This is a genomic window from Microbulbifer variabilis (assembly GCF_052468405.1).
In genome coordinates, this window is the sequence record NZ_CP174343.1 from 3,888,087 (window position 1) to 3,945,757 (window position 57,671).

Sequence of the window (57,671 nt, forward strand, 5' to 3'; positions counted from 1 at the left end):
CGTGTGCCCAAGCCAACAAAATTAGTGAAGAGTTACTCACTCAGCAGGAACTGGCCGCTCCCAGCCATGCTGTTTTATCTGGTGCAGCTCATCTCTATCGCCTTTTTCCCAAACGCTCCACCGCCAACCATATGGCAGCAAGACTCGCCATGATTCTCTCTGGATCTTTTATCGGGTTTCTGCCTGAGTATCTTGCACGTAAATATGTTCAAGCACATCAGCTCCTGCCCCTGCTATCAGGGAAATTTCATTACCGTATTCAAAATGCAGCGACTTTCAAAAAAAGTGCAGCTGAGCACCCCACAATCAAGCTGTTTCTGAGAGCACTGGTGATACGTGAATAATTAATCAAGAGTATCTGATAATCCATTTAGTTGATCTGTATTATCACTCTCCTAGAATTCACGACATCCAAGTAAGGAAAATTCAATGAGGGAAACAGAAAAGTTTTACTTTTTTTGGAAGCATCAATTTGGGCAGTGGACACTGAGAGATATATCAGATATCGATGGTCAAACCTACAACTGCTGCGAACAGTATATGATGTACAAAAAGGCAATACTTTTCGGCGATATTAAGACCGCTGATAACATCCTCAAAGAAGAAAATCCATCCGAGCAACAAAGGCTAGGTAGAGCCGTTCTAGGTTATGAATCAAAAACCTGGGATCAACACAAACTTGGGGTAGTTTGGACAGCGAACTATCTGAAGTTTACGCAACACGAAGACTTAAAAGAGAGGTTACTTGAAACGAACAATAAAATCTTAGCTGAGTCTTCTCCTCATGACTTAATTTGGGGTATAGGCCTGAGTTCGGATGACAACAGAATATTGAATCCAGATAACTGGACCGGGAAAAACCTACTTGGTGAGATTCTTATGTCGATAAGATCAATAATCAAGCTCAACACCTTAGGACAAATCACTAGGTAATTTATGTTCTACTTAACAAATAGTTACCAATAATACATACTACTATTCCTTACACCTTAGTGTTAATCTAAGCATAATTGCTTTTAGATCCACCAGGGAAGAGCTGTGATCGACTTCAAAAACTCCTCTGTCTTCAAACTAAAGCCCATTGATATCTCCTCTGCCAGGGATGAATTTAATAAGTTCCTGATAGATGGTGAATCCATTTTCGCAGGCTTCAAGGCAATAAGAGACCAGGTAGTATTCACCAACAAGCGTATTATTGCAGCCAATGTGCAGGGATTGACCGGATCTAAAGTAGATTACACATCCTTGCCCTACAGTAGAATTCAGGCTTTCTCAGTTGAAACTGCAGGCACATTGGATATGGACTGTGAAATTGTGGTTTATCTCAGCGAAGTTGGTAAGGTCGAATTTGAAATCAAAGGCTCCTTTGATCTTGTCCAGTTCAATCAACACATCAGCAAGTATGTTCTCGACTGATTGACTAAGTGAACATTAACCCACTATGTTTTGGCTTGGTTTAACCATCACCAGGGCATAAGTTCTTAAACTATATCGATTAAACAAATGAGAGGGAATTTCATGTCTCAAATTTGGTTAGAAAGCCTGATTACCGAAAATGCACAGCAGGGTTTTGAGCTGGCGATGAAACTATCCAGAATGGGAGTAAAATATACTCAACCTTCTGACGAAGTAAGAGGAAAACTAAGGGCCTCCTATGAGGAAAATGCCGATAGCCTGATCGCATCCTCCCAAGTTGTTGCTATCAATTTCCAGACTGTGGCGGCGGCGAATAACTACTGGCGTAGTTAATAAACTCCAGTGCGCTTTGTGATAAAATAACCCAGGTTTATCGCCAATAAGTCCACAGAGCGCATTTATAACCTCTATCCCACACAGGTATATCAAGAATAAATTTTCTTCAAATTCACAATCAATTTTATATCAATCGTATTTCATCTATCTAAACCTTATTATTCCTGGACTATCTATCAAGTCTGCAAATAATATTCAAGCTGGGCTGATAGTTATACAACATATTAATCGAATAGATAAGTTAATCAGGATTAATACCGGTAAGATAGTAACTTGCCGCAATTGAAGGTACCAGATATCCAGAGTGTCAGTGTATGCTTCGATATTTATAATAATCAAATGGCAGGTATATTATCCTATCCTTCTAACAATCGATTTGGTGGTTTAATTAAGGAGTATCTCCAGAAGATAGAACCCGCCACTAACAATTTACTGATAAATCATCTTTCCCAGCTTTCTACCTCTTATTTTTCATTGCTACTTCAGGATATAGGGAGCATTGTCAGTTGAATTCAGGCAACCATTTATCAACTTTATGTTATTTAAGGTCCAACTATCATAAAATGATAGATGACCTGCTCCATTATTAAGCAGCTTCATAGCAAAAATATAAATATCAAGAACTCTCTGCTTTCATAGCATTACACCCTTATAAAAAATTGAGAAGCCATTTGGCACAATACCAAAAATACCACCAGCAAAAATAATTTAAACGGTGCATCCAAACACTCAGGATAAAGCGTCTAAGCCACAAAGCACTTGATTCTAAATAAGAGATTACATTGATGATTGATTACGAGCTATAAATCTGGCATTTTCTAACCAGATGCAATAAATTTTTAATGAGTATAGATAGGATACTAAAGCTAAGTATGAGAACTCTGGGAAATTTTCTTTGGTTTATATTAGGTGGTTTTGTTATGGGCCTCTGCTGGTGGTTTTTTGCTCTAGTAGCATTTATCAGTATTATCGGTATTCCCTGGGGGAGAGCCTGCTTTGTTATGGGTAAGTTTTCATTCTTTCCCTTTGGTCGTGAAGCAATATCACGCAAAGAACTAACCTTAAATGAGGACATAGGTACCAGCGGGTTTGGCTTAGTGGGCAATATTATCTGGTTCCTATTCGCAGGTATCTGGCTGGCTATTGGCCATTTGGTTCATGCTCTTGCCTGCTTTTTAACCATTATTGGCATTCCATTTGGAATCCAACATCTTAAGCTTGCCGGTATTTCCTTATCTCCAATTGGCAAAACCATTGTAACTAAGGAAGTTGCCCAGGCTGCAAGGATGAAAAATGCCAGCGCAACTGTTTCTCAAATTCGAGGTAACGCCTAGCTTTTTCTAAAATATAAATTTCCCAACTTAGGTGCCTAATCAAATGGCATTATAAACATTTACTTAAGACAAACGTATCAAATAGTTTATGTTGAAAGGCAGCAAAAAATTCTTTTTGCTGCATCTCCTTGTTATTCTGTAGCGTCTAATGATAAGCAATTCTCATCTTTCTATTATATGAAAACAGGGAGTAAACAATGAGAGCAATCATCTCAATTATATCTGGCATATTTGCTTTTGGTGTTAGCTCTATAATCTATGCAAATCATAAATCAATACCAGCCGACCTGGAGATACAACCTGTCCAGGTAATGCTATTTGGTGTATTTCATTTTCACAACCCAGGATTGGACACAGTAAAGTCAGAGGTGACAAATGCACTGACACCCAGTAACCAGGACTATTTGGAAGAACTCACCAGCAAACTTACGGATGAACCCCCTACCCATGTATTAATTGAATGTCCATCAACACACCAGAGACAAATGGATCAGAAATTCAATTCTTATAAAAATGGCAGTTACGAACTTAGTGTAAATGAAAATCAGTAACTGGGATTTCGTATAGCCGTAAGGCGGGACTGAAAAGTGTCATATGTTATGATGAAAGAAATGTTCACTGGAAAGGTGCTGAACTAAGAGAGTATATGGCCAAAGAAACTCCAGAAGAAAGAAAATTCATGAAAACTAAAAAAAAGCTCAGCAAAGAAACTTCCCAGAGAAATAAGAGTTTATCTTTAGGCCAATTGCTCGAATTTCATAATAATCCCATAGAAGATAGAGATAACATGAATCTCTATATCATGGGAAATGATATTGGTGTGGGGCAGGAATTTATCGATGCCGATGCAGCAACCAGCTCGTGGCATCACAGTTTTCGCATGTACGCCAATATACAGGTTCAAGCCAACCGGGAACTAAAGTAATCGCTATCGGTGGATCTGGCCATACCGCTATTCTAAAGTCCCTTCAGAAGGTTGACAAAAGTCGCCACCCTTGGGATGTTAATGAATACCTGTAATAATTATTTAAAATAGCCGCTGGCAAATAAGGATAACAATGAAAAATTTTATAAAAATCTTTAGCAGTACAATCATTTTAGTATATTGTTCTGCAAGTTGGGCTGCGGAAAAAGAAGTATTATCCAGCCCTGAAGCACCGACAGCTCAGGTAATGTTATTCGGTACCTTTCATTTCGCAAATCCTGGCCGAGATACAGTAAAGCTGAATGTTATTGATGTGCTAACACCTGAAAATCAAGCCTATCTGGAGCAATTAACTGAAAAACTCGCAAGCGAGTCCCCCACCCATGTAATGCTTGAATGTGACCCGAGCATCCAAAACAAGATTGATAAAAAATTTCAGTCTTATCTGAATGGACAACATAGGCTTGAAGTCAATGAAAGTCAGCAGTTGGGCTTTCGCATTGCAGCTAAAGCAAAGCTAAGTGGCGTTATCTGCTATGATGAAAATCAGGTGCACTGGGATGGGTCCAAGCTCATGAACTATATGAGTACCAATACACCAGAAAGAAAGAAAATATTCGATACAGAGATAGAAGAGTTCGGGAATTTGTCCAGCAAGCAACACAAAACGCTAACCTTAAGACAATTACTCCAGATCGATAACTCTGTTGAGAGAGACAGAAAAAATATGAACCTATATCTTATGGAAAATGATATTGACTCTGGTGAGGGTTTTTCAGGGGCAGATGCATCAGTCAGTTGGTGGCACAGAAACTTTCGAATGTATGCCAATATCCAGACTAAGGCTCAGCCAGGAACCAAGGTTATCGCCATTGCAGGCTCAGGTCATACCGCCCTTATGAAAACACTTCTGGCCACTGATCTTCAGCGCGAAGCCTGGGAAATAAACGATTACCTGTAAAGCTATCCAGCTTTGGCTCATCCCCCAAGGGGGGTGAGCCAGGGTTCCCTAGTTTTCCATAGAGTTGATTTTCAAATCAATGGATTACAATAGGTGGATAATATGCTTCCTAGCTTGCGTATTTTACTCGCTCTTCTTTGCTATCTAACCTTTACATTTTTCTCTAAGGCCTTCGCAGAGGCGCAGCTGGCTTCCGGCACCCTGGAGACATTGCCCAGCATTTCCTACGAGGGCATTGCAGATCGTCCAGTACAGGTATGGCTGCCAGATGAATACCCAGCCCAGGCTCCCTATGCTGTTCTGTATATGCATGATGGGCAGATGCTTTTTGATAGCCGCACTACATGGAATGGGCAGGAATGGGGTGTAGACGAAACGGCATCCCGCCTGATCGCAGAGGGCCGTACGCGACCTTTTATCGTGGTTGCACTGCACAATAGCGGAGATGGCCGCCATGGTGATTATTTCCCGCAAAAAGCGCGAGATCTAATGTCTGAGTCTTCACTAAGGGTGAAGCACCCTTTTAATCGAGCTGAGCTGCGAGCTGACCGGTACCTGGAGTTTCTGGTAAAAAGGGTAAAGCCTTATATAGATACAAACTATAAAGTCAGTCGTAACCCAGAGAACACTTTTATCGCTGGTTCCAGTATGGGAGGACTGATTTCCCTTTATGCGGTGTTGGAGTATCCACAAGTATTCTCTGCTACTGCAGCAATTTCCACCCACTGGCCAGGCATCGGTCCCGAAGAGACACTCCCTGTCGCAGAATCCATTCGCAAATACCTCCGGGAAAATCTACCTGAACCGGGAAAACATCGCTTTTACTTTGATCATGGCACCGAGACACTGGACCGCTTTTATCCGCCTCTGCAACAGGCTGTGGACAAGATTATGCGCAAGCGAGGTTATAACGACAACAACTGGCAGTCACGGGTTTTTGTAGAGCATACCCACGATGAGAAGTCTTGGAATGCCAGGCTGGATCATGCCCTTATTTTCCTTCTTGGCACGGAAAAACAGCGCGACTATCAATAACCTCTGCCTACCTCAAAATTTTTGGCAATTGAATAGCTGGCGATTGAATAGCTTATGAGGGATATTTGATCGCCACAAGTCTTGCCCAACTACACTTTGGGCAGGTGCAGTTCACAGGGCTTCAACTTCGGGGTTCAGTGGACCTCTGTGGAAGATCACTCCTACTCTATGCGATGAATCCTAAAAGTCACACAGTTCTACTGATACCCGGAATTTTCGACCGTGGATCTTCCCTGCTACGGATGCAACACGCTCTGGCGGATGCAGGATTCGACACCCATTACATTCACCTGCGTTATAACTCCGGCTGGCACGGTATGGAGCACCTTTCTTCACAGCTGATGGCGAAGATGGAAAAACTGGTAAAAAAAGGAGCTACCTGCACCTTGGTAGGATTCAGCATGGGAGGTATTGTTGCACGCTATTATCTTCAGTCGATGAATGGTATTGGCAGGGTACATAAATTTATTTCTATCGCTTCCCCTCATCATGGCAGCTATTGGGCCAATTTCCTACCCTACAAAGGTGGCAAGCAATTACGCGTCGGAAGTGAATTCCTGCGAGGGTTAAATCAGAGCATCCATATGCTGGAAACAACAGATCCAGTTTCCATCTGGACAAAATATGATGTCACCATTATGCCCCACAGTAGTGCCAAACTCGGAATAGGCACCTCCTATGAAGTCCCTGTAATTCTGCACCGATTAATGCCCATGAGCAGTAAGGTCATCTCGCTAATGAAGAAAGAGGTTATCAGCGGAATGGAATAACTTGTATTCCTCTGAACAATGACTGTGGGAGCCAGAGATGAGCGATCCAGAACAAAAACCTATTCGTCCGGAAAGTGCGATACATGGTTACTATCATAAGTTTGAGAGCCTGATCGCCCTAATCCTTACCTTTATTATTGTGATTATCATAATTGTCGCCATCAGCCGTCTGGCTTACTCGGTCTATTCCATGCTAATAGTAGGCATGAGAGACCCTCTGGATCACAAGGTATTCCAAACCATATTTGGCGAAATCATCACACTGCTGATCGCCCTTGAGTTTAGCCGTACGTTACAATATGTGGTCACACGTCAACAAAGCATTATTCAAACTACGGTTGTTGTATTGATTGCCATATTGGCACTTGCACGTAAATTTATAATCCTGGACCTGGATAAAGTCAGTGCTGGGGAGCTTTTAGGATTGGCTGCTGCAACTTTGGCTCTGGGGCTCACCTATCTGATATTAAAGGTCAGAAATAGAACTGTCTAAGGATCACTTGTCACTAAGAAATAGAAAATAAGCCAAGTCCTTTATCTTCTTGGCTTATTTTCCAATTTTTTAAGTGCTCACTTGAGAAATAATCACTGACTATCTTCACGCAGGGACTGGTGCAGTTTGACCGGTGGAGTCTGTCGCTCCTTTTTGCTCCGCAGACGTAAATTAAGCATTTCCACTGCCATGGAGAAGGCCATGGAAAAATAGATATAGCCCTTGGGCACATGCACATCAAAGCCCTCTACCACTAAGGTGAGCCCCACCATTATCAAGAATGCCAACGCCAGAATTTTTACCGTGGGATGGCGATCGACAAAGTCACCAATTGGTTTTGCCGCAATCAGCATAACAATTACCGCTAAGACAATAGCAATTGCCATAATGGAGATTTCATCCACCAGCCCCACCGCAGTAATTACTGAGTCGAGAGAAAAAACTATATCAAGTATTGCAATCTGTAGCAGGACCATACCAAAACCGGCTGTGCCCAAGCTTGACGCATCGGTTTCGGCACCCTCCAAGCTATTGTGTATTTCATGGGTGGCCTTACCAATCAAGAACAATCCACCCCCAACCAGAATGATGTCACGCCCGGAAATTTCCACTCCAAACGCACTAAATAGTGGCTCCACCAAGCCCATAATCCAGACAATAGAAAATAACAACCCCAGGCGGGTCACCATAGCAAGGGTCAGACCAATAAAACGGGCTGGTTCCCGCTGTTTGGGCGGTAAGCGCCCGACAAGAATGGAAATAAAAATAATATTGTCGATGCCCAATACGATTTCCAACGCTGCCAGTGTAGCCAGCGCAACCCAGGCCTCCGGGTTACTTACCCACTCGAACATGAAGCAATCCTTATTTGTGATTATTGTTGTTCTGCAGTAACACCCTGAGAAAATATTAAACTGCACTGCTCTACCTGAACACGCATTCTGCTGCGTGATGCAAAAGCTATTTTATTCCCCCTCACGTAACCAAGCCATGGCATCGGCTTCATTTTCAAAGACCTTGTATTCCCCTCCGATAAACCAGCTCCCTACCTTGCCTGCTACCTTCATCCAGCGCTTGTCTGAAATCACTGCAATTCGATTGAACTGGCGCCCATGGGCCATTCCCAGCTTGAAGTCATCCCAGGCGGCTCGCGGTTCCCAACCCTGTAACTCACTGGCATCCATTAAGCAATCGATTTTTGGATGCTCAACCCCCTCAAGAGCCGAGTTGAGCATCGGCACCATCGTCTGGTAATCCTCGTGGGTCAGCTTTCCGCGCGCTCGTAGGGTAAGAAAAAAATGGTTGCCGTTCTGCTCCAGACCAATCGAAATACCATGGGGTTGGTCACTCATAAGCTCCCCTTCTCTGCTTGGAGTCAATTTTTAAATTACCAGAGTCAAACCTAAGTAAATAATGGTAGTAGCTTCTAGAGACTGATTTCTTCATACCTCTTTTCCTGGAGATCCATTTCCAAGAGGGTCACAGAGTGATCTTGCTCCGATAAAACGGGCACGCCCCTCTCCGGCCTTCAAATTCTCTAAAACTAAGTCCATTAACGGTTATGATGACGAGAGTAAGCTTGCTATTGGCAGGCGTGGTACCGGAATTTTTTTGCTAATAAATCGGAGTGATACATGAATATCAATAACACCATTCATTTCTACCGTCCCTCACCTAGTTTACGCCCCTCCAATAAACCAAAGGCTTCACGATAGAGGTTAATCGCTCTCTCCAGATCGTCTGTATCAATATTGACTTGTACTACTTAGGTGAATCCATCTCCCGGCCCAAATTCCGACAATTCAACCCGCTACCGGTCGGGTCTTGCCACATTGCCAGCAATAATCGAATGCCGCACCATTTTCCTCCCCACACTGTGGACAAGGCCAGCTTGTTTGTTCTGCCTCTGCATCCTTTAATAGCTGGCATGCACGCTCGTAATCTCGATCCCGCTCCAACCAGAGTTCTGGCCAGGCCTGATTTGGTGCCAACTCCCCAGATGCCCCCTGGGCATATTCATTTTTCAGCTTTACTGGAATACCTGCCACCTCAAGCCGACTCTTAGCCAGCTCCACCAGCAGGCGATTTTCATGGGTATAAATTAATTTCATAACAGTAGAGGCCGCTAAAACGGCCCCCAGAGTAACCCCGCCAGACGGCTGAGCCAAATTAAAATAACCTGCTACTCCACAACTTCAAATGCACAGTTCACGACCTGACAGTACTCTTCGTGGGGCACAGTAATAATTTCCAAAACAGAGCCCAGGGAATTTAGAGCAGCCCTACCATTCACCAAAACCCGGCCAGAGCGACTGGCAATATACTCAAGCACAGTGCGCCCCCTGGCATTCCTGTATACCGCCAGGCGCTGGCCCTTTTCCACCACATCACCATGTCTAACGAATAATTGTACCCAGTCATTCGCACGGACACGCATGGGGCTGGAACCTGCTTGGTTCGCATATACCCGCTCAATACTGACTAGCCCCGTAACTTCTCCAGCGAGAGGGGCCTCCGCTGCCCATAAATGTGTCAGTCCGCTAACAGCCAGAATAACGATCAACAGGCAGACTCTTTTCAATACGATGCTCCTACACCTAGTTAACTCCACGGGCTCTGACCCACGCTATTACGCATGTCGTCAAAGCCTTTTTGAAAAGGACAATAATTTAGGTATAGCTGACTGGATAATTCACGCCAGAGTTAGCGTGGATGGGAAAAAGAAGAAATAAAAAAGGGCCGCAGTTAGTGGCCCTTTTCAAAATCTGTGCTACTGGAACCCTGCCAGATGGAACCTAGCCCAGATCAATCCAAGTGGATTTCAGTTCACAGTACTTATCCAACGCATGCAGCGATTTGTCACGGCCATTACCTGACTGCTTAAAACCGCCGAAGGGCACGGTGATATCCCCGCCAAAGTAATTGTTGACCCACACAGAGCCCGCATAGATCTCACGGGCCATACGATGGGCCCGGCCCAGGTTATTGGTCCAGATTCCCGCTGCCAGACCGTAAATGGAGTCATTAGCAATAGCGAGCGCTTCCTCTTCGCTCTCAAACTCAATAACCGACAAAACCGGCCCAAAGATTTCCTCGCGGGCGATCGTCATATCGCCGGTCACACCGCGGAATACGGTGGGCTCGTAGTAATAACCACCGGCCACCTCGTCCACTGGTTTGCCGCCACATACCAGTTGGGCGCCCTGCTCCAAGCCTTTAGCGACATAAAATTCAACAGTATCGAACTGGCTGCGATCGATCAGTGCGCCCATTGCGGTATTTGGATCTTGAGGATGGCCAGGCTTAAAGCGTTCGGCGGCCTTACTCACTTTTTGAATGAACTCATCGGCGATGCTTTTTTCCACAAGCAGACGTGAGCCGGCGGTACAGGTTTCCCCCTGGTTGTAGAAAATAGCCAGCGCTGCAGCATCGGCAGCCTTATCCAGGTCTGCATCGGCGAAGACAATATTTGGGCTCTTTCCGCCCAGCTCCAAGAAAGTGCGCTTCAGGTTTGACTGACCGGAATATTCAGTGAGTGTCTTACCCACTTCAGTGGAACCAGTAAAGGTGAGGCAATCGATATCCATATGCAGGCCCAACGCCTTACCCAAGCTGCTGCCCGGCCCCGGCAACACATTCAGTACGCCATCAGGGAGACCCGCTTCCTTGGCCAGACAAGCCAATTTAATTGCAGTCAGCGGAGTATTGGAGGCCGGCTTCAGGATCACACTGTTACCGGTGGCCAGGGCTGGCCCCAACTTCCAAGCGGTCGTAGACAGTGGGAAATTCCAAGGCACAATTGCCGCCACCACCCCCAGGGGCATACGAGTTACCAGGCCAAGCTCGTCGGGGCCTGTGGGGGCGACTTCATCGTAGATCTTGTCGATAGCCTCACCACTCCAACGAATAGTGGTAGCTGCTCCGGGAACATCTACAGCTATGGTGTCGCCAATGGGTTTGCCTGCGTCCAGGCTTTCCAGCAAGGCAATTTCCAGCAAGTGCTCTTCGATCAATTCAGCGAAGCGCACCATGATTTTCTTGCGCTGCATCGGCGGCATTTTTGACCAGACACCGGAGCTAAACGCCTCGCGCGCCACACGCACCGCGTGGTCCGCATCTTCAGGGCCACAACTGGCTATCTGGGCAAGCTCTTCGCCATTAGCAGGGTTGTAGGTGGCACGGGTTTCACCGGAGAGGGCGTCTACATAATGCCCGTTGATAAAGGCTCGACCCTCGATCTTCAGTGAGGCCGCCAGGGCCTGCCATTCCTGCAGGTTTTCGGGGATTTTATTTTGCGCTGACATGGCACACCTCGTTTGGGACAGAAAATTTATCTGGGTTATATCGAAAATGTGATCACAAATCAAAGGGGATAATGGGCCTGGGGCCAGTCTTCCTTCAAATTGCGCTCACAGATCAGTGTGGTGAAGAGTAAAGCAGCTGAATGTAAGCAGCCTTTGGAGCTATGCCACCTGGGTTTCCACCTGCAACCAGTCATCCTGTAACTGCATCATCAACTTGTCACCGTGCTGCAACTCACCAACTCCCGCGGGAGTACCAGTCAGAACGACATCGCCAGGTTCTAGGGTAAAGAAACTGCTGATATAGGCCACCAGATCGAGAATCGGAGTGAGCATATGCTCTGTCTTGCCCCGTTGGCGCAACTCACCATTTAGCCACAGGGAGTAACTGAGCTTGTCCCAATCCGGCAGCCAGTCCAGTTTTACAAATGGTGAAAGAGGACAGGAATTATCAAAGCCCTTGGCCTTCTCCCAGGGGTGTCCCGCCTTTTTGAGCGTCGCCTGCAAATCGCGCAGGGTTAGGTCCAATGAGAGGCCCAGCCCCGCGATTGCAGGCGATACTTCTACAGCATTGGCATTACACAACCTCTCACCAATCAGCAGCGACAACTCGCCTTCAAAATGACAGCTGCCACGCCCAACCGGCATATGAATAGGTTGGGTCATATCCACCGCTGCGGTAGCTGGCTTGATAAAAAGCAGCGGTTCATCTGGTACCGGATTATTGAGTTCTGCAGCGTGGTCTGCATAGTTACGCCCTATACAAACGATCTTTCCAAGCCGGAATGGGACATTGGTGCCACAGGTAAATTGGTGCTGATACATAAATAAACCAGATAGTTAGGATAGGTATTTCGAATAAAACGATATAACCAGCATGTGCTATGATCGCGCCTTCGCCTGTCTCCCGACACCCGAAGAAGTGACCCAACCGGAATAAACGCACCAGTTATTGCGTTACTCGCACTCAGTGAAGAGATAGTTTATGGCTCCGCACAATACCGATCAAAAAAAGTCCCTGCAAAAAGACAAAATTCGCATCCTGCTGCTGGAAGGCGTACATCAGTCGGCCATCGACCTGCTCGCCTCCCGTGGCTACACCAACGTGGAGTTCCTGAAAACTTCACTGCCCGAAGACCAGTTGGTTGAGAGGATCGCGGATGCCCACTTTATCGGTATTCGCTCGCGAACCCAGCTAACCCGTAAGGTACTGGAACACGCCTCCAAACTGATTGCGATCGGCTGCTTTTGTATCGGTACCAACCAAGTTGACTTAAAAGCGGCCACCGAGCTGGGTATCGCCGTATTTAATGCACCCTATTCCAACACCCGCAGTGTGGCAGAGCTGATCATCGCCGAGACGATCTTTATGCTACGCGGTATTCCAGAGAAAAATGCCATGTGCCATCGCGGCGGATGGCTCAAGTCCGCGGTTGGTTCCTTCGAAGCCCGTGGTAAAACCCTCGGGATTATCGGTTATGGTGCCATTGGCTCGCAGGTGTCGGTCATGGCAGAGGCCATCGGTATGCGAGTGAAATTTTATGATGTCGTCACCAAGTTGCCGTTGGGTAACGCCAGCCAGGTAGGCTCTTTGGGGGAATTGCTGCGCGAGTCCGATGTGGTTTCCCTGCATGTACCAGAGCTCCCCTCTACCAAAATGATGATGGGGGCTGCGCAAATCGCACAAATGAAGCCCGGCGCCATCCTGCTAAACGCCTCTCGCGGTACCGTGGTGGATATTGAAGCCCTGGCTGAAGCCCTCAACAGCAAGCACCTGGCCGGTGCCGCCATAGACGTATTCCCAGTAGAGCCCCGTGGCAATGACGATGAATTCCTCTCTCCGCTACGCGGTATCGACAATGCCCTGCTGACTCCCCACGTGGGCGGCTCCACCATGGAGGCCCAGGAGAATATCGGCACCGAGGTAGCGGAAAAGCTGGCACACTATTCCGATAACGGTACCACCACCAGCTCGGTCAACTTCCCTGAAGTGGCACTGCCGGGACATGTAGGCACTCACCGCCTACTGCATATTCATAAGAATGTGCCCGGTATAATGAGCGCGATCAACCAGGTATTTTCAGAGAATGCGATCAATATCTCCGCGCAGTTCCTGCAAACCAACGAAACCCTGGGCTACGTGGTTATCGACGTCGATGCAGAGTACTCCGACTTAGCCTTGGAAAAGCTGAAGAATATCCCCGGTACCCTGCGCTGCCGCGTACTCTTTTAACATCTGCCCCAGCCCCCACAGTTCCTGCGGGGGCTTGGTATCCGCATAGCTTGAACCCGCCTACCACCTGTCTCTCAACGCCTTCAATTGACCGATAAAGGGATTGATCCCCACTGGCGGACACTTCTACAATAGAAGCCTCTATTCTGTTGGTTCGGCCTCTCACGAAACCCCTCGTGTATCCAGGTCTAACCCGATTTTTCGTTCTTCCACAGCAGGTGTCCCCTTGCGCAACAACGATACCGCCACTACCGGCTTGCTTGCCGGCATTGCCGCCTTTCTCATTTGGGGGCTGGCCCCAATTTACTTCAACCAGCTGCAAGGTATTCCCGCGGCTGAAATCCTCGCGCACCGCAGTATCTGGTCCCTTGCACTGGCGCTGCTGATTATGCTGCTGCTAGGCAAGCTTCCCGATCTCGTCCACACTCTGCGCGATGGTAAGAAAATGCGGGGGTTAGCTCTCACCACAGCGCTGATTAGCGGTAACTGGCTGGTATTTATCTGGGCCATTAACAATGGACACCTGCTGGAAAGCAGCCTCGGCTACTATATCAACCCCTTGATCAATATTGTCCTGGGTGTCTTATTCTTGGGAGAAAAATTGCGACGGCTGCAGTGGTTGGCGGTAGCGCTTGCAGCCATGGGGATTGTCCATGAGCTTTGGCAGTTCGGCCGCGTGCCGGTTATCGCCTTATTCCTGGCTGGATCTTTCGCCCTCTATGGCCTTGCACGTAAACGTGCACCGGTGGAGAGCCTTACCGGACTAGCTATAGAGACCCTGTATATGTTGCCGGTAGCGCTGATCTACCTGCTTTGGAGTGCCAGTCCCACCAGCAACCTGTTAAATAACGGCTGGGAACTGAATAGTCTGCTGTTGTTAGCCGGCCCCGTCACCCTGGTGCCACTGCTGCTTTTCACTATTGCAGCACGCAGGCTGAATCTTTCCACTGTGGGGTTCCTGCAATATATTGGGCCGTCACTAATGCTGGTGGTCGCCACCCAAATACTTGGTGAGCCATTTAGCGAGGGCAAGCTGACTACCTTTATGTTTGTGTGGCTGGGCCTTGCACTTTACTCAATTGACGCACTGGCACAGAGGCGCAAACTCCATTTACAGGGCAAGGCCACACTCTAGAGAGTGAGTGCGAGCAAGTTTCCCCACCGAAGTGTGTGAAAATGGCGGCTACCGATAAGGACTAAATGCCGCCATACAGCAAAGCCCAAACCTTTCGGCCTGCAAGCTGCCTCTACCGAGCCGGCAGCAATTACTCACTGTACTGACTGCGACGCTGGTCTGGACCCTATTGCTTGGACTCTACTGGGGAAGTACTTATGGAGAGATACTTATGGAGAGGCACTTATGCGGAGTTACTGGTGCGTGCCAGCAGCTCGGCACTGGCAACACTCCTGTTTTTTACCTGTTGGAATACTGACCCAAAAAGTTACCCCAATCACTGGCCCGCTGGGCCATTCAGGTTATTGGAGTTTATCCATTCCCTTAGCCCTGCTCCCGGTCTATATAGGCACTACTGAGGAAGAGGCCCTCATTTTGGCAAAACCACAACCAGCATCTGAGGTTTCTTGTCATTATGGTAACCAGCAAGCTGTTTGCTCTCTGGATCGCCATGTCGGCCTTACTGCGCCAGCAGGATATAAAACTACGTGAACAAGCCAGGCAATTTGAACGTGAGAGGGGCGCCCTGGAGCGATAGACATTGGATAGCCGGTTGCGATTGTTACAATCCCAGGTAACACTGCACTTTCTTTTTAATACTCTCGCCAATATTCGCAAGCTATAAGAGTCAGCTTCTCCCCGGGTACCGGCACTGCTAGATAGCTTGATCAGCTATCTGCGCGCAACTATTCCACAACTGGATTCAATCAAGAGCGGTCCCTACTACAGACTTGCTGGGCCCTTATGAAAATACGCATGCCCGATCGTCTGCAATTTTCCATAGTTACCGATAATAAGGTGCATCAACTACCCTGCCCGCCCCTGGCATTATTGGCCCTAGTAGAAAAAGAATAAAAGATTTCTGAAGTGCTTACTTAAATACCGTTAGAGAATATTGCGAATCCGCTGGATCCCAAACCATTCACACAGGTGCATCGCTCAGTGGTTAAGACACCCTGCCTGCCTGGCGGTGCGTACCAGCGGCAAATTGTTCTTAATTGATGCAGGAGAAGGCGCCGCTGCTCGTATAGGGCAGTTAGATTTAAATCTCGCCCAAGTAGACCCCATATTTATCACCCACTGGCACTCCGATCATTTTGGTGGGCTTGCAATGGTAATCAATGAGTCCTGGTTTGTAGGAGCTAATTCACCTATTAATGTATATGGCCCTTATGGTATCTATAATACTATGGAGGGCATCAGGAAAAGTTTTGGGCCCGATATATTATTCAGGTCATCCAATCGACAGGGAATTCTAGACCCCATATTAGCAGTCGCTACACCACATTTAGTAAACATTGCTGGGGAACAGACAGAAATTGTTCGGGATATTTGGCACCATGGAAATACTTACGTTTCTGTTTTCGCCGTACATCATGAACCGGTATTTCCCGCTTTCGGTTATGAAATCCGATTCGGCCCCTGCAAGGTAATTGTTACCGGGGATACCCATGTATTTGATACACTGGAATCAATCGAGCGCGATGCTGATCTTCTCATCTCCGAAGCGTTAAGTTATGAATAGTACATCAGTAAACTTAAGCAAACCGGGAATAATCGCAGGGCTCGCCTACGCTATGAGAAAGCCGATCAAATCATCCATTACCATTCTAATACACTGGATATTGCCAAAATGGCAACTAAATCCGGGGTTAAATCCATCGCTCTCACCCACCTTATACCTCCCCCAGTGACCGAAGAAGATAAAAAGGGGTTTGTCACCGGTATGAGCAAATACTACTCTGGTCTAATCAGGGTAATGGATGATCTGGACGAAATAGTACTATCCGATAGTGGCCGCGGCCAAGGCAGAGTAGAGTACCTTTCAGATGAAAATTAAATCAGGTCAACAAGAGCTCACCATCACTCGGGCAACCATTCCTCCGGGTGAAAGAATGCCTGTTCACAAGCACCCCATTCTAAATGGCGTCTATATTGAAAAAGGGACTCTTACCATAGGACTTCCAGGCCAAAAAGAAACACTTACCCTGGGAGATGGGAAGGCATTTATAGAGATAACAGATAAATGGCATTATGGTCACAATGACGGAAATATACCGGTTACTATTATCTTATCTTATTCAGACCCTGAAGGTGAGCCCACAACTATCTTTAAAATTCCGGATGATAAGAGAGACTAAACCTGTAAATTCTAAACCAAGTAGAAGGGGGAGTTTCAGTCAATTTATTCACTTCGAAAATATCCATACTATAACCAACCGCTGCCATATTTAAGGTAAGCGATTGGTTATATCAGCTGGAAAGTTTCATTCTACCCGATGGATCGCACAAATCTTGTTACCATCTGGGTCACGCAAGTAGGCAATATAAAGCGTTCCTGCCACCCCCTCTCTTACTCCCGGTGGATCCTCACAACGAACACCCCCATTTTCGAGCCCAGCCGAATGCCAAGCATCAGTCTGCTCAACACTAGTAGCAGTAAAACCTATAGTCCCGCCATTTGCATGACTAGCCGACTCACCATTGATGGGCTTGGAGATAGCAAAAACCCCAGTCTTAGTGAAATAAAAGCAACGCCCCTTCTCATCAATGATCCCAGGCTTATGGCCTAGTACTCCCAAAATTGCATCATAAAAAGCCTTGGCTTTCTGCATATCATTGGTACCAACCATAACATGACTAAACATTGCGCCCTCCTGTTTCTTACTAAGTGGCAAAGTCTTAGGCCGTATATATTTACAATTTATGTGCTGGAAAACAATAACCAAATCTACCGAAAAAACCTAACCCCTAAGTAGAATTGTCATTTATTTCTACCAATTAGCGGCCAACGCTTTATCCCTGTATATCGCCATCCATACCCCTAAATTTAGCTTCCTTGCATCTACTTAATTCAAGCGGCTAGAGGCAAAGTTTTTACTTCCACCAGAACCAAACTGTAAAAAACATTTACCACCCTAATTTTTAACATCTTAAAATTATTAACGGACTAAATTTAACCCCTTGGAAATTAGACAGGAGAAAACTCCATACAACCACCATAAGCAAGGATTTTCCCTATAGCAAACATAGTCACCTTCACATTGAAATAATATTTCCCATCAAGCTCATACTCCACAGCAAATATTCTGGGACTAATTATTTTTGGCAGTGGAATACCAAAAATTCTTGTTTTTATAAATTCATAGGCCAATGTCCCACCTACCTCTACAGGGTAGAAATACATCCGTAAAGGCCCCATCTGTTCAACCAGCAAGTCTCCAGTGGATGCAAACTTAGAGTTCAATATTAATCCATCGAAATTACGCATCCACAAAATACCATCCGAAGTGTGGTGGCACTCTACACGAAGTGGACAACTGTGATTTTGTTTCGGAAACCTGAAAAGGGTGCAAATAAAATGCGCAAGTAGTCTCCCTCTCTCAACATTCACCTCCCCCTCAATTACTTTTTTTCCAGTATGAAGTTCTTTAATAAGTGGAGAAAGCCTATCGTAGGAAGGTCCCATTTTCTTTGAAAGAATATTTGTCATTACTATTACTTAGCAAGTCGATTAAAATTCTACTCAATAGAAAATTATTAGCTTTTTAAATACACAGTCGTGGCGGGTAATAATTGGCTAAAAATCTAAGCTAAAAGTCTCTAGAGTAATCTATTGATTCAACCAGTCATCCAGTGCCGCCAATATCTGGTGTCGATAAGGCTGGGTCTCATTGATCATTTGATGACGGGCCCCACGAATCAACACTCGATGGCAGTGGGGGAATCGGTCCCGGATTGCACGCATATCGTAGCGCCAATCAACAGTTCCATCTCCCGTACCCTGGACTACAAGAATCTTACGGGGGTTACGTGCAGTTTTGGGAAATGTTCTTATCCAGTCCACCATAGCACCAAGCCAACACATGGAGATCACCTGTGACTGCAGAGGATCGCGTAGTGCCTGGCGTCGAGAGAACTCCGCATCATGGGTATTGATATTAAACTCACGACTTGGCTCACTGATAAACAGGCGTCCTAAATAATACTTCCACTTTACAAAGTGCCAATTTGCAGGGCGCACAAGGGGAGCCAGCAGAAAAACTTTATCCAATGGCTGCCGACGACTGTACTGCAAATGTGCTAGTAAGGCCGCACCACCAGTGCTCTGCCCCAAGGCATGCCAAGGCTTGGGTAATTTCCCCTCAGCTACAGATAAAAGCTGATCAAATACCTGGCGATATTGTAAAAAAGTCTGGATAGCTACTCGCTCTCCGCTAGAGAGGCCATGGCCGGGAAAATCAAATATTACCACATTCAGATTTCGCTCAAGCCCGAAGCGAATGGCGGGCCCATAAATGCCAGTGTGATCAAAATAACCATGGCAAATAAATAAGGTGCCACGAGGGTTCTCAACTAACCAATACTGGGACACCAACTCAAAACCGGCGGCATTGAAAGTGCCAACTCCAGTTTTATGGGCAAGGGGAAAGTGTAAATCGTAAAAATTTCGGTAATCCTGCATTTCTGTCAGCAATGGTGCCGCATCATTGGCAAAGTCTAGGTGCGGCAACTTTTGACGCAGCGCCGTATAGTCCGGGCGCTTAATCACCGGGCTGCTTTCGTAGGTGCTGATGTCTTGCAAGGTTTCCATTGGACTAATGGTACTGCATTTTTGCCGGGGTGGAAGTGATGCTGTGAACGGACAGGGAGCTTAAATGCAAAAAGGCGGGCTTTAGGCCCGCCTTTCATCGCCTTCAGAGAGAGTAACTGCTTACTTAATTTGCGGTTCCAACTCACCGACAGCATAGCGTTGGCTCATAGCATCAAGGCTCAGCGGGCGAATCTTGCTTGCCTGGCCAGCGGTACCGAAAGCTTCATAACGCGCTACGCAAATGTCTTTCATCGCCTGCAAAGCGGCTTTGTAGAATTTACGTGGATCGAACTCGGATGGGTTCTCAGCCAGGAAGCGGCGGGTCGCACCGGTAGAAGCGAGACGTAAGTCGGTATCAATGTTGACCTTGCGTACGCCGTATTTGATGCCTTCACAAATCTGTTCAACCGGCACGCCGTAAGTTTCAGGGATTTCACCACCAAACTCATTGATCACCGCCAGCCATTCCTGGGGTACAGAAGAGGAGCCATGCATCACCAAATGGGTACCCGGGATACGCGCATGGATTTCCTTGATTCGATCGATAGCGAGAATATCCCCTGTGGGCGGACGAGTGAACTTATAAGCACCGTGGCTGGTACCACAGGCAATTGCCAGGGCATCCACTTTGGTTTTTTGCACAAAATCTGCCGCTTCTTCTGGATCAGTCAACAGCTGGTCATGGGACAGTTTACCTTCAGCACCGACACCGTCCTCTTCACCCGCCATACCGGTTTCCAGGGAACCCAGACAGCCCAACTCACCTTCAACAGAAACACCGCAAGCATGAGCCATATCAACCGCACGCTGTGTAACATCGACGTTGTATTCATATGAAGCTGGAGTTTTGCCATCTTCGCGCAGGGAACCGTCCATCATTACAGAGCTGAAGCCCAACTGGATAGAACGCTGACAAACCGCCGGGCTGGTACCGTGGTCTTGGTGCATTACCACCGGGATTTCCGGGAACTCTTCAATAGCGGCCAGGATCAAGTGGCGCAAGAAGGGTGCGCCAGCATATTTGCGCGCACCGGCAGAAGCCTGAACGATCACCGGAGAGTCGGTCTCTTTGGCCGCCTCCATAATCGCACGCATTTGCTCCAGGTTATTGACGTTAAATGCGGGTACGCCGTAACCGTGCTCAGCGGCATGGTCCAGCAATTGGCGCAGGCTGATAAGAGCCATAGTTAATTCCTTTCTCGTCTACTCGTAGTAATTTTAATTTTTTGCTTTTATCACCCACCGGTTAACTCAGGCAGGCGTTATTCCGGTTTATCTCAGTCGTCAGCACGTGACTCAAGTATCGCCACTGCCGGAAGCTTCTTACCTTCTACATACTCCAGGAAGGCACCGCCGCCAGTGGAGATATAAGACACCTTATCGGCAATACCGTATTTATCCACTGCAGCCAATGTGTCACCACCACCGGCGATGGAGAAGGCACTGCTATCGGCGATGGCCATGGACAAGTGCTCGGTACCAGCACCGAACTGGTCAAATTCGAACACACCTACGGGGCCGTTCCAAATAATCGTCTTGGCATCTTTAAGGATCTCTGCCAGCTTTCCAGAGGACTGAGGACCGATATCAAAGATCATATCGTCCTCAGCTACGGCATCGGCAGACTTCGTCTCAGCAGCAGCTGCTTCGCTAAACTCTTTGCCGGTGACAACATCCACAGGAACAGGGATATCGCACTTTTGCATCAGGCTTTTGGCTGTACCCACCAAATCATGCTCACATAGGGATTTACCTACTGGTTTACCGCTGGCAGCAAGGAAAGTATTGGCTATACCGCCACCAACAATCAGCTGGTCCACCTTGTCAGCCAAACTCTCCAGCACTGTGAGTTTGGTCGATACCTTGGAGCCACCAACGATTGCTACCAATGGGCGCGCCGGCTCGGCCAGGGTCTTTTCCAAGGCATCTAATTCAGCAGCAAGAAGGGGACCAGCGCATGCAATCGGGGCAAACTTGGCAACTCCGTGGGTAGAGGCTTGGGCACGGTGGGCAGTGCCAAATGCATCCATAACAAAGACATCGCACAAAGCAGCATAAGCTTTGGCCAGCTCTTCACTGTCTTTCTTTTCACCCTCGTTAAAACGCACATTTTCCAACAGTGCGACCTCACCATCAGCCAGCTCAACACCTTCCCGCCAATCCTTGATCAGGGCCACTTTACGATCCAGCAGTTGACCAAGATGGGCGGCAACCGGGGCCAGGGAAAACTCCTCTGCATACTCGCCCTCAGTCGGGCGTCCAAGGTGAGACATCAGTAACACTTTGGCGCCAGCATCAATAGCGGCCTGGATCGTCGGGAGTGCCGCACGGATCCGAGCATCAGAAGTCACCTGACCGTCTTTTACAGGTACATTCAAGTCCTCGCGTATAAGTAGGCGCTTACCCGCCAGGTCCAGATCTGTCATCAGTTTGACCGCCATTCGCCAATCCTCTCCTACTTCGATTAACTGAAAATATGGGCGCGGAGTATATCAACAGCACTCCACCGTTGCCGACAGGAAAACCCGTAAAAGCGCCGTTAATTCACCAAGAATTCTGGCTTGGAGAGGTGCTGGTACAGTCTCCCGGTTCATAACAGGTAAAGACTCAGCCCATATCGATGCAATCCAGGGCATAAAAAACTCAAAAGGCTCTCTGATGCAGACACCATACGCCAAATAGGGCAGCTCGAAACGATGAGCTTGATGCACAACCCATACTCCGAGGTGTATCTAGTCAGGGGAAGTCAGCCAGCCCATTTTACCCTGCTGATTTGCCAAATCCTTTGCTGAATGGCCAAACTCAACTCTCGACTAACTAGTCAGATCTAGGGTCAAAGAACTTGTCGAGCAGTAACTAAATTATTGATACATCAATACTTTTCGCTTGGTAACGGTCCCGCTAGAATCGCTGCCCCCTAAAGCACTACTACACAAGATCCAGCCTGTGGTACGCCACCGGCGGAGAAACTATGGAGATCCAATAGGTATGGAACGATCGGACAGTGATATTGTTTTCCAAAGTTATGGACGTTGCTGTAATAACGAACAATTCTTTGTCGACTTTTACGACCGCTTCATGGGTAGCTCTGCTGATATTCGCAATCTGTTTGTCAATACCGATATGAAGACGCAACGACACCTGCTACGCAATGGCATTATGCAGCTTGTCCTCTATTCCCGTGGAATGTCAGACACCAAACTGCGCGCACTGGGAAAAAGTCATGATCGCGATGGCTACAATATTCGCCCTGAGTGGTATCGGTTATGGCTGGATGCATTGATAGCTACACTGCGCCAACATGACAACGACTTTTCCCCGGAAGTTGAAGCCGCATGGAACCGGGCAATAACACCGGGTATCGATATCATCCGTCAAGCATACTAATACCGGTTTTCTAGCCAATCAAAGTATCTACTTTTCTACTACCAACCCACCAGGTTTGCCAACTCCCCCTCGAATAGATATAAAATCCTAATCGGAAGCCCCTTGCCATATGCAGGGGGTGGGGAGTGAACCAATTGGTTTGGCCCCTCCCAAAGATCATCACCAGAATAAAATATAAATAATAATTTCTGGTTTATTATTTCTAGAGCAGCCAATCTCACTAGTTCTCCACCATTGTTGGCAGCCACTTAGGATGATTCGACAAGGAAATTTCTATGAAAATTGTACGAAAGTACAGTGTGCCTTTAGCGTTATCACTTGCGATATCTGCTTGTGGTGAAGCCCCGAAAAATAATGAAAGTGCTCAATCCAAAGTTGAGTCAAGCATTACTGTGCCTAAGAGCACAATTACCCCCTTATATATCAAATATGAAAAATTTACCTTACCGAATGGCCTGCGCGTTATTGTTCATGAGGACCGAAAAGCACCGATTGTATCCGTGGGTGTCTGGTACCATGTAGGGTCTAAAGATGAAAAACCCGGGCGCACCGGTTTTGCCCACCTATTCGAACATTTAATGTTTAACGGCTCAGAAAATTACAACGACGAATACTTCAAACCTTTTGAGCTAGCAGGTGCTACCGGTATGAACGGTACCACTTGGCTAGACCGTACCAACTACTTTGAAACAGTACCAAGTAATGCCCTGGATATGGCTCTATGGATGGAGTCTGACCGTATGGGCCACTTGCTCGGAGTAATCACCCAGGAAAAACTTGACGAACAGCGCGGTGTGGTTCAAAACGAAAAACGCCAAGGGCAAAATCAACCTTATGGCAAAGTTTGGGAACGTATGCAAAAAGCAATATACCCAGCTGGCCACCCCTATTCCTGGACCACTATCGGCTCTATGGAAGACCTAAATGCGGCTACCCTGGATGATGTCCATGAATGGTTTAAGCAATATTACGGCGCAGCTAACACTGTACTGGTATTAGCCGGGGATATTGATGTCGAAACAGCTAAAGAAAAGGCCAGTAAATATTTTGGTGATATTCCTTCTGGCCCGCCATTAATCAAAAAGAAAGCGTGGATCGCTAAACGAGATCAGTCTAGCCGCGAGCAGATGTTTGATCGCGTTGCTCAACCGCGACTCTATAAGGTCTGGAATACACCTAACCTTGCTCATGAAGATGCCAATGCAATTGCACTTGCAGCAGCGGTACTTGGTGATGGGAAAAACTCACGGCTGTATAAACGATTGGTATACCAAGATCAAATTGCCACCGATGTCAGTGTTGGGGTACATGAGTTTGAACTGTCCTCAATTTTCCCAATTACTGCAAATGCAAAGCCCGGTATAGAGCTCTCAACAATTGAAAAAGCCATAGATGAAGAGTTGCAGCGCTTCCTAAAAGAGGGCCCGACTCCAGAAGAGCTGTCCCGCATTAATATGAGCGAGTACGCATCCTTCGCTCGCAACTTGGAACAGATAGGGGGCTGGAGTGGCAAAGGAGTTATTCTTGCACGCGGTGAACTCTATTTAAACAATCCCAATGCCTACCTAGAAGCACTGGGAGAAAAACAAAAAATCACTCCACAGCAGGTTCAGGTTGCCGCGCAAAAGTGGCTTTCTAGTGGCGACTACAATTTAGAAGTCCACCCATTCCCTGAATACACAACCGCAGAGACTGGCGCAGATAGGTCCAAGTTGCCTGAAACCGGCGACTTCCCCAGTGTCCCATTCCCCAAGTTGCAAACAGCCGAACTTCCCAACGGGCTCAAAATAGTGTTGGCTGAGCGTGACTCAGTACCAGTCGTAGACATGCGCCTTCAATTTGATGCCGGCTATGCCGCAGATCAAGGTAGTAAGCTTGGTACATCAAGTTATGCGATGTCTATGTTAAAAGAGGGTACAGGCAAACTAAACGCACTTGAAATCAGTGCAAAAGAGGAAATCCTTGGAGCACGTATTAGCTCATATGCAGCTATCGACACTTCAACTATTCGCTTGAATGCATTAAAAGTAAATATTGATGATTCCATGGATTTATTCGCCGACATAGTAATGAACCCAGCTTTCTCTGATGATGAAATTGAGAGAAAACGCACCCGCTGGATTGCTTCTATCCAGCAAGAGAAAACTCGCCCAATGGAAATGGCTCTACGTAGCCTGCCGCCGCTTCTCTATGGTAAAGATCACGCCTACAGCGCACCACTCACAGGCTCCGGTACAGAGGATTCGATCACGTCACTGAACCGGGATGACTTATTGAATTACCATCAAACCTGGTTACGCCCGGATAATGCCACTTTGATCGTTGTGGGTGATATTACTCTGGATGAATTAACCCAAAAGATGGAGCGGCACTTTGCTGATTGGCGCGCACCAGAAAACCCATTACCAGAGAAAAATCTATCTCAAACTGCACACCCAGAAAAATCTAGTATTTATATTATCGATAAACCTGGAGCCGAGCAGACAATTATCATTGGTGGCCTATTGGCCCCCTCTGAAAAAATAGCAGAACGCGAAGCGTTGCATGTGATGAATGATATCTTTGGTGGCACATTTACCGCACGTCTCAACATGAATTTGCGTGAAGACAAGCACTGGGCCTATGGTGCCTACTCCTTTATGACTGGCGCTAAGGGGCAGCAACCACTGATGGTTTACGCACCGGTCCAAACGGACAAAACCAGCGAGTCTCTCAAAGAACTTCAGAAGGAACTTTACGCTTATATCGGCGATAACCCTGCACGTGAGAAAGAACTTGAAAAGGTTAAAAGCAAGCGGGTAAATGAATTACCCGGGCGCTTTGAAACTATTAGAGCTGTATCTGGTGAGATTGTTAGTATAGTTACTTATGATCGCCCCTTGGATTACATGGATAGCTATGCAGCTAAAATTCGCGGTGTAGACCTTGAATCTGTACATAACCTTGCCAAGCAAACAATTAAACCAGATCAATTTACCTGGGTGATTGTTGGAGACAAGGAAAAGATAGAAAATGGTATTCGAGAACTTGACATTGGTCCAATTACCGAACTAGATAGTGATGGGATGCCTAAACTAAAGTAAGCAATTAGTATTAAAAATTAATTCAGACAGTCAGACTCCTGATTTAGAGGGGTCTGATTGCGTTAACAGCCCACCTCAAAGTAATCCATTCCCCCATAAGTTACCACTTCCTATAAGCCAATATACATAACGTTTTAGAACAAATAAATCTCAATGAATCTGGCGTCAAATCTCAATTTTTACTTTCAAGGAAAATTAAATTCAGAAAGTGTTGTTTTTTATTTCTCAAATAGGAAAAGGTTGTTATTTTCATAACTGGGAGGGGCGGGATTTACTTTCTTAAAGGATTTTACCCTTCCACTAAAAAAATAAATTCTGTTAAAGGAGTGACAAATGAAAAAACCCCTTCCAGCACTTGCCAGCAGCGTCCTGGCTTTATCCTTAGCAACCTCCGCTATAGCCGAAGAAAAACGCTATATCGTCACATTTAAAGACGGTAAAGAAGAAACGGTTAGGTCTCTGGTAAAAGAAAATGGCGGCCGTAAGGCTTTGGAATTAAACCGGCACAATGCCATGGCTGCTCATCTACCTGCCGAAGCTGTAATGGCCCTACGCAGAAATCCAAATATTGCATTTATTGAGGAAGACATGAAGCGTTATGCTTTATCCCAGGAAACCCCTTACGGTATTCCTATGGTACAAGCAGACCAGCTTACTGACCTACAGGCAGGTAATCGTACAGTCTGTATTATTGACTCAGGCTACGACCTGGTACACGAGGATCTCTCTGGCAACGCGGTGAATGGTACCAATGATCCCGAAGGTACAGGTAACTGGTACGAAGACCAGAGTGGTCACGGCACACATGTGGCAGGCACTATCGCCGCTATGAATAACGACTCAGGTGTTGTAGGTGTTTTACCTAGTAGTAATATCAATCTACATATCGTTAAAGTTTTTGGGGCTGATGGCTGGGCCTATTCCTCTTCACTAATCGCCGCCGCAGAGGTATGTGCAGAGAATGGTGCAAACGTTATTAATATGAGCCTAGGCGGCGATAGACCCAATTTCTTTGAAAGACGTGGCTTTGACAGCCTCAACAAACGCGGCATTTTGTCTGTTGCTGCTGCAGGTAATGATGGAAATACTCGTCATAGCTACCCGGCATCCTATAGCTCAGTAGTTTCTGTAGCTGCAATCGACAGTAACAAGCAAATTGCTGGTTTTTCCCAACAGACCAATCAAGTTGAGCTTGCTGGCCCAGGGGTACAGGTTTTATCCTCTATTCCTACAGGTAGCGGCCAGGCTGCCTCACTAGAAGTATCTGGTGTTGAAGTAGAAGCTGCAGCTATGACAGGCACTCCCATTGCCACTATCAGCGGCGCGCTAGAGAGTTGTGGCACTGCCGAATCAGCTTGCATCAGTGCAGCAGGTAAAATCTGTCTGATTCAGCGCGGCAATATTAGCTTTGCTGAAAAAGTCCTTAATTGCGAAGCTGGTGGAGGTATTGGAGCCGTCATCTACAACAATGAACCAGGGCTGCTATTTGGCACTCATGGAGGAGTTGAGACCCACATTCCTTCGGTGGGAATCTCTGACGCTGATGGGGCTGCACTGCTAACACAACTGGGGGCGAGCGCTACTATCGAAACCGAAGCGATGGACTATGCCTATTTTAATGGTACCTCCATGGCAACTCCCCATGTGGCCGGTGTTGCGGCTCTTGTTTGGAGCCACTTCCCAAGCTGTAGTAACTCCGAAATCCGTGCCGCGCTATGGGCAACAGCGGAGGATCTGGGTGAGTCCGGTCGGGACAATGCTTATGGCTATGGCTTGGTACAAGCCAAGGCAGCTTATAATTATTTACAAGCGAATGGTTGCGCTGGATCAATTTAATCTCGTCTAAAAATCTCAAAAAAAAAGAGGGGGACTACTTCCCCCTCTATTCCGATCGTTAAAATATTTTCTAGAGTTTAAGAATTTTAAAATTTGGAGATTAGCCACCTTCAAACAACCACATTAAAACGCAAAAACTTAGCAACCTATTTTCTTACATGCCAATAAGATACAGACGTAAAAATAAAAATGGTTTTTAGCAAAAAAATTAACACACCTCTATTCTTTGCATAAGTATATAAAATGCATTTATAACTGAAAGATATAGACACTTAACCAAGCTTTATATTTTATAGAAAAAACTTACGGACTGGAAAATAAGAATCAAAACATTGCTACGAATGAAAAACCGATATCCGCAACACCTAAAGATCTATCATGAGATTAATTATAAAAACAAGTAAGCACTTATTAACTCAACAGTAAAAGCTAGCGACTAGACGAATCAAACAGCAACTATCTCAATTATTTTTTCCAGAAAACCAAATTCAGTTTTTCACTTTGCAATACATTCATAAGCTGGCATACAATCACTTCACCAAAAACTAATATTTTTCTGAACCTCCAAAGATAAAAATAATTCTCACACAGATTAAATCATCGAGAAAATAACTAAAATAATTACTCATTCAGGAGCAAATAATGAAGAACATTGTATCACTGGTCGCTACAAGCGTACTGACTATAGCCATAGCAAATCACGCGAATGCCGAAGACAAACGCTATATTATTACCTTTAAGCAAGGTAAAGGTGAAACAGTAAAGTCCCAAATGCGTGCGCGAGGTGGACGCAAAGCCCTGGATATTCGCAGGCAAAATGCCATGGCAGCACACCTTCCTGAGAAAGCACTGCAAGCCTTGCGAAAAAACCCAAATATCGAATTCATCGAGGAAGATGTCAAACGGTACCCAATGTCCCAGCAAGTACCCTTTGGCATACCCATGGTACAAGCAGATCAGCTCGGGGATACCCAAGCCGGCAACCGAACCGTCTGTATCATTGACTCTGGCTACGATATAGCGCATGAAGACCTTTCCGGTAATGCGGTAACCGGTAGTAGCGATCCAAGTGGCGCCGGGAACTGGTATGAAGATCAAAGTGGTCACGGCACTCATGTCGCCGGCACTATTGCAGCAATGAATAATGACACGGGTGTTGTTGGTGTCATGCCAAGCAGTAACATCAATCTTCACATTGTCAAAGTGTTTGGTGGTGATGGCTGGGCCTATTCATCCTCCCTGATGGCTGCAGCGGAAGTTTGTGCGGACAACGGTGCTAACGTTATTAATATGAGCCTTGGTGGAGAGCGATTTAATTTCTTCGAAAGGCGTACATTCAATAGCCTGAACAGCCGTGGTATTTTATCTGTTGCAGCAGCGGGCAATGACGGAAATACGCAGCACTCCTACCCTGCCTCTTATGATTCTGTAGTTTCTGTTGGCGCACTCGACAGCAATAAAGAGATCTGGGCATCATCCCAGCAAACCAACCAGGTAGAGCTCTCCGCACCTGGAGTACAGGTCCTCTCTTCAGTTCCGACCGGCACCGGAAGAGCCTCCTCTTTGAACGTGGCAGGTGTTGAGATCGAGGCTGCACCTATTTCAGGCTCCCCCTTGGGCGATATTACAGGTGCACTCGAAAATTGCGACACCGGTGAATCTGCCTGTAATAGCGCTTCAGGTAAGATATGTTTGATTGAGCGCGGTAATATCAGTTTTGCAGACAAAGTATTGAACTGTGAGGCCGGCGGTGGTATTGCCGCGGTGATCTACAATAATGAAGCCGGTTTACTCTCCAGCGCAACTCTGGGTGAAACCGTCACCAACATCCCATCTATAGGCATCTCTGATAGCGATGGCAACGCCCTACTGGGACAACTCGGAGCCAGCGCTAGTTTGGCTAACCAAGCCAGTGATTACGAGTACTTCAATGGCACTTCTATGGCAACTCCTCACGTAGCGGGTGTTGCCGCTCTTGTTTGGAGCCACTTTCCCAGCTGTAGTAATACCGAGATACGTACAGCCCTGACTGCAACTGCAGAAGATCTGGGGGACTCCGGTCGCGATAATGCTTATGGCTATGGATTAGTACAAGCCAAGGCGGCTTACGACTACTTGGCAACGAATGGCTGTACTGGTGCAATCTAGCTTAAAGCAATAAGCTCAGGAAATTGGAGAGAGGGGCAGCCCTCTCTCTAACAGACCAACAATAATTTCAACTTTAGAAAAACCCTATTATTTAATACTTTGAATCTATATTTTTAACAGCCCCTTCCGATAGAATTTTTTTACTAACCAGCTGCAACAAAATCCCAATACATTTTTCCCGAATGGTGTCCCTAATAATACGAACTGCAGGTGTAATTGTTTGCCTGCCAGGGCAAACAAGCCATAATTCGGTAGACTTAGGTAAATAGTTGGCCATCAAAGGGACCACTTTTCCATCCAGTAAATCTGAAGACATATCCAGGCAGGATTTTATCGCCAGCCCCTTACCCGCTACACACCAGCGGCGAACCAAATCCCCATCATTGGAAGAGCAATTACCGCTCATTTGTACCTTGAATATCTTTTCTTTATGAGAAAATTCCCATTTATTATGAATGATCCCGTGTAATTGATAGAAAAGACCATTATGGCTAGTAAGATCCCGGGGATGCTTAGGGATACTCTGCCGATCCAAATAATTGGGAGCTGCACACAGTAAGCGCGGCACATCACAAATTTTGAAACCATAAAGGTTTGCATCCCCCGGTGGCCCATAACGCAGGGCGATATCCACAGGGTCACGATAAAAGTCCACTTGGCTATCGCTGATATTCACTTTCAAGTTTATCCCCGGGTGCCTGTCCTGAAATTCATCAAGCCAGGGCGAAACCAGATTACGCCCAAAATCCGAGGAAACACCAATGCGCAGGTCACCGCTAACTTCCGCACTGCCCTCCTTTAGATCTTGTTTGGCCAGATCAAGCATCAACAATGCTTCCTCACACTTCGGAATAAAGCGCTCTCCTGCGCCCGAAAGCCTCAGCTGCCGCGTCGTCCGAATAAACAAGTCTGCCCCCAGGGCATTCTCGACACGCTTAACTGCTGCGCTCGCCGTTGCCGTAAGCATATCGAGGCTTGCCGCAGCGGCAGTAATACTGCGAAATTCAGCTACTTTAAGTATGACTTTTAAGTCTTCAATCAGCATATTATCAATTATTTTTTGATAAAGATTCAAAGATTGTAGCGTTTTCAAAAAGTAAAGCTACTTCTAAAATACACTCACTTCATCAATACAGCCGTAGTAGTCCGAGGCAAAACAAGGCCTCTGAAGAGGTATTTGTATTGATATCAGGTAAAAACGATTGATAAAGATGGGGCTGCACTTAAGCAAGCAACCATTATAAACTTTTAATCAAGAGGATTTCGGAGCTACATCATGAGCAGACTAACAATAGTTGCCAATATTAAAGCCAAAGCTGATCAGGTTGACCTGGTAAAATCTGAGCTTTTAAAGCTGATCAATACCACACGAACAGAAGAAGGTTGTGTGAATTACAATTTACACCAGGATAACGACAATCCTGCTCATTTTCTTTTTTATGAAAACTGGCAAAGCCGCGATCTGTGGCAAACCCATATGAACAACACCCACTTACAGGAGTATATGGCTGCCACAAAAGGTGCTGTAGAAGAATTTACCCTGAATGAAATGACAGAAATAGATAATTAACAAAAAACTTCAGAATATATGGCACCGAGAATAACTTGGTGCCACTTTTACAATCTTTTATCTATACTCTTAGAGCAACTTTGAAGATTAACTCGTGCCAACTGATAGAGAGCCAATCATAATTAATTAGCTAATTACCAGATCACTTATTTCCTGCCACCCGCTTTACCTGATCACTAAATACAGCATGCTGTAACCCAATCGTTCCCAGGGCTTCAACCGGCAAGAAAACCTTGTTGTTGGATGCCGCCATCTTATCCAGGACCTCCAGGGTCCGATAGGAGAGATATTTGTCAGTCACTGACTTAGCCAATAAATCATTTACTTCTTTCTGTCCGATCGCCTTCTCGCGGGCAATAGCTCGATTCATTTTCTCTCGCTCCAAATCCCGCTCCATTTGTATCTTCTGGATCTCAAACTGAGCCTTCTCCTGCTCAATCAATTCACGTCGTTCTGCTGCTCGCTCCTTGGCTTGGGTAATCACTTTGGGAAACTGTACATCAGCAATACCTAGGCGTTTAACGACAATTGGAGTGCCCTCCAATGCTTTAGAGACTTCATTGAAAAGCTCGTGGCTGAGAGATTCCCGGCTGGAAGCGATCTCATTAATAGAGTACTTGGCTACAACTGCACGTATCACATCTCTAATTACCGGTTGGGCATAGGTACCATATACATGGTTAACTGAAATGTTGCCATTCACTGGTGGAATTCGATCAAAAACATGATCAATCGCTGCATTATTAATAGCCCCGGTCATGCGGATATCAAAGCTCATATTGAGTTGATCTTTGGGCATAAAAACCTTGAATTTTTCCACATGCCCAAAATCTGCAATTGTCATGGTGACAAGCCTGTCGCAGTAAAAAATGCAAATATCTAAGCGAAACTTGGAAGGGGGTACCACCTCTGGTTTATAACCATTCTTAGTAAGAATTTTACCCACATGTGCTGGAGGTACCTCAACTCGATCCGCGCATGCCGCCAGAAGCAGCAATGATGCTATTAGTCCCAGTACAGATAAGTAACGCATATTTATTCCAAAAACACATCAACAAAATAATTAAGATATTGCAATCAGATAAAAACAGCAAGACGCACTAGAAAACAAAAATATGATATTATCCATCAAAATAGAAATATGGGTCAGTCCCATTTTGATTTGGTACGCTATAAAATTACTGTTTACTTGGTGGGCAAATGCAGCTGGAATTTATCACTGCCACTTTTTTTAATCTTGGCATAAATCTGATCTACACCTTACTCGCGCTATTTATCGGCATTGCCGCGCTAATTACTATCGATAAGAAACTCTTGCGTACCGTAGATATAGAGGGTGAACTCAAGAATGGTAATATCGCTGTATCCATTTTCGCTTCTACAATTTTAATCTTTGTGGCCATCATCATCTCCTTTGGCCTGAAAGGGTAGGAGAAAGCTCCATGCGCAAGTGGATAGCTCCGCTATTGATTGTTTCAACACTGTTAATGTTGCCGGAGGTGTTACGCAATACAGTGCAGGGCCAGAAGATAAAAGGTGTTCCAGGTGAGCCACTTGCCTCTAATGGTAGAACTTATGGTGTAAATACCAGCCTTATTGAGGATCGCCAGTATGGGGTTGTAAAGGTTACTGGGACCAGCTACCCGCTGGCAGAAGAGACAATCCAGAAAGTAGTCGCCAGGCGAACACTGGAAGAAAGCGCCCATGTTTCCATTTGGAACTGGCAGGGACTCGAAGCGGTAACTGCATCAGCCAGGGGCCTGGATCAGCAACACCACTTTGCCAACAGTTACCTCGTGGGTTTTAAACCCTTTAAAACCCGACAACTATGGGTACCCCTGTATACGCTGGCTATGAATAAACAATACCAGTATGACCATCAACAATACGCCGGACTGTCTGATATCTGGCAGACATCCCGCCAGGCCTATTACCAGAAACGCGGAGACTGTGAAGACCATGCCATTTTACTCGCCGACTGGCTGATTGAATTGGGTGTGGATGCAAGGGTAGCGCTGGGTACCCACAATGGCCAGGGGCATGCCTGGGTGGTTGCCATCGTAGATGGCCAGGAGTATCTACTGGAGGCAACCAGCAAGCGCCGTCAGACCAGCTGGCAGGCAATGCCATTGGCTGCTTTGGCGGAAGGTTATGAAGTGGAATTTCAATTCAACCGCAACTTCTTCTGGGCAAAGAAAACCACAGCCCCCACCCGAAAATATCGCGGCAATCACTGGATCAGGAAATCTCAGTTTGTACGTAGTTGAGAAGTGAGAAATAAAAGCCCCCCAATGAGTATTGGGGGGCTTTTTCAAACACTTTTTTATTTCCCACTATCTCAATTAAATTGGCGAACCCGGTGGCATCGCCTTGATATCTTCAGCTTTTACTTCCAGCTCACCACGCATAAAAGCCTCGATACGTTTTGCCTGGAAATAGTAGTGGGCACTGTATCCTTGCGGATCCTCACCAAAGAGCTTTTTCTGACCCAGAGCCTGCTGAAAAGTGGCCAGCTCAAGCTGGGCCTTGGCTCGCACAGATTCGGCTGCTTTCCTGTCACTGGCAAGCAACATTAAGCGCTGTATATAGACATGGTTCACTCGCTGGTGAATAACTGCCTGCAGGCCCGAATACTGCTCACTCTGCAGTGCCATAGAAGTGAGCTGATTCAACACTTGTGTAAAGCCTGGAATTTCGCTGCTACGGGCGCTTTGCTGATTCATTCGCGCAGCCCGCTGAGGATCCATAAGAATTGAGAGGGTATGGCCAGCTGCCGCTTCACCGAGTGCCACCGTATCAAAGGCAACACCGGTATAAGAAGGGAAGCTCTCCGCAGTGCGCTCATAGCCATAAGATTTGGGCGGAATTAATTGTAATACCTGCTCCGGCAATGCCAGGAACTCAGGGGAGAGAGTCCCCAGTAAAGTATCAATAGCCTGCTGCTGACGCTCTGCCGGCACCAGGGTATAGCTATTTTGTTCAGCATCGTTATAGAGGTAATCGTAATCCAGGCCACCAATCAATTTACCCACGGCTTCTGCCTGATAGCGATGCCCGTAATAAACCGGCACCAGTGTTTCCTCCAGATCAGAGCGGGGAGCAGATTTCGGATTGGCTGCAGTAGAAAAGTTGTTCAGGGCATGGCGGCGCAACTCCACCATACGGTCAAACTCAACCAGTGGATCATTACCATTATCCCAAAGATGGGATACCGCATGCGCATTGTTGATTGCACGGGAATCCGGATCTGAAATAAAGCGCAATTTTTGCTCCTTCGCCTCTCGGATCACTGAATCCAGGAAATCCTGTTCATCTTTGCCAGTGCCATAACCATAGCGAACTGCCAGCTTATCCCAAACACCGATTCCAGTGGCATAAGCCTTATCCAAATCCATATCAGTGTGTACCAGAGACACCAATGGTGCCGGGTAGTCCATCACCGATGCACGCCCCTTAGTGCTGGCAGCAAAGTTGTGAGCCAAACCCAGCGTATGGCCAACCTCGTGGGCAGACAACTGACGTATACGCGCCAGAGCCATGGCCTTGAGGGCCTCCGTATCTGCAGATTCGCCGACATAGGGTTGCAGTAACCCCTGGGCTATCAGGAAGTCCTGGCGCACACGCAAAGAGCCCAGGGTGACATTGCCTTTGAGAATCTCTCCGCTACGAGGATCAAAAACCGAGTACCCATAAGACCAGCCTCGGGTAGAGCGGTGCACCCAATTGATGACGTTGTAGCGTACATCCAACGGATCTACATCCTCGGGCAAAATCTCGACCCGGAAAGCATCTTTATAGCCCGCCGCGGTAAAGGCCTGATTCCACCAGCTCGCACCTTCGACGAGAGCACTGCGCACGGGCTCTGGCACCCCCGAATCCACGTAGTACACAATCGGTTCGACTACCTCATTACTACCCGGCTTCTTCTCCAGGCGATGACGATAGATAAAGCGCTGGTCCAAGGGTTGGTCAATAGCGCTGGCGTAATCCCGATATGCAAAGGGAAAGTAGCCACTACGGCTATGGAATTGGCGAGGTTGGTATTTCTTGTCCGGCAATTCAATCAACGAAATATGTTGGCGCAGGGTTACCAGGGTTGGAGTTGGTACCACTTCGCGCAGATATTTACCTGGTTTGGCACCGGTAAAAGTCAGCTGCACTTCAAATTCGCTGTTTTTGGGAAAATTCTTTGTGCGCGGAAGGTAAACGGCGGACTTTGACTTATCCACAGAGTAATTACCCTGCTCAGCCTGCCGGAGGCGCACAGCAATACCATGCTGATCGCTCAGCAGGAAAGGGGTAAAGTCAATCAGAACACCATCACTGCCCTGTGCCATCACCTCAAAGCCCCACAGCACCGAGGAGGCAAAAGCCTCCTCCACTGCACGACGCTCGGCAGGATTACTAGAGGTGGCACGATAGCGGGCATTTAGCTGGTGCAGCAGCACCTTGTTGCCAACTCGCTGGAATTTTACCAGGCGGCTCTCGCCAATCTGGTTGCGATCCAGTCCTACCGGGTTCGAACCAAGCCCCTGGGCCAAGCCAGTGAGGAGTAAAAACTCTCGCTCAAACTCCTCCACTTGTAACAGTACACGACCAGTACTTACATCCCAATAGAAGTCATGATATCCACCGTATTTACGCATATCCGCTGTGTAATCGACAATATCCTTCGCCTGTACAGTTGTGCCACACAACACCAGATACAATGCCACCAAGAGCCTACCTAACGACATTTCCTACCCCCATTTTTATTGAATTTTATAGCGTGCCTCTGCGGCGACACAGCGGACACCTGGACCGCCGGCAAGGTTATCACTTAATTCCAAAGCGATAACTCCCAATATCGCTTGAAAATCAATCAGATAATTTTTTCAGCTTACCGCATCTGTTCCCCACAGAAGCAGCGTCAAAGGGTGAAAGGTTAAATAACAGAGGCACTTGATATGTGGAAACCGCTCGCAATCTCGGCTCTTATCGGTCTGGGCACAGCTGCCCAGGCGCATGACAAAATTGAAATCCATACCGATGACTGCAATGTATCACTGGACTACTCAGTAAGTGTCGGCCCAGATTTCTTTATAGTGACGCCGGAGGATGACGACCAGCAGCTGGTGTACTTCAACTCTCCAGATCGGCTTCTGGTGGATGGCAATCAAACCTCTCTCACTCCCCAGCAGCAACTCCTGATGCAGGAATACCGGCAACAGTTGCATGTGGCCGGGCGTGATACCCTGTTGATTACCCTGGAGGCGGTAGATATCGCCATGAATGGCTTATCCATCGCAATTACCGCCCTAGCAGGCCCAGATCACCCGGATACCCTGGAACTCCAGCAGTTTTCTGCAGACCTGTTGCAGCGTACCGAAGAGCGCTTAAACCGCGAAGGAGAAATATACCAGCTGGGAGCTTCCGAAATCGGAAATTTTGTCGACGAGACTATTTCAACGGAATTTGAACCTCGTATAGAACGATTGGCCAAGGAGTCCGCTGGAACCATTGCCTGGCATGCCCTGAAAGCGGTATTTACCGGGGGTCATAGCATCGAAGAACAAGTGACAAAAGACGCAGAACGAATGGTAGAACAGCGTGCAGATGTGATTGAGCACAAAGCAGAACAACTTTGCACGTCACTGGAGACTATCGATCAATTAGAGACAGAAATACATAAAGCTATCCCAGCTCTAAGTAACTACGATTTGGTGCAGACAAAATAAGCTCCATCCCCCAACTGGGCCGCTCTGCGGCCTTTTTTATCCATTACAAATCCTATCGATTGCCTTTTAAAGGAAAGCTAACCCTTATCAAGTGATAAAGCAATTGAAATTATATTTCAAAATATAACCCCAAAAGCCTCATAACCTTAGCCCAACTAATATTCTTGTTCTTTAGCTAGCGAATTTTCATTTCAAGAGGTGGTGAAAATTAGGGGTACTAAAGATATTTTAGCTAGCAAGGCTTTAAAACTGCAACAGTTACCAGTGTACGCTTTCTCGGCAGCTATTCTCAGCCATAGGGAAAAGTTAATGTGGGTAAAAAAGGGATTTTTTAGCCAAATACCAACTCGATTGAAAGCTTCAAAATCTTGCAAACGATTAAAGTGGGTTATGATAAGAAATCAGAAAGTCGAATATTCTGCAAATAGATACACATTGAATAATTCATTAGAATCAAAAATAGTTTCTTATACAACAAGCAGCCAATACCCTATAGTAAAGTAATTTTTATCCAGTAGAATTTATAAGAAAGTCTTGATTCAGGATTCCACAGTAAAAAGGCACAAACAATATTCGGCTAGTATAATTTCCAATCAATCATGAATTGAGAGCTTGAACTCGACCACATATTGGCTTCCCCCAGCTCTCAAATCAAATTATTTTTACTCTTTACTAATTTTAATTAGCACTTACATCTAAATAGGCGGGTAAGCCTTCTTGACCAGCATGGTCTATCGCAATAATTTTATATCGATAATTAGCACCCTGCTCCACATCAGAATCCTTATAGGATAATTGACGTGTTTTATCTATAAGCTCCTCGCCACGAAAGATCTTATAGTGAAGTACGCCACCATTTTTGATGGTTTCATTCCAGGATAATTTTACCTGCTTATCAGAAACTGTATATTTAAACCCTGTAACTTGAGCGGGCGGTGGATGGTTACCAAAAGTACAGGGTACTATATCCCTACCTAAGCCGTCGGTACATTGATCAACATACTTATCTCTCTTTTTCGAGGCATTCCAGTTTGTTGACTTTCCACCAGTACACATATTGTCAACACAGAAAGGAATATCATAATTAATACAGGTTCTACAAGTATCAAAACCATAGTTATCAGTGAAAGGTATCTCAGCCTGATTCAACGCAGGGAAATAATTACAGACTAAAACATGTGCGCCATCATTGTAGGCAGGGTTATTGGAGCCTATAACACTATCGCACTCTGCCACAGCACAGCCTACATAACGAGTTTCCCCATGACATACTTGGGCCCAATGCCCGCAGGTGTCATCGTGACATCGCATCGCATCCCAGTCATAAGCGTGGCTTTCAGCATACCAGGATTTAACTGATCCGCCCCAATGGTCAGCATCATATTGCGACGCTGGTGGGTTAGATATGTAAATTGAAACATTTTCTCCAATTGCAATATTACCAACAGGAAGAACGAAAGAAACTTCGTCTTTAACTTTCTCAAAAGCCTCTCGAATACCAGCAGCTCCATTTAAGTGACCAAAGTAACAAGCTGATGCTCTTTCTTTCGCCACTTTAGCCAAGGCATTATCCCAGAAAAGAGTCTGCATATTACCGGCGCTTTTGGGGGCATTGTCCCCCTCGCCGGCCTCACCCTTAGCACATCTCTCACGATACTCATTATGGGTATCCAGCATTACACGCTTCTGTTCCACTGAGAACTCAAAGGATCCATTGCCATTAGGATCAACAGTAACAACAGAAAAAACAACGGATTGTTCTGCACCATCAGTTAATGTGAAAGTGATGGTATCTGTGACTGCATCCCCCGCACTGAGACTATGTGCTTTGTCATTTAGGGTATATTCCCAGTCACCAACACCGGTAATCCTAAAATCACCGTAATTCCCAGCACTGCTACTCTCAACAAATCCCGGGGTATTGCCGTCGACATCTATGATTGTCAGAGTACCCTTGGCATCTGCACTGCTCCCCACGAGCAAAGTGGCAAGAGGGGATTCGGGGCTAAAAGTGTAAGCATCATCAGCACCTGTCACCTGAATAGTAATTAATGTAATGTCATCACCTGTTCCAACACCAACCATAAATTCATCAATTGCCAATTCATCAGCACTCAAGGGGTCAGCCAGGCCCGCATCCAGGGTATAGCTCCAGGTACCATCAAGAGAAACATCAAGCAGACCGTATTTTCCCCATTCATTAAGCTTTTCAAAAGTTTGCTCGGCATCAACACTATCAATCAACTTGCCAGAGGTAGAAGTCTCATTATCCTCGCTAACGCTACCTTCACCACCACTAATGGGATCGGGATCGGGATCGGGATCGGGATCGGGATCGGGATCGGGATCGGGATCGGGATCAGGATCAGGATCAGGATCAGGATCAGGATCAGGATCAGGATCAGGATCAGGATCAGGATCAGGATCAGGATCGGGCGTGCCGCCGCCATTACTACCAATGATGCCAGGATTATTATCTTTCTCACTATCAGAACCACCTCCGCCGCCCCCGCAGGCAGTCAAGAGAACGGACAAACAGATAGCTGTTATTAGCTTGAAGGAATCATTCATATCAGCCCCAATAACCTGTTGTATTTTTTAGAAAATTGGGGCGAATTATAGAGGGGCGTTTTCGGCATTCTGTGAAGCATGGCATATATTTTATAGCAGCCTAATCAGAAACCATCTGATCGTGCAGAAAGCTTTTTAATTAATGAAAATATAATTTTTTATTCATTTATTCTTATCAGGACTTGATTTTCAAAAAGCAAACAAAGCGCTCACCTTAAAGTTAACTACATGAATATTAAAAGCAATTTATACTCAAAAGATCAGATGTTTACTGGCCTCTATTAGACAAACAACCCAAATACGATTTCAATCTACCATCAAAATAAAAAATGAACTCAAGACAGGCATCCACTGAATTTTTAGTTGGTTTCTAATTCAACACAAATCATTGCAACCCTTTAATAAATTTAATTGCATCATCAGCACTGATTTTTGCATTTTCAACATGGGCCATATGCCCGATATTTTCATAAGCTATCAATTGGCTGCCAGGTATTTTGTCTGAAAAATAACGACCCACTTCCAAGGGAATAATTTGATCATCTGCGCCCCAAATGAATAGAGTGGGAGTTTTTATATTTTCAAGACCATTAAGCGGTTGAAAATTTACACTGGCATTAGCCACCAAATTAAGAGCTGTTCCCCGGTTTTTTTCATAACGGGAAAGTAGATATATGCGCTCTACCAATGTCTCTGACAAAGCGTGCGGATCGTAAAACATCTTGGAGTGCAGTATTCTACGTATCAGACCACGGCTACCCAGATGTGAGACCAAGTGTCGCCCCCAGTGACTGATAACAAAACGAGCCATACCGGTTGGCATCTCCAGTCCCTTATCACACCTATAGCCTCCAGGCGACACAAGGATTGCAGCCTCAACAGTGTCTGGATGTTCGACCAGATAACGTAAAACACTATTGCCTCCGAACGAGTGACCAATCATCACGAACTTCTCGAGTTTCATTGCCTCGATAAATTTCGCAATAAAATCAGCAAAATGCTTTGGTGTATAAGTTCCGCCCGGAAGAGGGTCAGTCAAGCCGTGTCCGGGTAAGTCCACCAGAATTAAATGATAATCTTCAGAGAGAATCTTAACCCAATCATTCCAGGCACTAAGCGAATCTCCACCACCGTGAAAACATAAAAGTACCGGATGTCCCTCTGGTCCTATTTCTCGATAATTTACTGAGAATCCATTTTCCAGTGATAACTGATTAAAGGAGTATTCGGATAACTCATTTCGGCTCAGGCTGGGACTAAAAAATGCTATCCAGACAAGCCAGATCAAAATCAACAGGAGTATCAGAACAAGCCAGAATATCATAGTTCGCCAGGGCCTCCCTGGCCCGCAACAGTGCAATCTATATACAGAAAAACCATGTCAGATGGAATGTCAAAAGGAGATTTTTAGTGCTATCTTAGTCATCTTAAATAAAGTCGTCTGCCCTGTATTTCATCTGGAGCCAAACATAATCTTCAAGCCCCCAGATAACCTCAAATCCATATCGTGTTGATCTATTTCTACAGTTCCTATCTATAGCTATAGTTCTTTATATAAGAATAGACCGCAGGCTGGGATAAGCTTCCTTATCGCTTTGGGAAGTCAGACGAATTCCATTAGAAGTTCCATTTTGCGCCTATAGTCTCCCTGGTTACCTCGCGAATGGACTCCAGTGATAAGACAATATCCCTCTTATTTATTGCCCATGAAGAGACACTAAGGCGCAGTGCCAATTTTCCCTGCCAGACTGTGGTGCCAAACCAACATACTCCCTCATCTTATATTCTTTGCACGATACGATGCATGTCGTTCTCACCTCCAATTGTGGCCACAACCTGATTCAAAACGACATCATTGAGCAGCTCATAACCCATTTCCATTAATCCTTGTGCCAAATGTTGAGCATAGGAACAGCAGCCCTCAACCAGATCTCCCACACGATTACTTCCCATCTCCCGGATCGCAGCCCAAACCTCAACACCGCGCGCACAGCGAAAAGATTCCGGTACCATATCCTTGGGCGGTGGTTCTGTACCAGCTTGTAAGTAAGGCGCCTGAGTTGTCATAACCCGGTTTACAGCCCCTGCATCACGACAAATTGCCACGCCACAATCGTATGGCGTGTTCAGCCACTTGTGACCATACACCGCCCATGAATCCGCCAGTTCGATATCGGCGGTCAAATTAGCTTTAGCAGGAGAAGCCGCCGCTCATAAAACAAAAGCGCCATCCACATGTATCCAGGCTACAGCTTCACAAGAAGGGCTGACCCGCCTTTCACGAATTTTTGATAGATACTCTTCAGCACATTGAATTGCCTAAGATAAAGCATTTAATGATTCTTGTTTATCAGTAATTTTTTTGCTATCCATACTATCGTCACACAGTATTTCAATAATTTTCTTCGGCTATTTTTGGGAGCCGAAGAAAAACTGCAATTGAGTACTTATATAATCCAGTACTTGTAGAAAAGGATGGGAACTTTAAAAAAGATAAGAGTGGACAGAAAAGCTAAAGATAATTTTTGCAGACAAAGTCCCAGGTTTGTTCATAAAGTAACTGATGACCGCTGGGGTTTGCGTGAAGACCATCCTCAGAAAGTAGCTTATACAGTGGCCTGTTACGCCATAATTTATCGAAATCCAATATTGGAATCATTTCTATAGCCGCCACTTCTCTCACAACCTGAGTATAAAGCTTGGCATCAGATCTAAAAAAATAGCTATCACTATTGTGAAAGGGCGTAGTCCGGAGTTCATCAAACGGAATACCGGTCATTACAAAGGTTGGAGCGATCATTTTGGAAGTTTGCAAAAGCTGCAACATAGCTTGTCGATATGAGTCCAGAGCTACGGCAGTCTCTTCCATTACTCCTCCTACCCGGCAGATATCATTGAACCCGGGATATATTCCAATTAAATGGGGCCTCCTCAGAGGCAGCTCGTGGGAAGCTCTAACAATAAGCGAGGCCACCGCCTCACCAAACACACCGAGAGAATAAACAAGATTCTTGGGGTTTAAATCTTCAAAGCGAAGGCGAAATCGCTGTACAAAACCACCCAGTTCTGAATCTCCTTTTCCATAGACAGAACTGGAACCAATAAAGATAATTTTTCTAGGTATCTTTCTCGCCATATAAGCCACAAAACTGACTCTATGTTTTAATTTGTTGTCCGCATCACATAATGCCCCAGAATTACCCTGCGGGCACATTTAGCATAGGAAAAGATAATGTCAAAACGCAAAGAAACCAAGAGTATGAAAGCACCTGAAAAAAACAATCATATGCTTTGAGCTATATGATATGAATTTTAAGTGATTGAGAAAAATGATATCAATGGAAAAAGAGGCCCCATACTTAATACATTTAAATGGTGATGAAGCTCTATTTAAATGTCACACTTAGTTGAGGGCCATTAATATCAGATACGTACCGTCCAGAACAGGCGGATTACATTGGCTGAAAAACTATAGGCAGGTTCACTTCCCGGAGTAATAGCCGTACTATCACCATGCACCGTAACATCGAGGAAATCCTCGTAGTCAAACAGGATATGATCCCAATATAAGTTTATAGTATTCCTGCGATTTAGCAGGGACCAGCGTTGTGGCAATTCATAAGATACACCTACGCCCAGTGCTAGCGTGGTATAGTTACTCAATTCTTTGTCACGTGCTCGGAAATTGGTAGCATTCGAATAGGGAAACAAGTCGCTATAAAAATCAGCGCTGGTTTGCTGGTAATAGCGTATCTTACCTTCAAGGATCCATTCATCCTGCTCTTCTAGCGGGTGGGTGTAACGAAACTCGACATTATCCGCAGTTATTCCCCAGCTATCCGCATAGCGGCGATACTCACCTTTTATTGATGCACGGTAAGGTAATCGATATTTTAACCTAATAGCTGCCGCATCACTATTTCTGGTCCTTGGATAGTTTTCAGGTTGATAACTAAATCCCTGCGAAACTGTTGGATCAAGAAAACGCACCGTTCTGTAAGGATTATTAAGATAACCTTCATCGGTGACCGTCTCTACGCTTAATTCAGCAATTAATTTTTGTGTAAGAATCTGATTCCAGCTCACCCCATAGCGGCGGTGTTGGGCTTCATCAGAAAAATACTCATCATCATTGCGAAATACTTCATCACTACCATAGCTGACACGTAGATCAATAGTACTCAAGTCTCCAAAGAATCCCTGACTAATACCAAAGCCAACTGTTTGCGCCTCATAATCACTCTCCGAGCTATTGGTATAGCCGAAATTAATGGTGGTTTTATCCACCAAATAGTCCACCCCGAGAGAGTACTGATCACGCCTTTCAGTATATTCACTAGCAGTTGCCTCAACATCAATTGAGGCCCCGGAAATCATATCCACATAGTAATTTGCGGAAAAGGAGACATTGTTGCCAATATTTTTACGAATCAACACCGAGGGGCCATCTATGGTAACCCCCCCGCCACTATAGGCATGATACAGGTTATCAGCTCGTTCCTCAGGTAACACAGCAGCAGAAGCATAAATGGGGAAAATTAACCCTAAAGCAAGGCAATAACGCAACAATTTAGTTACAACCACATCCGCCTCCACTACCACCTTCCGCTCCCCTAGCCGCTTCCCGGGCTTCATACACATGGTTCATGTAGCTGGCGGCAACTGGATCTCTCTCAAAACCCATAATTGGATCCGCCAGGTACTGACGCTCGTAAGGAGCCACCCAGGGCGTTACTGTGCAACCACTGAATAGCGATACCGCCAACAGCGGCAACAAGTAGCGCAACATGATATTACTCCCGGATTAATTCCTTAATGATTTTCTTATATGTCGCTTCATCGCCATCACGATAGCCTTTATGGATATGACGAACATTCCCATCTCTATCTATAAAAACCGTGCTCGGCATAGCGTCAATACCATACATTTTGCTCACCTCACTGGTGCTATCGAATAAAATGGGGAAATCCACCGGTATTTTTCCCAATAACTTCTCTGCATCAGATCGGTGTGCATCCACATTTACACCCCAGACTTGGAATCCAGCCGCGGAATAACGCTCGTGCAACTGGTCCAGCAAAGGCATCTCCTGACGGCAGGGCCCACACCAGGATGCCCAAAAATTCAGCATAATCACCTCACCACGCTGCTCCGCCAAACGCAGGTTCGCACCTTGATTAGAAGCTAAAGTAAAGTCTTTAGAAGGCTCAGAAGCACTGGCGCCTGTCGAAAATACAAGCAGCGCAAATACAGCAACAATTCTTAACATATAAAAAATCCTTATTGTTAATTTTTAAAACAATCAGAAAAATACAGTAAGTCCCAATTGGGTAGACAGGTTATGAGTAGTTTGCGCCTCACCAAATAATTCGTGTTCAAATACGTGATCACGCACATCAAAGCGTAATGCTAACCAATCATTTGCCAATAAGCGCACTCCGGCACCGAAGTTATAAGTAAAGTGCTCTTCATCGGCAAAAGAGGTATTACCTGCACCACTCACCAGATAAAAATCAGTATTAAATGCCCAGTCATCAGAAATAAAGTATTCCCCTTGAAAAATATTCCAACCTAAAGAAAAGTTGTAATAGCTCAGCTCCCGTTGTTCATCGGTCAACAAAGGAGCGGCACCACTTAAACGCTCAAAGCTGGATTCACCCAACTCAGTCTGCGCATAAGTGCCTTCCATAAAGAAATCTTCAGTAATATGGTAAGAAACTGACGTGCCATAGAGGGCATTGGAGCCAAAATCTTCTACATTGATAACCCCGGCAAAGACACCCAGTTCAATATTCTCACTGTCTATCAGTGCATCACGTACCTCGCGACGCTCCAAATCTGGAGAGACAATATCTGTTATAACTTCCTCACCTTGTTGGGCAACACAGGCATGAGCACTGAATAGTGCGGATAGGGTTGCTGTGCCTACAGATATACGTCGAAACCAAGTTTCCACTCGACTATCTCCTGATTATTTTCCCGCGAGGTGAGCAGGTAGTGATTCGTGTATTCCGCCTTAACGGCAAAGCGGCGCGATAGATAAGTTTTTATCCCTATGCCCGCCAGCATTACTGTGTCCTGGCGATCTTCAGTTGCGATAATAGTCGCGTTGGGTGATGTGATATTCAGGCCGGCACCAAGCAAAAAATAAGGAGATAGTCGCCAGCGTGGGAACGGCTGGTGTAGTACTGCCATTTGATACACTTGGCTATCAGAAAATTTACCAACTGCTTGAGTAGCACGCAATTCAGTAGCCAAATTAGAGGAAAACTGGTAGCCGAGTGTTGTTCCCAAGGAGTTGGCACCTGCAAAATCGCCGTAGGAAAAACCCAAATAAAAGTAACCCGCTTCCACATCCCTGAAATCTGGTAGGGGAACCCGTACCAACTCACCCTCCTCACCATAAATTTCCTGCAGATCCGCAACTCTTACCCAACCGGTTTTATTGCGCGACGCCAATACTTTTACCCAGTCGGTACGGCGCTTAAGCAGCCAGATTTTTTCACCATATTCAGCCACATGAAAAATCGGATAGCCTCGGCCAGGCCCTCGATAAATATTGATAAACGCATTACCAACGGTAACCCGTTCAGCGTCATCAGGTATATCGCCCATCACATCAATAGCAACGGGAATTATCGGCTCCGGGTTTTCTTCTTCTGCCGGGAATTCCCCAGGTACCTTTCCCGAAGATATTTCCACCTCCACACCCTCGACCACTTGCGCCACTTCACTCCCTTCTGCAAACGCGAAAACTGAAAGTAAGTTGGCTCCCAATAGTAGAGAGAAAATAAAAAAGTATTTCTTAATAATGGACATGGATCAGTCAGCCGGTGCAGCAAAAGGATCGTTATAGTACTGAGCGCCGATATCCAACCATTCAGCAATCAGGCGTAATTCTGCCGGCTGCAAGTAACCTGCGTGCGCCCCCCCGGAGGAGAACACTGTGAAAAACGTACTTTCTGCTGCAGTATCAGCCAGAACTGAAGTACTTGTTACAACGACCATCACCGGAATAGGATCACCATTGGCATCAAGTATTAAATTGCCATCTTCATCAGTTTCAAATACCGGATTACCCTGATTATCCGTCTCCTGTCTCAGCCGCGGAGTTAAAATTCCATCGACAAGATCCAAGATAGGACTATCAACCAGCAGTTCGGCATAGGAGGTAAACCAAGCATCGTTCACAATGGATGCACTGGCGGTCAGATCCAGTTGCGCAGCAGGAACTCGCGTAGCGCCAGCGGCATCTAATGGTGAGTGACAGGCAGTACAGGTGTTATCACTAATCACCGTGCCGACATTATCTACAACTTGGCGTGGCAGCTCCCAGATTGGCTGGATATGCTGTTCGTAGTGAATAACACTACGACAACTGCTATCCCAATTATCCAGGCAGGCCAGCGGTGCAGGGATTTCAGTCAATAAATCAGCGTAAGCCAGAGAAACATCAGTATCTTTGGCACGAACTGCTGGATCGGTCCACACGTCAGAAAACTGTACGTCTCCTGTTAATCCAGCCTCTCCAATAACCCGAGCCAATAACTGCGCCATGGTTTCACCCATTTCCGCTTGTAGCGCAGGCTCAGTATTAGCGAAAGGCGCCGCAGAGGTTGGTGCCCCACTCCAGGCAGATTCCAGCTGCATATCCACGCGACCATGAGCATTTTCACTCTCACTGGTATGGCAGCCCACACAGCTGCGTACCTCACCGGACCGTAACTGCAACCAGTTATTGTGCTGCTCAAAAATTCTCCTGCCCTCGGCATCTACCACTGAAATTGCAAAGGGAATATCGGCAGGTATTTTGACTCGTACCGAACCATCCGGTTGGATAGGCGTATACCCCAGGATTTCGCGCATACCCTGGCTACGGTTACGACCAAATGCCGAGCCATCAAAATCCAGAATGTCATCATCTGGAATCGCTACAGCTTTTACAATACGCAGGAAACGCGCGGGACGTTCATCAGCGCTGGTCAAAGCCGGATCAGCGAGCACTTCTATTCCGGCTATATCCTCACCATCAAAATCGTAGACGCTACGGATATCCAAAATACCCACAGATTCCTGCACCAGATCGCCATCCACATCCACCCCGGGAATTGGGTCAGGAATATAAGCTGGCTCTGTACGGGGCTCCAGAGTCACCCCCTCGGAGATCATTATGCCTTCTTCTGCGACAATAATTGGCAATTGGGTACCGGCCTCATAATCATAGATCCACAAGCCGTAAAGAGGATCAGCTAATACCAGCTCCTCTTCACCCTCCAAACTTTCCGGACAAGGACGCAGCAGCTCCGTCTCTTCCTCCACAATGCGACATTCGCTCCAAGATACCAACAGTCTGCTGGTACCATCGTAGAAGGGCCAAGCTGTGGAGAATGTGCCATGGGGAGAGAGTGTCCCATCAGTAACAACCTCAGCAAATGAGACAGAGGACTGGCCAACCAGCTCACCCTCACCACCGGCTTCACTGTAGGCTTCGCTGTAATTTACCCCATCGATAGCTACCAGATCGCCGCCGTAACTTATTCCTGCGGGCGAACGCAGGTTTACCAGTAAACGTCCATCTGGCATCTCACGCGGCCTGGAGAAAGTGGCAGTAGAATTTTCGGTGCCGGTTTCCTGGCTGTGATAACCATAATGGAAAGACAGATCACTACCATCTGGTTTCATGGTATAGAGACTTAAACGGTCTACACCGGCGGCATTATCCCAGCGATTAAACAGGATACGCCCATTGTTCAGTACTGTGGGATTAAGATCGTGGCTTTGATTGAAAGAGATCTGACGAATATCACTGCCATCTGCCTCCATCACATGTAAAACAAAAGCAGGCTCATCCTGATCATCTGTCAAAGCAGAAAATTGCGGCTTGTTATCATCCAATAACAAAGCGCGGGCACGACGTTGGCGACTAGATGAAAATACAATACGCCCATCTGGCAGAAAAGCCGGGGCAACATCCTGCCCTTCCTCAGCAATAAGGTCGGACTGTATGACTCTTTTCAGCTCTTTGGTCTCAAGGTCATATAACCAAATATTCCAGGTGGGCTGCTCATCGTCATCAACATTCTCCAATTCAGGTGCGCGCATTGCGAATATCAGGCGCTGCCCATCGGCGGAGGTATTCAAATCTTTAACATCGTAATCGCCGATAAAAATCTCTGCGGTAATTACCGTCTCAGCAGCACTCGCTGTAGCGCGATCCTTCAGGACCAGCTCAGCACCGGGGAAAAAATCCTGGGGTTGGTATACGCTGTCTGGCTCCAGAGCCCCTTCATCATCCTTATTAAGTTGACGACGCACAAAGGCAATAGGGTAATCCACCACTACTGGATCTTCCGCCTGTTCTCCACCACTTGAGGAGTTGCCACCACCACTACAAGCGGCCACGAACAGCAATAGTGGCACTGCACGCAAAAATTTCATTATTTTTTATCCACCCGGCATAGGCACCAGCAATATGCCGGTAATATTTGCTGAAGGCCCTACATTATTTTGTGTGCGGTTTTTACCGCTAAGGGTAATTCTCGCAAGTTGCGCACAAAAAGTTTGCCAACTGGGACGCAAATATTGAAAGTCATTCTGACAGTGTTGAAATTCGCTTTTAGTATGCCTTGCTATACCCCACTGACCCCATCAATAAAATAATCCAATGAAAAATAATTCGTCTCGAGCGCATGTGATCCAGCTCACAGTGGTAGGCGCAATAATCGGGGCCGGCCTTTGGAGTGGCTCCGCTCTCGCTGCTTCCCAGGATCAGGCCCTACAAATTCACAGCCGTATCACCGGCACAATTCCCTCTGAAAGTGTATTACTGGATATGGCTGAGGATATTGCTAATGGCAATCCTACTAGCGCTGCCTATACAGCCATGCAACACGAAGATTTTTACAATGTGACCCTGAAAAATCTCGCCACACCCTGGACTAACGAAGAGCAGGATGTGTTTGCGCCATTAAACGATTACAGCGCAACCGTTATCGGTATGGTGCGGGACGATATGGATTTTCGCCAATTGTTGTCGGCAAATATCCTGTATACCGGGAATGTTTCCGGACTGCCGGGTTACAGCACCAGTAATAACGATCACTATGAAGCTCTTGAAGCTGGAGGTTATTCCCTAAAAGATAATCTCGCACAACAGAGCCAGTCTTCTCTCAATGGACTTCCTGCCGATGCCACCGCAGGGGTGATCACAAGTCGCGCCGCAGCAAAAGCCTTTTTTAGTGCTGGCACCAACCGCGCCATGTTCCGTTTTACCATGCTCAACCACATGTGTCGGGATATGGAGCAGGTGCAAGACAGCACACGTCCACCAGATCGGGTTCGCCAGGATGTGAGTCGCAGCCCCGGAGGTGACAGTCGGGTATTCCAGAACAACTGCGTTAGCTGTCACAGCGGAATGGACCCTATGGCCCAAGCGTTCGCCTACTACGATTATGTCTACGATGCGGACAATGATCCGGAGGGGGATAACGGAGCACTCGACTACAACACCGCAGGGGATACAGATCCCGAAACCGGCAGTCGTGTGAAAGCCAAAAACCATATTAATGCAGCAAACTTTCCCCACGGATACCAGCTTCCCGACGATCGCTGGGACAACTATTGGCGTGAGGGGCCCAATCTTCACCTGGGGTGGAGTAGCGCCCTCCCCGGTAGCGGTAACGGAGCAAAATCTCTCGGTGAGGAGTTGGCCAACAGCCGTGCTTTCGCCACCTGCCAAGTCACCAAAGTTTTTCGCCAGGTGTGCTTACGTGAGCCCGAAGATGCCAGTGATCGCGCACGCATAGAATCCATCACTGACGATTTCAGCAGCTCCGGTTACAAACTGAAGCAGGTGTACGCCGATGCTGCAGTTTATTGCGCGGGGGACTAATAACAATGAAAACTTTAAAGAGCCTGCAAATATCAACCCTTTTATACACAGCGGCATTTGTTGTCGCTTGTAGTGGCGGCAGTGGCCAGGACACAGAGGAACAGCCAAATACCAACCAATCCAATAATGGCGTCAACTATTCAGGGCCAGCACCTGAAACTGATGACGTCAATCAGTACAAGCGCTATATCTGGGATAACCTGGTCGCACAGAATCGCTGTGGTAGTTGCCATATTGAAGGTGCACAGAGCCCTCATTTCGTACGCGGTGACGATATTAATGCAGCCTACGATGACGGGCGCGAACTGGTAAACCTAAGCCTACCGGAAGAGTCGCGCCTGGTGACCAAAGTGGGCGGCGGACACAACTGTTGGCTTTCCAGCGACGACGCCTGCGCTGAAATTATTACCAATTATATTGAAGAGTGGGCCCAAGCCAGCGGCGGCCTCAGTAATACAGTCACACTAACCCCTCCTATAGAACGCGATGTGGGCGCGAGCAAGAGCTTCCCGGTCTCAAGTAGTAACTTCGGTACTACCGTTTACCCGGTATTACGTAACTACTGTGCCAGCTGCCACAGTGAGGATGCCGCACTTGCACAAAAACCTTACTTTGCCAGCTCCGATGTCGACCTCGCCTATGAGTCAGCAAAGAGCAAGATGAATCTGGATACCCCTGCGGATTCACGCTTCTCCGTGCGCCTGGGAAGTGAATTCCACAATTGCTGGGATGACTGCTCCGATAACGAAGCGGAAATGACTGCAGCCATCCAAGCCTTTGCGGACAGCATCGCACCTACCCAGGTAAACCAGGACTGGGTTATCAGTAAGGCGCTGCGCCTCACCGATGGCATTGTCGCCAGCAGTGGTGGACGCGTGGAAAATAATGCGATTGCCCTGTACGAATTTAAAACCGGCAGCGGCACTACGGCCTATGACACCTCCGGCGTAAACCCGGCTATTGATCTAGCTCTTTCAGGCGATGTGGAGTGGATTGAGTCCTGGGGTTTGCAACTGAAAGGTGGTAAAGCCCAGGGGGCGACAGCGACCAGCCGCAAGTTATACGAAACCCTCACCGCCACCGGCGAATATTCCATTGAGGTTTGGGCCGCACCGGCCAATGTAACCCAGGAAGGTCCCGCACGTCTGGTGACCTATTCCGGCGGTGACGATATTCGCAACTTCACCCTAGGCCAGGCGCAGTACAGCTACACATTCCAGAACCGCAGCGACAGTACCGATGCGGACGGTATGCCAGCTCTGATGACTGATGATGCCGACCAGCAAGTACAGGCGAGTTTGCAGCACGTGGTCGCCACTTTTGACCCGATCAACGGCCGCAAACTCTTTGTAAACGGCGCTGATACCGGGGAGATGGACCCCACCGAAGCGGGACTCTTGAGCACTTGGGACGACACCTTTGCCCTAGCTGTTGGTAGTGAAGTAAGTAACGGAAATAGCTGGCAGGGCTCTATCCGCATGCTGGCAATTCACTCTCGCGCGCTCTCTGCCGAGGACGTTGCCACCAACTATGAAGTAGGTGTGGGAGAGAAATACTTCCTGTTATTTAAAGTTGAAGAGCACACCGGCATCGCCGAGAGCTACGTGATGTTTACCGTTCAGCAGTTCGATAACTACGCCTATCTGTTCAGTGAACCTACTTTTATCAGCCTGGACGAAAGCGTAGATCCGAAAGGTATCGCTATCGAAGGCATGCGTATTGGTATTAATGGTCGCGAAGCGGAAGTGGGCCAGTCCTGGGCCGAGTTCTCCACAGAAATTGATGATAGCTATGTACCGCTCCAAGGCCAGCAACTGTCCAGATTGGGCACCATTATCACCCTTGATAAAGGCCCACTATCGGACGAGTTCTTTCTCACTTTTGAGCGTATCGGCAACGCCAGCTTTACTCGTGTAGAGCCCACCCCTGCAGCGCCACCGGAACCGGCAGACCTCGAGGCTCAACCACGTATTGGCCTGCGCCGCTTCGAGCAGATTAATGCCAGCCTGTCTCGCGCTACCGGTATTTCCAGCGCCCACCCGGATGTGATGGAAACCTGGGAAACCGTGAAGCGCCAGCTTCCAGTCTCCAGTGACATCACCGGATTCCTGGCGGCTCAGCAAATGGGTATCACCCAGCTTGCTGTGAAGTACTGCAGCACCCTGGTGGATTCCAATGAGCGCAGCAGCTATTTCCCTGGTTTTGATTTTAGCGCTTCCGCTGGTACTGCTTTCGACAGCGCCGACAAACGAGCACTGGTGATTAATCCATTAATGGAGAGCCTGCTGGGCCACGAAATGAACTGGCATGACGGCAGCCACTCACAGCTGTCTAGCGCACCAGATCTAAGCACCGTGGAAGCGGAATTAAACAGCCTGATCAACACCATGACCGCCTGTGGCAATGGATGTGAAGCGGGGCGGACCGAGACCACGGTCAAGGCCGTATGCGCAGCCGCCATGGGCAGCGCCATGATCCTGATTCACTGATTAAAAAAACGGGCTGTCGCCCAGGTACGGTTTTAAACGCTGTACCTGGGAGGATCAATCACAGCCTAGACCAGATTGTCGAAAGAGAATTTTTAACAATCTGCTAAAAATTCAAAAAATAATTTACCGGCACATCGGATAAAAAATCCGGAAAGACTATGAGCAAGAAAAAATATTTTGAGCTGGACCAGCCCCTACGCCACCCGGACCACCACCGCCCGGTAACCCGTCGTGATTTTCTAGCCCAGGGCTTCCGCGCGGGCATGGCGACAGTATTAGGTGGCTCGGTATTCAGTATGTTTGCCAACCCGCATAACGCCCACGCAGCTCTGTCCTCCGATCTGGAAGACCTGCGCAAGAGTAACGGCGGCCCCTGTGATGTAAGCGCTTTCGGCGCCGGTAAAATTCCGTTTATCTGTTTCGACCTCGCCGGTGGAGCCAATATCGCCGGCTCCAATGTATTGGTAGGCAAACAGGGTGGCCAGATGGATTTTCTCGGCACGGCCGGCTACAACAAGCAGGGTTTGCCGGGCGATATGATCCCCTCTGCCGGAGAAGGGTTTGTTAACAACGACCTGGGCCTCGCCTTCCATAGCGACAGCGGTTTGCTACGCGGAATTTTGGAAAAAGTGGGCTCTGGCACTGCCGCGGCTACCAACGGTGCAGTAATCCCGGCGCGCTCGGAAAACGATACCGGCAACAACCCCCACAACCCCATGTACGGTATCAATCAGGCCGGCGCCAACGGTTCCCTGTTGGCCCTGATCGGCTCCCGCTCCAGTGATTCCGGTGGTAACTCCATGTCTCCGTCGGCAATGATCAATCCAGAGGTACGCCCCACCAAAGTGGACAGGCCTTCTGATGTTACCGGCCTCGTGGATGTGGGCGATCTGGTGGGACTGCTCAGCCAGGAAGACACGGTTGCAGTGATGGAATCCATGTACCGTATTTCTGATGCCAAGCTGGGTAAGGTAAACACCCGCGTGGGGGCCGATGCCATTATCAAGGACATGGTGCGCTGCGGTTATATGAAGAGCGCCGATCTGGCGGACCGCTTCGGTAATCCCGCCGATCTGAACCCCGAAGCCGATCCGGATATTGTCGGTCCCTCCGGCATTTTTACCAGCGCTGAACTGAGTGGGGATGGGGAATTCCGCAAAACTGCCTCAGCAATGAAACTTGTGGTGAATGGCTATGCCGGTGCCGGCACTATCACTATGGGTGGCTACGACTACCATACCGGCGACCGTGCCACCGGCGAGATGCGCGACCTGCGTGCCGGCCGCTGTATTGGCGCCTGCCTGGAGTATGCTGCACGTCGCAACCAGCCACTGATGATTTATGTCTTCAGCGATGGTTCGGTATTCTCCAACGGAATGATCGACGACTCTGTCGAAGGTCGTGGCAAGGGGGTGTGGACCGGAGACGATCAGCAAACCGCTGCTTCCTTCTTCCTGGTATACAATCCTGCGGGGCGTCCGCAATTACTCGGTGGTAGCGCCGATGAGCAGGCAAGGCACCAGCAGCTGGGTTATATGCGTTCCTCCGGGGATGTGGAAACGTCCTCAAGCCCCGCCGCCAACAACGTCAACCTATTGGTAGAAACTGTAGTGTTGAACTACCTGGCCCTACATGGTGAACAAGGTAATTTTGCCAGCCTATTCCCCAATCATGGGCTCGGTAACAGTACTCTCATGGACAGCCTGACCGCTTTTGCCCCCATAAGATAATGTGATGCCGAGATGTTGCGTTTTATTCGATCTCTCCTGTTTGGTGGTGCCGCCCTTTGTGCGGCACCGGTATTGGCCGAGTGGCACTATGCCGAGCGTGCAATCATGGGCACTGAAGTCCGCCTTCAGCTCTGGCACGAGAATGCCAGTGAGGCTGAATACCTGATCGAAGAGGTGATGACGGAATTCCATCGTCTGGATAACCAGTTGTCACCTTACAAAGCAGAAAGTGAACTATCCCTCGTCAATCGCGAGGCAGGTAGAATAGCGGTCAATATTTCCGATGAGCTGCTTTCTCTGGTGGATAAGTCTCTCTGGTTCAGCCACCTGACCGATGGAGCCTTTGATATCAGCTACGCTACTCTCGGCAAACACTATGATTTCCGCAACGGGAAACAGGCAGACTCCGCCCTTACCGATTCTCTAATCGAGGCGCTGAACTACCGCCACTTACATTTGAATAAAAAGTCCAAAACCCTGCGCTTTGGTCACAGCGAAACAAAAATTGACCTGGGTGGAATTGCCAAGGGGTATGCTGTGGATCAAGCCATTCAAATTCTCGAACAGGCTGAAGTCTGCTGTGCCAGTGTCAGCGCCGGTGGCGATGCACGTATGCTAGGCGATAAACGCGGCGAACCTTGGCTGGTAGGCATTCGTCACCCACGAGAAAAAAGCAAAAGTGCCGCAGTAATTCCCCTGCGTGACATTGCCATTTCAACTTCCGGTGACTACGAGCGCTTTTTTATCGATGAACAGCAAGAGCGTATTCATCATATTTTCAATCCAAATACCGGGAAACCCGCAGATACAGCAGTTGGAGACAGCGATAAGTTAATCAGTGTCAGTATTATCGGCCCAAGGGGTTTTGATACCGATCCACTTTCCACCAGTGTATTTGTGCTGGGTAAGAAAAAGGGACTGGCGCTCATTGATCGCCTGCCCCAATTTGAAGCAGTGGTTATCGACAGTAACAAACGTCTGTTCTTCAGTCAGGGACTGGCAAACCCACAATAATCGTTTCAACGTCGTAAAAAATTTGCCAACGGGATCACACCAGATAGCTGCGCCCCTGACATAATTTGCGCCCATTACACAATAAAGCCAAAAGCAAGCGAAAGGCCTTCCATGGGACGCGTTCTCCAGTTGTTTATTTTCTCACTCGCTCTCTTCACAGGCGCAGCGTCTCAGGCTCAGCAAGAGTCTTTTTCCGCTGAAAAGCTGGAAAATCTAAAGCGCGATGTTATTAAGTTAAACCGGGATTTGTTAATCCTGGAAGAGGACCTGCTCTACCCCGCACAAAGCCAAGTGGCTTTTTATGTTTCTGTGGATATCGGTCACTATTTTCAGTTGGACGCTGTTAAATTACATATCGACAATAAACTCACAGCTAGCCACCTGTATACCGATCATCAGCACAGTGCCCTTGTGCGCGGTGGTATCCAACCCCTACACAAGGGCAACCTAAAATCTGGTAACTACACCATTTCCGCTTTCTTCACCGGTCTTGGACCAGAGGGACGCGAGTATAAGCGGGGCGCGACTCTAGAGTTGGAAAAGACCGATGAGCCCGTTGTTATCGAATTGCGCATCTCAGATAAAACCGGCAAACAACAGCCGGACTTTGAACTCATTCAATGGCCCACGCCCTGATTACCCATGAGCTACCGGCCCCTCTCCCGCATAATATCCCTCAGTGTCGCTTTGCTAGGTGTCAGTTTGCCTGCTTATGGCACCGAGACCGAAGTTACCTCGGAAGAAATACCGCCTCAGGAAAAGACGCAATCCGAAGACAAAAAGTATCGCCAAGCTCAGGATATGTCCTACGGGGCAACCCTGTATGAGTACTTTCAAGGCAATAATTTCGATGCCCTCAGCACCCTGCTTGTCGCCAAGCAACGTGATTCAATTAAAGTTCACCGCGACAGTGCCGCATTCATCGAAGGGGGAATCAGCCTCAGTTTTGGTCTGCATCGACACGCTGCCGAACTTTTCGAGCTACAGCTTCATACCGGCAATCAAAATACAGATCCCAAACTTCGCCAGGCTGCCTGGCTGAAGCTGGCAGAGCTGAACTATTTGCAGGGTGACTTTTCCTTGGCGGCAAAAAATCTGGAAAAGTCTGGAGCCATAGATTCCTCCACCCTTCCCCTTAACCTGGCCTTGCGCAGTGAAGAAATCTCCACAGCCCAGGAATTCCTTAAAAGAGCCGATCTGCCGCTGTCAGAGCGCCTACTCGGACACATCAATCTAGGCGCAGCCTTAGCCCGAAGAGGAGAGTTAGTTGCCGCCGCCGAGGAATATCGCTTCGCAAGCACACTGGCGACTGAGCAGGATGAACCCTCAGAGGATATCCTGATACTCGCGGACAAAGCGCATATCGGCGCTGGCTACGCTATGGCATTGTCAGAGCAGTTTTCCCAGGCCCAAGCTGAATTTTCCCAAGTGCGCCTGCACACCCCCTGGGCAACCAAAGCTCTGCTCGGGCTCGCTTGGTCTTCGATCAACAGCGAGCAATACCAGGAGGGGGTAGATGCCCTGCGTTTTTTATTGGCAGAACACCAACACAGTCCCGCCGCACGGGAGGCAAGGGTCGCCCTGCCCTATGCCTATGAAAAGCAGGCTGAACGCAATAAAGCTCTAAGCGCCTATAGTGATGCAGCCACATATTTCGAGAGC

Annotated in this window: 55 protein-coding genes and 1 pseudogene (2 of these 56 cut by a window edge); 32 read left to right on the top strand and 24 right to left on the bottom strand. The window is 47.1% G+C overall.

Features of this window, described 5'->3' with window-relative positions:
* From ACJJJB_RS17550 to ACJJJB_RS17600, 11 genes are all read left to right on the top strand, one after another.
* Window positions 1–344: the 3' portion of a LysR family transcriptional regulator gene (locus ACJJJB_RS17550; RefSeq protein ID WP_020414218.1), read on the top strand. Its footprint begins 577 nt before the window's first position; 344 of the gene's 921 nt are visible here — the last part of the coding sequence; the start codon falls outside the window, past its left edge; the stop codon is at window positions 342–344.
* 85 nt (window positions 345–429) lie between these two features.
* Window positions 430–933 carry a riboflavin biosynthesis intermediates N-glycosidase gene (ybiA, locus tag ACJJJB_RS17555; RefSeq protein WP_444946014.1) on the top strand — a complete coding sequence of 168 codons (504 nt, stop codon included), beginning with the start codon at window positions 430–432 and terminating at the stop codon, window positions 931–933.
* Between the two features lie 105 nt (window positions 934–1,038).
* Window positions 1,039–1,416: a PH domain-containing protein gene (locus tag ACJJJB_RS17560; RefSeq protein ID WP_020414216.1), complete on the top strand. Its 378-nt coding sequence runs from the start codon at window positions 1,039–1,041 to the stop codon at window positions 1,414–1,416.
* Between the two features lie 102 nt (window positions 1,417–1,518).
* On the top strand, window positions 1,519–1,749 hold the full coding sequence (locus ACJJJB_RS17565) for a hexameric tyrosine-coordinated heme protein (protein WP_020414215.1): 231 nt from the start codon (window positions 1,519–1,521) through the stop codon (window positions 1,747–1,749).
* A gap of 875 nt (window positions 1,750–2,624) precedes the next feature.
* On the top strand, window positions 2,625–3,086 hold the full coding sequence (locus ACJJJB_RS17570) for a YccF domain-containing protein (protein ID WP_040629038.1): 462 nt from the start codon (window positions 2,625–2,627) through the stop codon (window positions 3,084–3,086).
* Window positions 3,087–3,283: 197 nt separating this feature from the next.
* The gene (locus tag ACJJJB_RS17575) at window positions 3,284–3,637 is read left to right on the top strand and encodes a hypothetical protein (protein ID WP_445365239.1); all 354 of its coding nucleotides are present in this window, start codon (window positions 3,284–3,286) and stop codon (window positions 3,635–3,637) included.
* 5 nt (window positions 3,638–3,642) lie between these two features.
* Window positions 3,643–4,011: a DUF5694 domain-containing protein gene (locus ACJJJB_RS17580; protein ID WP_445366291.1), complete on the top strand. Its 369-nt coding sequence runs from the start codon at window positions 3,643–3,645 to the stop codon at window positions 4,009–4,011.
* 133 nt (window positions 4,012–4,144) lie between these two features.
* The gene (locus tag ACJJJB_RS17585) at window positions 4,145–4,972 is read left to right on the top strand and encodes a DUF5694 domain-containing protein (protein ID WP_445365240.1); all 828 of its coding nucleotides are present in this window, start codon (window positions 4,145–4,147) and stop codon (window positions 4,970–4,972) included.
* A 102-nt stretch (window positions 4,973–5,074) separates the two neighbouring features.
* Complete coding sequence (locus ACJJJB_RS17590; RefSeq protein WP_445365241.1) at window positions 5,075–6,007, top strand: alpha/beta hydrolase; 933 nt, start codon at window positions 5,075–5,077, stop codon at window positions 6,005–6,007.
* 65 nt (window positions 6,008–6,072) lie between these two features.
* On the top strand, window positions 6,073–6,777 hold the full coding sequence (locus ACJJJB_RS17595; RefSeq protein ID WP_245556708.1) for a lipase family alpha/beta hydrolase: 705 nt from the start codon (window positions 6,073–6,075) through the stop codon (window positions 6,775–6,777).
* Between the two features lie 37 nt (window positions 6,778–6,814).
* Window positions 6,815–7,270: a phosphate-starvation-inducible PsiE family protein gene (locus ACJJJB_RS17600; RefSeq protein ID WP_020414208.1), complete on the top strand. Its 456-nt coding sequence runs from the start codon at window positions 6,815–6,817 to the stop codon at window positions 7,268–7,270.
* A 92-nt stretch (window positions 7,271–7,362) separates the two neighbouring features.
* Here the strand turns inward: ACJJJB_RS17600 and ACJJJB_RS17605 are convergent, their stop codons facing one another.
* From ACJJJB_RS17605 to ACJJJB_RS17630, 6 genes are all read right to left on the bottom strand, one after another.
* Complete coding sequence (locus ACJJJB_RS17605; RefSeq protein WP_020414207.1) at window positions 7,363–8,124, bottom strand: TerC family protein; 762 nt, start codon at window positions 8,122–8,124, stop codon at window positions 7,363–7,365.
* A gap of 111 nt (window positions 8,125–8,235) precedes the next feature.
* A complete protein-coding gene (locus ACJJJB_RS17610) occupies window positions 8,236–8,622 on the bottom strand; it encodes a SpoIIAA family protein (RefSeq protein ID WP_020414206.1) in 387 nt (128 codons plus the stop codon).
* A 450-nt stretch (window positions 8,623–9,072) separates the two neighbouring features.
* On the bottom strand, window positions 9,073–9,381 hold the full coding sequence (locus tag ACJJJB_RS17615) for a putative signal transducing protein (protein WP_026305182.1): 309 nt from the start codon (window positions 9,379–9,381) through the stop codon (window positions 9,073–9,075).
* Window positions 9,382–9,452: 71 nt separating this feature from the next.
* A complete protein-coding gene (locus ACJJJB_RS17620) occupies window positions 9,453–9,851 on the bottom strand; it encodes a hypothetical protein (protein ID WP_020414204.1) in 399 nt (132 codons plus the stop codon).
* A gap of 214 nt (window positions 9,852–10,065) precedes the next feature.
* Window positions 10,066–11,574, bottom strand: coding sequence for an aldehyde dehydrogenase (locus tag ACJJJB_RS17625; RefSeq protein ID WP_020414203.1), 1,509 nt, complete (start codon window positions 11,572–11,574; stop codon window positions 10,066–10,068).
* A gap of 159 nt (window positions 11,575–11,733) precedes the next feature.
* Window positions 11,734–12,396, bottom strand: a complete 663-nt coding sequence (locus tag ACJJJB_RS17630; protein WP_020414202.1) for a fumarylacetoacetate hydrolase family protein — start codon at window positions 12,394–12,396, stop codon at window positions 11,734–11,736.
* A 160-nt stretch (window positions 12,397–12,556) separates the two neighbouring features.
* On the opposite strand from ACJJJB_RS17630, the gene serA reads away from it, so the two are divergent.
* The 7 genes from serA (at window position 12,557) to ACJJJB_RS17665 (ending at window position 17,119) form a co-directional block, all read left to right on the top strand.
* Window positions 12,557–13,804, top strand: a complete 1,248-nt coding sequence (gene serA / locus ACJJJB_RS17635; protein ID WP_020414201.1) for a phosphoglycerate dehydrogenase — start codon at window positions 12,557–12,559, stop codon at window positions 13,802–13,804.
* Window positions 13,805–14,030: 226 nt separating this feature from the next.
* Entirely contained in the window at window positions 14,031–14,939 is a 909-nt protein-coding gene (gene rarD / locus ACJJJB_RS17640; protein WP_282952215.1) for an EamA family transporter RarD, read from the top strand.
* 454 nt (window positions 14,940–15,393) lie between these two features.
* Window positions 15,394–15,516: a hypothetical protein gene (locus ACJJJB_RS17645; protein WP_444902502.1), complete on the top strand. Its 123-nt coding sequence runs from the start codon at window positions 15,394–15,396 to the stop codon at window positions 15,514–15,516.
* A gap of 21 nt (window positions 15,517–15,537) precedes the next feature.
* Window positions 15,538–15,603 carry a histidine kinase gene (locus tag ACJJJB_RS17650; protein WP_445366292.1) on the top strand — a complete coding sequence of 22 codons (66 nt, stop codon included), beginning with the start codon at window positions 15,538–15,540 and terminating at the stop codon, window positions 15,601–15,603.
* A gap of 270 nt (window positions 15,604–15,873) precedes the next feature.
* Complete coding sequence (locus ACJJJB_RS17655; protein ID WP_444946010.1) at window positions 15,874–16,503, top strand: MBL fold metallo-hydrolase; 630 nt, start codon at window positions 15,874–15,876, stop codon at window positions 16,501–16,503.
* A gap of 108 nt (window positions 16,504–16,611) precedes the next feature.
* A complete protein-coding gene (locus ACJJJB_RS17660; RefSeq protein ID WP_444946009.1) occupies window positions 16,612–16,818 on the top strand; it encodes a hypothetical protein in 207 nt (68 codons plus the stop codon).
* Window positions 16,808–17,119: a cupin domain-containing protein gene (locus ACJJJB_RS17665; protein ID WP_445365242.1), complete on the top strand. Its 312-nt coding sequence runs from the start codon at window positions 16,808–16,810 to the stop codon at window positions 17,117–17,119. Before ACJJJB_RS17660 ends, ACJJJB_RS17665 begins: the two co-directional genes overlap by 11 nt.
* A 126-nt stretch (window positions 17,120–17,245) precedes the next feature.
* Here the strand turns inward: ACJJJB_RS17665 and ACJJJB_RS17670 are convergent, their stop codons facing one another.
* The 5 genes from ACJJJB_RS17670 to ACJJJB_RS17690 all read right to left on the bottom strand — a co-directional run bounded on the left by ACJJJB_RS17670 (window position 17,246) and on the right by ACJJJB_RS17690 (window position 22,013).
* Complete coding sequence (locus ACJJJB_RS17670; protein WP_444946007.1) at window positions 17,246–17,626, bottom strand: VOC family protein; 381 nt, start codon at window positions 17,624–17,626, stop codon at window positions 17,246–17,248.
* 323 nt (window positions 17,627–17,949) lie between these two features.
* Complete coding sequence (locus ACJJJB_RS17675; RefSeq protein ID WP_444946006.1) at window positions 17,950–18,471, bottom strand: DUF4166 domain-containing protein; 522 nt, start codon at window positions 18,469–18,471, stop codon at window positions 17,950–17,952.
* A 120-nt stretch (window positions 18,472–18,591) separates the two neighbouring features.
* Window positions 18,592–19,572 (bottom strand): alpha/beta hydrolase, encoded by a 981-nt coding sequence (locus ACJJJB_RS17680; RefSeq protein WP_020414193.1) that lies wholly within the window; start codon window positions 19,570–19,572, stop codon window positions 18,592–18,594.
* A gap of 120 nt (window positions 19,573–19,692) precedes the next feature.
* On the bottom strand, window positions 19,693–20,757 hold the full coding sequence (fba, locus tag ACJJJB_RS17685; protein WP_020414192.1) for a class II fructose-bisphosphate aldolase: 1,065 nt from the start codon (window positions 20,755–20,757) through the stop codon (window positions 19,693–19,695).
* A 92-nt stretch (window positions 20,758–20,849) separates the two neighbouring features.
* A complete protein-coding gene (locus tag ACJJJB_RS17690) occupies window positions 20,850–22,013 on the bottom strand; it encodes a phosphoglycerate kinase (protein ID WP_445365243.1) in 1,164 nt (387 codons plus the stop codon).
* Between the two features lie 547 nt (window positions 22,014–22,560).
* Here ACJJJB_RS17690 and ACJJJB_RS17695 point away from each other — a divergent pair.
* From ACJJJB_RS17695 to ACJJJB_RS17710, 4 genes are all read left to right on the top strand, one after another.
* Window positions 22,561–22,959, top strand: a complete 399-nt coding sequence (locus tag ACJJJB_RS17695; RefSeq protein ID WP_444946005.1) for a globin — start codon at window positions 22,561–22,563, stop codon at window positions 22,957–22,959.
* A 275-nt stretch (window positions 22,960–23,234) separates the two neighbouring features.
* Window positions 23,235–26,042 carry a M16 family metallopeptidase gene (locus ACJJJB_RS17700; RefSeq protein ID WP_444946004.1) on the top strand — a complete coding sequence of 936 codons (2,808 nt, stop codon included), beginning with the start codon at window positions 23,235–23,237 and terminating at the stop codon, window positions 26,040–26,042.
* A gap of 333 nt (window positions 26,043–26,375) precedes the next feature.
* Window positions 26,376–27,878, top strand: a complete 1,503-nt coding sequence (locus ACJJJB_RS17705) for a S8 family serine peptidase (RefSeq protein WP_444946003.1) — start codon at window positions 26,376–26,378, stop codon at window positions 27,876–27,878.
* A 642-nt stretch (window positions 27,879–28,520) separates the two neighbouring features.
* Window positions 28,521–30,026, top strand: coding sequence for a S8 family serine peptidase (locus ACJJJB_RS17710; RefSeq protein ID WP_445365244.1), 1,506 nt, complete (start codon window positions 28,521–28,523; stop codon window positions 30,024–30,026).
* Window positions 30,027–30,117: 91 nt separating this feature from the next.
* Here ACJJJB_RS17710 and ACJJJB_RS17715 read toward each other — a convergent pair whose 3' ends face one another.
* Window positions 30,118–31,071: a LysR family transcriptional regulator gene (locus ACJJJB_RS17715; protein WP_444946001.1), complete on the bottom strand. Its 954-nt coding sequence runs from the start codon at window positions 31,069–31,071 to the stop codon at window positions 30,118–30,120.
* A 231-nt stretch (window positions 31,072–31,302) separates the two neighbouring features.
* Between ACJJJB_RS17715 and ACJJJB_RS17720 the strand changes: the two genes are divergently transcribed.
* A complete protein-coding gene (locus ACJJJB_RS17720) occupies window positions 31,303–31,596 on the top strand; it encodes a putative quinol monooxygenase (protein WP_020414184.1) in 294 nt (97 codons plus the stop codon).
* A gap of 142 nt (window positions 31,597–31,738) precedes the next feature.
* On the opposite strand, the gene ACJJJB_RS17725 is transcribed toward ACJJJB_RS17720, so the two are convergent.
* Window positions 31,739–32,440 (bottom strand): SPFH domain-containing protein, encoded by a 702-nt coding sequence (locus ACJJJB_RS17725; RefSeq protein WP_282952205.1) that lies wholly within the window; start codon window positions 32,438–32,440, stop codon window positions 31,739–31,741.
* A gap of 356 nt (window positions 32,441–32,796) precedes the next feature.
* On the opposite strand from ACJJJB_RS17725, the gene ACJJJB_RS17730 reads away from it, so the two are divergent.
* A complete protein-coding gene (locus ACJJJB_RS17730) occupies window positions 32,797–33,027 on the top strand; it encodes a DUF350 domain-containing protein (RefSeq protein ID WP_143730198.1) in 231 nt (76 codons plus the stop codon).
* A gap of 11 nt (window positions 33,028–33,038) precedes the next feature.
* Window positions 33,039–33,863: a transglutaminase domain-containing protein gene (locus ACJJJB_RS17735; RefSeq protein WP_020414181.1), complete on the top strand. Its 825-nt coding sequence runs from the start codon at window positions 33,039–33,041 to the stop codon at window positions 33,861–33,863.
* A 75-nt stretch (window positions 33,864–33,938) separates the two neighbouring features.
* Here the strand turns inward: ACJJJB_RS17735 and ACJJJB_RS17740 are convergent, their stop codons facing one another.
* Window positions 33,939–36,332: a zinc-dependent metalloprotease gene (locus ACJJJB_RS17740; protein WP_444946000.1), complete on the bottom strand. Its 2,394-nt coding sequence runs from the start codon at window positions 36,330–36,332 to the stop codon at window positions 33,939–33,941.
* A 210-nt stretch (window positions 36,333–36,542) separates the two neighbouring features.
* Between ACJJJB_RS17740 and ACJJJB_RS17745 the strand changes: the two genes are divergently transcribed.
* Window positions 36,543–37,313, top strand: coding sequence for a DUF2884 family protein (locus ACJJJB_RS17745; RefSeq protein ID WP_282952203.1), 771 nt, complete (start codon window positions 36,543–36,545; stop codon window positions 37,311–37,313).
* 678 nt (window positions 37,314–37,991) lie between these two features.
* Here ACJJJB_RS17745 and ACJJJB_RS17750 read toward each other — a convergent pair.
* The 10 genes and pseudogenes from ACJJJB_RS17750 to ACJJJB_RS17795 form a co-directional block, all read right to left on the bottom strand.
* Window positions 37,992–39,884: a VCBS domain-containing protein gene (locus tag ACJJJB_RS17750; protein ID WP_445365245.1), complete on the bottom strand. Its 1,893-nt coding sequence runs from the start codon at window positions 39,882–39,884 to the stop codon at window positions 37,992–37,994.
* A gap of 385 nt (window positions 39,885–40,269) precedes the next feature.
* Window positions 40,270–41,208: an alpha/beta fold hydrolase gene (locus ACJJJB_RS17755; protein ID WP_445365246.1), complete on the bottom strand. Its 939-nt coding sequence runs from the start codon at window positions 41,206–41,208 to the stop codon at window positions 40,270–40,272.
* 455 nt (window positions 41,209–41,663) lie between these two features.
* Window positions 41,664–42,074, bottom strand: a pseudogene (locus ACJJJB_RS17760) (pyridoxal-dependent decarboxylase); the annotation flags it as partial.
* Between the two features lie 322 nt (window positions 42,075–42,396).
* The gene (locus ACJJJB_RS17765; protein ID WP_157533571.1) at window positions 42,397–43,020 is read right to left on the bottom strand and encodes a GDSL-type esterase/lipase family protein; all 624 of its coding nucleotides are present in this window, start codon (window positions 43,018–43,020) and stop codon (window positions 42,397–42,399) included.
* A 287-nt stretch (window positions 43,021–43,307) separates the two neighbouring features.
* The gene (locus tag ACJJJB_RS17770; protein ID WP_020414173.1) at window positions 43,308–44,468 is read right to left on the bottom strand and encodes a DUF3570 domain-containing protein; all 1,161 of its coding nucleotides are present in this window, start codon (window positions 44,466–44,468) and stop codon (window positions 43,308–43,310) included.
* The gene (locus ACJJJB_RS17775; protein ID WP_020414172.1) at window positions 44,455–44,673 is read right to left on the bottom strand and encodes a DUF4266 domain-containing protein; all 219 of its coding nucleotides are present in this window, start codon (window positions 44,671–44,673) and stop codon (window positions 44,455–44,457) included. Before ACJJJB_RS17775 ends, ACJJJB_RS17770 begins: the two co-directional genes overlap by 14 nt.
* Window positions 44,674–44,677: 4 nt before the next feature.
* The gene (locus tag ACJJJB_RS17780) at window positions 44,678–45,154 is read right to left on the bottom strand and encodes a TlpA family protein disulfide reductase (RefSeq protein WP_445365247.1); all 477 of its coding nucleotides are present in this window, start codon (window positions 45,152–45,154) and stop codon (window positions 44,678–44,680) included.
* A 33-nt stretch (window positions 45,155–45,187) separates the two neighbouring features.
* A complete protein-coding gene (locus ACJJJB_RS17785) occupies window positions 45,188–45,841 on the bottom strand; it encodes an outer membrane beta-barrel domain-containing protein (protein WP_020414170.1) in 654 nt (217 codons plus the stop codon).
* Window positions 45,811–46,704, bottom strand: coding sequence for an outer membrane beta-barrel protein (locus tag ACJJJB_RS17790; protein ID WP_445365248.1), 894 nt, complete (start codon window positions 46,702–46,704; stop codon window positions 45,811–45,813). Before ACJJJB_RS17790 ends, ACJJJB_RS17785 begins: the two co-directional genes overlap by 31 nt.
* Window positions 46,705–46,707: 3 nt before the next feature.
* On the bottom strand, window positions 46,708–49,323 hold the full coding sequence (locus ACJJJB_RS17795) for an HzsA-related protein (protein ID WP_445365249.1): 2,616 nt from the start codon (window positions 49,321–49,323) through the stop codon (window positions 46,708–46,710).
* A 226-nt stretch (window positions 49,324–49,549) separates the two neighbouring features.
* Here ACJJJB_RS17795 and ACJJJB_RS17800 point away from each other — a divergent pair, with 226 nt between their 5' ends.
* From ACJJJB_RS17800 to ACJJJB_RS17825, 6 genes are all read left to right on the top strand, one after another.
* Window positions 49,550–50,776, top strand: coding sequence for a hypothetical protein (locus ACJJJB_RS17800; RefSeq protein WP_051089521.1), 1,227 nt, complete (start codon window positions 49,550–49,552; stop codon window positions 50,774–50,776).
* A 5-nt stretch (window positions 50,777–50,781) separates the two neighbouring features.
* Entirely contained in the window at window positions 50,782–53,265 is a 2,484-nt protein-coding gene (locus ACJJJB_RS17805) for a LamG domain-containing protein (protein WP_353375497.1), read from the top strand.
* A gap of 158 nt (window positions 53,266–53,423) precedes the next feature.
* Window positions 53,424–54,995: a hypothetical protein gene (locus tag ACJJJB_RS17810; protein WP_020414165.1), complete on the top strand. Its 1,572-nt coding sequence runs from the start codon at window positions 53,424–53,426 to the stop codon at window positions 54,993–54,995.
* 12 nt (window positions 54,996–55,007) lie between these two features.
* Window positions 55,008–56,009, top strand: coding sequence for an FAD:protein FMN transferase (locus tag ACJJJB_RS17815; protein ID WP_445365250.1), 1,002 nt, complete (start codon window positions 55,008–55,010; stop codon window positions 56,007–56,009).
* A gap of 111 nt (window positions 56,010–56,120) precedes the next feature.
* Window positions 56,121–56,645, top strand: a complete 525-nt coding sequence (locus tag ACJJJB_RS17820; RefSeq protein ID WP_445365251.1) for an AraC family transcriptional regulator — start codon at window positions 56,121–56,123, stop codon at window positions 56,643–56,645.
* 6 nt (window positions 56,646–56,651) lie between these two features.
* On the top strand, window positions 56,652–57,671 hold the beginning of the coding sequence (locus tag ACJJJB_RS17825) for a tetratricopeptide repeat protein (protein ID WP_445365252.1). It continues 1,077 nt past the right edge of the window; 1,020 of the gene's 2,097 nt are visible here — the first part of the coding sequence; it begins with the start codon at window positions 56,652–56,654; the stop codon falls past the right edge of the window.

What these genes read in the sequence shown, in the direction of transcription:
- ybiA (WP_444946014.1), top strand. Translation starts at nt 430, where the DNA reads ATGAGGGAAACAGAAAAGTTTTACTTTTTTTGGAAGCATCAATTTGGG.
- ACJJJB_RS17565 (WP_020414215.1), top strand. Translation starts at nt 1,519, where the DNA reads ATGTCTCAAATTTGGTTAGAAAGCCTGATTACCGAAAATGCACAGCAG.
- ACJJJB_RS17570 (WP_040629038.1), top strand. Translation starts at nt 2,625, where the DNA reads ATGAGAACTCTGGGAAATTTTCTTTGGTTTATATTAGGTGGTTTTGTT.
- ACJJJB_RS17575 (WP_445365239.1), top strand. Translation starts at nt 3,284, where the DNA reads ATGAGAGCAATCATCTCAATTATATCTGGCATATTTGCTTTTGGTGTT.
- ACJJJB_RS17585 (WP_445365240.1), top strand. Translation starts at nt 4,145, where the DNA reads ATGAAAAATTTTATAAAAATCTTTAGCAGTACAATCATTTTAGTATAT.
- ACJJJB_RS17590 (WP_445365241.1), top strand. Translation starts at nt 5,075, where the DNA reads ATGCTTCCTAGCTTGCGTATTTTACTCGCTCTTCTTTGCTATCTAACC.
- ACJJJB_RS17600 (WP_020414208.1), top strand. Translation starts at nt 6,815, where the DNA reads ATGAGCGATCCAGAACAAAAACCTATTCGTCCGGAAAGTGCGATACAT.
- ACJJJB_RS17605 (WP_020414207.1), bottom strand. Translation starts at nt 8,124, where the DNA reads ATGTTCGAGTGGGTAAGTAACCCGGAGGCCTGGGTTGCGCTGGCTACA.
- ACJJJB_RS17610 (WP_020414206.1), bottom strand. Translation starts at nt 8,622, where the DNA reads ATGAGTGACCAACCCCATGGTATTTCGATTGGTCTGGAGCAGAACGGC.
- ACJJJB_RS17615 (WP_026305182.1), bottom strand. Translation starts at nt 9,381, where the DNA reads ATGAAATTAATTTATACCCATGAAAATCGCCTGCTGGTGGAGCTGGCT.
- ACJJJB_RS17625 (WP_020414203.1), bottom strand. Translation starts at nt 11,574, where the DNA reads ATGTCAGCGCAAAATAAAATCCCCGAAAACCTGCAGGAATGGCAGGCC.
- ACJJJB_RS17630 (WP_020414202.1), bottom strand. Translation starts at nt 12,396, where the DNA reads ATGTATCAGCACCAATTTACCTGTGGCACCAATGTCCCATTCCGGCTT.
- serA (WP_020414201.1), top strand. Translation starts at nt 12,557, where the DNA reads ATGGCTCCGCACAATACCGATCAAAAAAAGTCCCTGCAAAAAGACAAA.
- ACJJJB_RS17645 (WP_444902502.1), top strand. Translation starts at nt 15,394, where the DNA reads ATGGTAACCAGCAAGCTGTTTGCTCTCTGGATCGCCATGTCGGCCTTA.
- ACJJJB_RS17660 (WP_444946009.1), top strand. Translation starts at nt 16,612, where the DNA reads ATGGCAACTAAATCCGGGGTTAAATCCATCGCTCTCACCCACCTTATA.
- ACJJJB_RS17665 (WP_445365242.1), top strand. Translation starts at nt 16,808, where the DNA reads ATGAAAATTAAATCAGGTCAACAAGAGCTCACCATCACTCGGGCAACC.
- ACJJJB_RS17670 (WP_444946007.1), bottom strand. Translation starts at nt 17,626, where the DNA reads ATGTTTAGTCATGTTATGGTTGGTACCAATGATATGCAGAAAGCCAAG.
- ACJJJB_RS17675 (WP_444946006.1), bottom strand. Translation starts at nt 18,471, where the DNA reads ATGACAAATATTCTTTCAAAGAAAATGGGACCTTCCTACGATAGGCTT.
- ACJJJB_RS17680 (WP_020414193.1), bottom strand. Translation starts at nt 19,572, where the DNA reads ATGGAAACCTTGCAAGACATCAGCACCTACGAAAGCAGCCCGGTGATT.
- fba (WP_020414192.1), bottom strand. Translation starts at nt 20,757, where the DNA reads ATGGCTCTTATCAGCCTGCGCCAATTGCTGGACCATGCCGCTGAGCAC.
- ACJJJB_RS17690 (WP_445365243.1), bottom strand. Translation starts at nt 22,013, where the DNA reads ATGGCGGTCAAACTGATGACAGATCTGGACCTGGCGGGTAAGCGCCTA.
- ACJJJB_RS17695 (WP_444946005.1), top strand. Translation starts at nt 22,561, where the DNA reads ATGGAACGATCGGACAGTGATATTGTTTTCCAAAGTTATGGACGTTGC.
- ACJJJB_RS17700 (WP_444946004.1), top strand. Translation starts at nt 23,235, where the DNA reads ATGAAAATTGTACGAAAGTACAGTGTGCCTTTAGCGTTATCACTTGCG.
- ACJJJB_RS17705 (WP_444946003.1), top strand. Translation starts at nt 26,376, where the DNA reads ATGAAAAAACCCCTTCCAGCACTTGCCAGCAGCGTCCTGGCTTTATCC.
- ACJJJB_RS17710 (WP_445365244.1), top strand. Translation starts at nt 28,521, where the DNA reads ATGAAGAACATTGTATCACTGGTCGCTACAAGCGTACTGACTATAGCC.
- ACJJJB_RS17715 (WP_444946001.1), bottom strand. Translation starts at nt 31,071, where the DNA reads ATGCTGATTGAAGACTTAAAAGTCATACTTAAAGTAGCTGAATTTCGC.
- ACJJJB_RS17720 (WP_020414184.1), top strand. Translation starts at nt 31,303, where the DNA reads ATGAGCAGACTAACAATAGTTGCCAATATTAAAGCCAAAGCTGATCAG.
- ACJJJB_RS17725 (WP_282952205.1), bottom strand. Translation starts at nt 32,440, where the DNA reads ATGACAATTGCAGATTTTGGGCATGTGGAAAAATTCAAGGTTTTTATG.
- ACJJJB_RS17730 (WP_143730198.1), top strand. Translation starts at nt 32,797, where the DNA reads ATGCAGCTGGAATTTATCACTGCCACTTTTTTTAATCTTGGCATAAAT.
- ACJJJB_RS17735 (WP_020414181.1), top strand. Translation starts at nt 33,039, where the DNA reads ATGCGCAAGTGGATAGCTCCGCTATTGATTGTTTCAACACTGTTAATG.
- ACJJJB_RS17740 (WP_444946000.1), bottom strand. Translation starts at nt 36,332, where the DNA reads ATGTCGTTAGGTAGGCTCTTGGTGGCATTGTATCTGGTGTTGTGTGGC.
- ACJJJB_RS17745 (WP_282952203.1), top strand. Translation starts at nt 36,543, where the DNA reads ATGTGGAAACCGCTCGCAATCTCGGCTCTTATCGGTCTGGGCACAGCT.
- ACJJJB_RS17750 (WP_445365245.1), bottom strand. Translation starts at nt 39,884, where the DNA reads ATGAATGATTCCTTCAAGCTAATAACAGCTATCTGTTTGTCCGTTCTC.
- ACJJJB_RS17755 (WP_445365246.1), bottom strand. Translation starts at nt 41,208, where the DNA reads ATGATATTCTGGCTTGTTCTGATACTCCTGTTGATTTTGATCTGGCTT.
- ACJJJB_RS17765 (WP_157533571.1), bottom strand. Translation starts at nt 43,020, where the DNA reads ATGGCGAGAAAGATACCTAGAAAAATTATCTTTATTGGTTCCAGTTCT.
- ACJJJB_RS17775 (WP_020414172.1), bottom strand. Translation starts at nt 44,673, where the DNA reads ATGTTGCGCTACTTGTTGCCGCTGTTGGCGGTATCGCTATTCAGTGGT.
- ACJJJB_RS17780 (WP_445365247.1), bottom strand. Translation starts at nt 45,154, where the DNA reads ATGTTAAGAATTGTTGCTGTATTTGCGCTGCTTGTATTTTCGACAGGC.
- ACJJJB_RS17790 (WP_445365248.1), bottom strand. Translation starts at nt 46,704, where the DNA reads ATGTCCATTATTAAGAAATACTTTTTTATTTTCTCTCTACTATTGGGA.
- ACJJJB_RS17795 (WP_445365249.1), bottom strand. Translation starts at nt 49,323, where the DNA reads ATGAAATTTTTGCGTGCAGTGCCACTATTGCTGTTCGTGGCCGCTTGT.
- ACJJJB_RS17800 (WP_051089521.1), top strand. Translation starts at nt 49,550, where the DNA reads ATGAAAAATAATTCGTCTCGAGCGCATGTGATCCAGCTCACAGTGGTA.
- ACJJJB_RS17805 (WP_353375497.1), top strand. Translation starts at nt 50,782, where the DNA reads ATGAAAACTTTAAAGAGCCTGCAAATATCAACCCTTTTATACACAGCG.
- ACJJJB_RS17810 (WP_020414165.1), top strand. Translation starts at nt 53,424, where the DNA reads ATGAGCAAGAAAAAATATTTTGAGCTGGACCAGCCCCTACGCCACCCG.
- ACJJJB_RS17815 (WP_445365250.1), top strand. Translation starts at nt 55,008, where the DNA reads ATGTTGCGTTTTATTCGATCTCTCCTGTTTGGTGGTGCCGCCCTTTGT.
- ACJJJB_RS17820 (WP_445365251.1), top strand. Translation starts at nt 56,121, where the DNA reads ATGGGACGCGTTCTCCAGTTGTTTATTTTCTCACTCGCTCTCTTCACA.